The organism is Neiella holothuriorum (assembly GCF_019457915.1).
Taxonomy (GTDB): Bacteria; Pseudomonadota; Gammaproteobacteria; order Enterobacterales; family Neiellaceae; genus Neiella; species Neiella holothuriorum.
This window is the reverse complement of sequence record NZ_JAHZSS010000002.1, coordinates 230,687-287,315: the sequence shown is the minus strand read 5'-3', so window position 1 is coordinate 287,315 and position 56,629 is coordinate 230,687. Positions and strand designations below refer to the sequence as shown.

59 protein-coding genes and 1 pseudogene (2 of these 60 cut by a window edge) are annotated in these 56,629 nt (G+C 50.0%); 35 read left to right on the top strand and 25 right to left on the bottom strand.

The genetic code is table 11. From position 1 onward, the window contains the following. The 3 genes in view from aroB to K0504_RS03125 are tightly spaced (at most 17 nt apart) and all read left to right on the top strand, a layout consistent with a single transcriptional unit that may run on beyond the window. Positions 1 to 379: the 3' end of a 3-dehydroquinate synthase gene (gene aroB / locus K0504_RS03135; RefSeq protein WP_220102691.1), read on the top strand. 695 nt of this gene lie to the left of the window's left edge; 379 of the gene's 1,074 nt are visible here — the last part of the coding sequence; its start codon lies beyond the left edge, outside the window; the stop codon is at positions 377 to 379. Between the two features lie 17 nt (positions 380 to 396). Continuing rightward, positions 397 to 1,968 (top strand): SPOR domain-containing protein, encoded by a 1,572-nt coding sequence (locus tag K0504_RS03130; RefSeq protein WP_220102690.1) that lies wholly within the window; start codon positions 397 to 399, stop codon positions 1,966 to 1,968. Next, positions 1,965 to 2,792 (top strand): Dam family site-specific DNA-(adenine-N6)-methyltransferase, encoded by an 828-nt coding sequence (locus K0504_RS03125; RefSeq protein WP_220102689.1) that lies wholly within the window; start codon positions 1,965 to 1,967, stop codon positions 2,790 to 2,792. The genes K0504_RS03130 and K0504_RS03125 overlap by 4 nt, the downstream gene beginning before the upstream one ends. Positions 2,793 to 2,808: 16 nt before the next feature. Here K0504_RS03125 and K0504_RS03120 read toward each other — a convergent pair whose 3' ends face one another. The 3 genes from K0504_RS03120 to K0504_RS03110 all read right to left on the bottom strand — a co-directional run bounded on the left by K0504_RS03120 (position 2,809) and on the right by K0504_RS03110 (position 4,198). Continuing rightward, on the bottom strand, positions 2,809 to 2,988 hold the full coding sequence (locus tag K0504_RS03120) for a DUF2970 domain-containing protein (RefSeq protein ID WP_220102688.1): 180 nt from the start codon (positions 2,986 to 2,988) through the stop codon (positions 2,809 to 2,811). Positions 2,989 to 3,030: 42 nt separating this feature from the next. After that, positions 3,031 to 3,372 (bottom strand): hypothetical protein, encoded by a 342-nt coding sequence (locus K0504_RS03115; protein WP_220102687.1) that lies wholly within the window; start codon positions 3,370 to 3,372, stop codon positions 3,031 to 3,033. Positions 3,373 to 3,520: 148 nt separating this feature from the next. After that, positions 3,521 to 4,198, bottom strand: a complete 678-nt coding sequence (locus K0504_RS03110) for a TorF family putative porin (protein ID WP_220102686.1) — start codon at positions 4,196 to 4,198, stop codon at positions 3,521 to 3,523. 341 nt (positions 4,199 to 4,539) lie between these two features. Between K0504_RS03110 and rpe the strand changes: the two genes are divergently transcribed. The 9 genes from rpe to arsJ all read left to right on the top strand — a co-directional run bounded on the left by rpe (position 4,540) and on the right by arsJ (position 12,441). Beyond that, the gene (gene rpe / locus K0504_RS03105; protein ID WP_220102779.1) at positions 4,540 to 5,247 is read left to right on the top strand and encodes a ribulose-phosphate 3-epimerase; all 708 of its coding nucleotides are present in this window, start codon (positions 4,540 to 4,542) and stop codon (positions 5,245 to 5,247) included. Next, a complete protein-coding gene (locus K0504_RS03100; RefSeq protein ID WP_220102685.1) occupies positions 5,247 to 5,927 on the top strand; it encodes a phosphoglycolate phosphatase in 681 nt (226 codons plus the stop codon). Before rpe ends, K0504_RS03100 begins: the two co-directional genes overlap by 1 nt. Positions 5,928 to 5,936: 9 nt before the next feature. Then, positions 5,937 to 6,941 carry a tryptophan--tRNA ligase gene (gene trpS, locus K0504_RS03095; RefSeq protein ID WP_220102684.1) on the top strand — a complete coding sequence of 335 codons (1,005 nt, stop codon included), beginning with the start codon at positions 5,937 to 5,939 and terminating at the stop codon, positions 6,939 to 6,941. 158 nt (positions 6,942 to 7,099) lie between these two features. Continuing rightward, positions 7,100 to 8,752 carry an FAD-dependent oxidoreductase gene (locus tag K0504_RS03090; RefSeq protein ID WP_220102683.1) on the top strand — a complete coding sequence of 551 codons (1,653 nt, stop codon included), beginning with the start codon at positions 7,100 to 7,102 and terminating at the stop codon, positions 8,750 to 8,752. Positions 8,753 to 8,770: 18 nt separating this feature from the next. After that, positions 8,771 to 9,196: a YeeE/YedE family protein gene (locus K0504_RS03085; protein WP_220102682.1), complete on the top strand. Its 426-nt coding sequence runs from the start codon at positions 8,771 to 8,773 to the stop codon at positions 9,194 to 9,196. Next, entirely contained in the window at positions 9,196 to 9,642 is a 447-nt protein-coding gene (locus K0504_RS03080) for a YeeE/YedE family protein (protein WP_220102681.1), read from the top strand. The genes K0504_RS03085 and K0504_RS03080 overlap by 1 nt, the downstream gene beginning before the upstream one ends. An 85-nt stretch (positions 9,643 to 9,727) precedes the next feature. Further along, positions 9,728 to 10,132, top strand: coding sequence for a metalloregulator ArsR/SmtB family transcription factor (locus tag K0504_RS03075; RefSeq protein WP_220102680.1), 405 nt, complete (start codon positions 9,728 to 9,730; stop codon positions 10,130 to 10,132). Next, the gene (locus K0504_RS03070; protein WP_220102679.1) at positions 10,129 to 11,139 is read left to right on the top strand and encodes an ArsJ-associated glyceraldehyde-3-phosphate dehydrogenase; all 1,011 of its coding nucleotides are present in this window, start codon (positions 10,129 to 10,131) and stop codon (positions 11,137 to 11,139) included. Before K0504_RS03075 ends, K0504_RS03070 begins: the two co-directional genes overlap by 4 nt. A gap of 111 nt (positions 11,140 to 11,250) precedes the next feature. Further along, positions 11,251 to 12,441 (top strand): organoarsenical effux MFS transporter ArsJ, encoded by a 1,191-nt coding sequence (gene arsJ / locus K0504_RS03065; RefSeq protein ID WP_220102678.1) that lies wholly within the window; start codon positions 11,251 to 11,253, stop codon positions 12,439 to 12,441. Between the two features lie 2 nt (positions 12,442 to 12,443). Here the strand turns inward: arsJ and K0504_RS03060 are convergent, their stop codons facing one another. Next, positions 12,444 to 13,028: a TMEM165/GDT1 family protein gene (locus K0504_RS03060; protein WP_220102677.1), complete on the bottom strand. Its 585-nt coding sequence runs from the start codon at positions 13,026 to 13,028 to the stop codon at positions 12,444 to 12,446. Positions 13,029 to 13,180: 152 nt separating this feature from the next. On the opposite strand from K0504_RS03060, the gene K0504_RS03055 reads away from it, so the two are divergent. From K0504_RS03055 to K0504_RS03010, 10 genes and pseudogenes are all read left to right on the top strand, one after another. Next, the gene (locus K0504_RS03055) at positions 13,181 to 14,353 is read left to right on the top strand and encodes an NnrS family protein (RefSeq protein ID WP_220102676.1); all 1,173 of its coding nucleotides are present in this window, start codon (positions 13,181 to 13,183) and stop codon (positions 14,351 to 14,353) included. A 192-nt stretch (positions 14,354 to 14,545) separates the two neighbouring features. Further along, a pseudogene (nrdD, locus tag K0504_RS03050) lies at positions 14,546 to 16,666 on the top strand (anaerobic ribonucleoside-triphosphate reductase); the annotation flags it as partial. A gap of 95 nt (positions 16,667 to 16,761) precedes the next feature. Then, entirely contained in the window at positions 16,762 to 17,259 is a 498-nt protein-coding gene (gene nrdG, locus K0504_RS03045; protein WP_220102674.1) for an anaerobic ribonucleoside-triphosphate reductase-activating protein, read from the top strand. 30 nt (positions 17,260 to 17,289) lie between these two features. Then, positions 17,290 to 17,829, top strand: coding sequence for a GNAT family N-acetyltransferase (locus tag K0504_RS03040; protein WP_220102673.1), 540 nt, complete (start codon positions 17,290 to 17,292; stop codon positions 17,827 to 17,829). Between the two features lie 99 nt (positions 17,830 to 17,928). Then, positions 17,929 to 18,516 (top strand): anthranilate synthase component II, encoded by a 588-nt coding sequence (locus K0504_RS03035; RefSeq protein ID WP_220102672.1) that lies wholly within the window; start codon positions 17,929 to 17,931, stop codon positions 18,514 to 18,516. 72 nt (positions 18,517 to 18,588) lie between these two features. Then, on the top strand, positions 18,589 to 19,611 hold the full coding sequence (locus tag K0504_RS03030) for a hypothetical protein (RefSeq protein WP_220102671.1): 1,023 nt from the start codon (positions 18,589 to 18,591) through the stop codon (positions 19,609 to 19,611). A 197-nt stretch (positions 19,612 to 19,808) separates the two neighbouring features. Further along, on the top strand, positions 19,809 to 21,029 hold the full coding sequence (locus K0504_RS03025; protein WP_220102670.1) for an aspartate aminotransferase family protein: 1,221 nt from the start codon (positions 19,809 to 19,811) through the stop codon (positions 21,027 to 21,029). A gap of 33 nt (positions 21,030 to 21,062) precedes the next feature. Further along, a complete protein-coding gene (gene astA / locus K0504_RS03020; RefSeq protein ID WP_220102669.1) occupies positions 21,063 to 22,103 on the top strand; it encodes an arginine N-succinyltransferase in 1,041 nt (346 codons plus the stop codon). 8 nt (positions 22,104 to 22,111) lie between these two features. Continuing rightward, positions 22,112 to 23,596, top strand: a complete 1,485-nt coding sequence (gene astD / locus K0504_RS03015) for a succinylglutamate-semialdehyde dehydrogenase (RefSeq protein WP_225917924.1) — start codon at positions 22,112 to 22,114, stop codon at positions 23,594 to 23,596. A gap of 23 nt (positions 23,597 to 23,619) precedes the next feature. Next, positions 23,620 to 24,438: a DUF1338 domain-containing protein gene (locus K0504_RS03010; protein WP_220102668.1), complete on the top strand. Its 819-nt coding sequence runs from the start codon at positions 23,620 to 23,622 to the stop codon at positions 24,436 to 24,438. A 3-nt stretch (positions 24,439 to 24,441) separates the two neighbouring features. Here K0504_RS03010 and K0504_RS03005 read toward each other — a convergent pair whose 3' ends face one another. Together K0504_RS03005 and crp are read right to left on the bottom strand one after the other, a co-directional pair. Beyond that, positions 24,442 to 24,702, bottom strand: coding sequence for a hypothetical protein (locus tag K0504_RS03005; RefSeq protein WP_220102667.1), 261 nt, complete (start codon positions 24,700 to 24,702; stop codon positions 24,442 to 24,444). Between the two features lie 72 nt (positions 24,703 to 24,774). Beyond that, positions 24,775 to 25,410: a cAMP-activated global transcriptional regulator CRP gene (crp, locus tag K0504_RS03000; RefSeq protein ID WP_220102666.1), complete on the bottom strand. Its 636-nt coding sequence runs from the start codon at positions 25,408 to 25,410 to the stop codon at positions 24,775 to 24,777. Positions 25,411 to 25,985: 575 nt separating this feature from the next. Here crp and K0504_RS02995 point away from each other — a divergent pair. After that, positions 25,986 to 27,986, top strand: a complete 2,001-nt coding sequence (locus K0504_RS02995) for a methyl-accepting chemotaxis protein (RefSeq protein WP_220102665.1) — start codon at positions 25,986 to 25,988, stop codon at positions 27,984 to 27,986. Between the two features lie 74 nt (positions 27,987 to 28,060). Here the strand turns inward: K0504_RS02995 and K0504_RS02990 are convergent, their stop codons facing one another. From K0504_RS02990 to K0504_RS02975, 4 genes are all read right to left on the bottom strand, one after another. Continuing rightward, entirely contained in the window at positions 28,061 to 28,939 is an 879-nt protein-coding gene (locus K0504_RS02990) for a phosphoribulokinase (RefSeq protein ID WP_220102664.1), read from the bottom strand. Between the two features lie 57 nt (positions 28,940 to 28,996). Continuing rightward, positions 28,997 to 29,245 carry a YheU family protein gene (locus tag K0504_RS02985; protein WP_220102663.1) on the bottom strand — a complete coding sequence of 83 codons (249 nt, stop codon included), beginning with the start codon at positions 29,243 to 29,245 and terminating at the stop codon, positions 28,997 to 28,999. Between the two features lie 75 nt (positions 29,246 to 29,320). After that, on the bottom strand, positions 29,321 to 29,809 hold the full coding sequence (locus K0504_RS02980) for a hypothetical protein (protein WP_220102662.1): 489 nt from the start codon (positions 29,807 to 29,809) through the stop codon (positions 29,321 to 29,323). Between the two features lie 90 nt (positions 29,810 to 29,899). Beyond that, entirely contained in the window at positions 29,900 to 31,876 is a 1,977-nt protein-coding gene (locus tag K0504_RS02975) for an ATP-binding cassette domain-containing protein (RefSeq protein WP_318837920.1), read from the bottom strand. A gap of 96 nt (positions 31,877 to 31,972) precedes the next feature. Here K0504_RS02975 and K0504_RS02970 point away from each other — a divergent pair, with 96 nt between their 5' ends. Continuing rightward, positions 31,973 to 32,167 carry a YheV family putative zinc ribbon protein gene (locus K0504_RS02970; RefSeq protein ID WP_220102661.1) on the top strand — a complete coding sequence of 65 codons (195 nt, stop codon included), beginning with the start codon at positions 31,973 to 31,975 and terminating at the stop codon, positions 32,165 to 32,167. Positions 32,168 to 32,197: 30 nt separating this feature from the next. Here K0504_RS02970 and K0504_RS18305 read toward each other — a convergent pair whose 3' ends face one another. Together K0504_RS18305 and K0504_RS02960 are read right to left on the bottom strand one after the other, a co-directional pair. After that, positions 32,198 to 32,428, bottom strand: coding sequence for a SlyX family protein (locus K0504_RS18305; protein WP_318837919.1), 231 nt, complete (start codon positions 32,426 to 32,428; stop codon positions 32,198 to 32,200). A 13-nt stretch (positions 32,429 to 32,441) separates the two neighbouring features. After that, positions 32,442 to 33,446: a WD40 repeat domain-containing protein gene (locus K0504_RS02960; protein ID WP_220102660.1), complete on the bottom strand. Its 1,005-nt coding sequence runs from the start codon at positions 33,444 to 33,446 to the stop codon at positions 32,442 to 32,444. 132 nt (positions 33,447 to 33,578) lie between these two features. On the opposite strand from K0504_RS02960, the gene K0504_RS02955 reads away from it, so the two are divergent. Next, on the top strand, positions 33,579 to 34,400 hold the full coding sequence (locus K0504_RS02955) for an FKBP-type peptidyl-prolyl cis-trans isomerase (RefSeq protein WP_220102659.1): 822 nt from the start codon (positions 33,579 to 33,581) through the stop codon (positions 34,398 to 34,400). Positions 34,401 to 34,484: 84 nt separating this feature from the next. On the opposite strand, the gene rsd is transcribed toward K0504_RS02955, so the two are convergent. Beyond that, positions 34,485 to 34,949, bottom strand: a complete 465-nt coding sequence (gene rsd, locus K0504_RS02950) for a sigma D regulator (protein ID WP_220102658.1) — start codon at positions 34,947 to 34,949, stop codon at positions 34,485 to 34,487. Between the two features lie 572 nt (positions 34,950 to 35,521). Here rsd and hemE point away from each other — a divergent pair. Then, entirely contained in the window at positions 35,522 to 36,595 is a 1,074-nt protein-coding gene (hemE, locus tag K0504_RS02945; RefSeq protein ID WP_220102657.1) for a uroporphyrinogen decarboxylase, read from the top strand. 51 nt (positions 36,596 to 36,646) lie between these two features. On the opposite strand, the gene K0504_RS02940 is transcribed toward hemE, so the two are convergent. Beyond that, positions 36,647 to 37,246 (bottom strand): LysE family translocator, encoded by a 600-nt coding sequence (locus K0504_RS02940; protein WP_220102656.1) that lies wholly within the window; start codon positions 37,244 to 37,246, stop codon positions 36,647 to 36,649. Between the two features lie 106 nt (positions 37,247 to 37,352). Here K0504_RS02940 and K0504_RS02935 point away from each other — a divergent pair, with 106 nt between their 5' ends. Beyond that, positions 37,353 to 37,802 (top strand): Lrp/AsnC family transcriptional regulator, encoded by a 450-nt coding sequence (locus K0504_RS02935; protein ID WP_220102655.1) that lies wholly within the window; start codon positions 37,353 to 37,355, stop codon positions 37,800 to 37,802. A gap of 97 nt (positions 37,803 to 37,899) precedes the next feature. Here the strand turns inward: K0504_RS02935 and K0504_RS02930 are convergent, their stop codons facing one another. The 4 genes from K0504_RS02930 to K0504_RS02915 form a co-directional block, all read right to left on the bottom strand. Beyond that, positions 37,900 to 38,082, bottom strand: coding sequence for a hypothetical protein (locus K0504_RS02930; protein ID WP_220102654.1), 183 nt, complete (start codon positions 38,080 to 38,082; stop codon positions 37,900 to 37,902). A 104-nt stretch (positions 38,083 to 38,186) separates the two neighbouring features. After that, a complete protein-coding gene (locus K0504_RS02925; RefSeq protein WP_220102653.1) occupies positions 38,187 to 39,092 on the bottom strand; it encodes a D-hexose-6-phosphate mutarotase in 906 nt (301 codons plus the stop codon). Positions 39,093 to 39,190: 98 nt separating this feature from the next. Further along, on the bottom strand, positions 39,191 to 39,469 hold the full coding sequence (locus K0504_RS02920) for a DUF3630 family protein (RefSeq protein ID WP_220102652.1): 279 nt from the start codon (positions 39,467 to 39,469) through the stop codon (positions 39,191 to 39,193). Further along, complete coding sequence (locus K0504_RS02915; protein WP_318837918.1) at positions 39,457 to 40,902, bottom strand: protein adenylyltransferase SelO; 1,446 nt, start codon at positions 40,900 to 40,902, stop codon at positions 39,457 to 39,459. Before K0504_RS02915 ends, K0504_RS02920 begins: the two co-directional genes overlap by 13 nt. 128 nt (positions 40,903 to 41,030) lie before the next feature. Here K0504_RS02915 and aqpZ point away from each other — a divergent pair, with 128 nt between their 5' ends. Then, complete coding sequence (gene aqpZ / locus K0504_RS02910) at positions 41,031 to 41,726, top strand: aquaporin Z (RefSeq protein ID WP_220102650.1); 696 nt, start codon at positions 41,031 to 41,033, stop codon at positions 41,724 to 41,726. Positions 41,727 to 41,760: 34 nt separating this feature from the next. Here aqpZ and recQ read toward each other — a convergent pair whose 3' ends face one another. Then, positions 41,761 to 43,605 (bottom strand): DNA helicase RecQ, encoded by a 1,845-nt coding sequence (gene recQ / locus K0504_RS02905; protein WP_220102649.1) that lies wholly within the window; start codon positions 43,603 to 43,605, stop codon positions 41,761 to 41,763. Positions 43,606 to 43,777: 172 nt separating this feature from the next. Between recQ and K0504_RS02900 the strand changes: the two genes are divergently transcribed. Next, on the top strand, positions 43,778 to 44,668 hold the full coding sequence (locus K0504_RS02900; protein ID WP_220102648.1) for a fructosamine kinase family protein: 891 nt from the start codon (positions 43,778 to 43,780) through the stop codon (positions 44,666 to 44,668). Between the two features lie 10 nt (positions 44,669 to 44,678). Here K0504_RS02900 and K0504_RS02895 read toward each other — a convergent pair whose 3' ends face one another. The 3 genes from K0504_RS02895 to K0504_RS02885 all read right to left on the bottom strand — a co-directional run bounded on the left by K0504_RS02895 (position 44,679) and on the right by K0504_RS02885 (position 47,535). Further along, the gene (locus tag K0504_RS02895; RefSeq protein ID WP_220102647.1) at positions 44,679 to 45,488 is read right to left on the bottom strand and encodes an ion transporter; all 810 of its coding nucleotides are present in this window, start codon (positions 45,486 to 45,488) and stop codon (positions 44,679 to 44,681) included. Between the two features lie 83 nt (positions 45,489 to 45,571). Next, positions 45,572 to 46,543 (bottom strand): GGDEF domain-containing protein, encoded by a 972-nt coding sequence (locus K0504_RS02890; RefSeq protein WP_220102646.1) that lies wholly within the window; start codon positions 46,541 to 46,543, stop codon positions 45,572 to 45,574. 92 nt (positions 46,544 to 46,635) lie between these two features. Beyond that, positions 46,636 to 47,535: a LysR family transcriptional regulator gene (locus tag K0504_RS02885; RefSeq protein WP_220102645.1), complete on the bottom strand. Its 900-nt coding sequence runs from the start codon at positions 47,533 to 47,535 to the stop codon at positions 46,636 to 46,638. Positions 47,536 to 47,639: 104 nt separating this feature from the next. On the opposite strand from K0504_RS02885, the gene K0504_RS02880 reads away from it, so the two are divergent. The 6 genes from K0504_RS02880 to K0504_RS02855 all read left to right on the top strand — a co-directional run bounded on the left by K0504_RS02880 (position 47,640) and on the right by K0504_RS02855 (position 53,068). Continuing rightward, positions 47,640 to 48,248: an FMN-dependent NADH-azoreductase gene (locus K0504_RS02880; protein ID WP_225917923.1), complete on the top strand. Its 609-nt coding sequence runs from the start codon at positions 47,640 to 47,642 to the stop codon at positions 48,246 to 48,248. Positions 48,249 to 48,259: 11 nt separating this feature from the next. After that, positions 48,260 to 49,120 (top strand): pirin family protein, encoded by an 861-nt coding sequence (locus tag K0504_RS02875; protein ID WP_220102644.1) that lies wholly within the window; start codon positions 48,260 to 48,262, stop codon positions 49,118 to 49,120. Positions 49,121 to 49,224: 104 nt separating this feature from the next. Further along, positions 49,225 to 49,689, top strand: a complete 465-nt coding sequence (locus tag K0504_RS02870) for a thioesterase family protein (protein WP_220102643.1) — start codon at positions 49,225 to 49,227, stop codon at positions 49,687 to 49,689. Between the two features lie 172 nt (positions 49,690 to 49,861). Further along, positions 49,862 to 50,746, top strand: coding sequence for an EamA family transporter RarD (gene rarD / locus K0504_RS02865; RefSeq protein ID WP_220102642.1), 885 nt, complete (start codon positions 49,862 to 49,864; stop codon positions 50,744 to 50,746). A gap of 16 nt (positions 50,747 to 50,762) precedes the next feature. Next, positions 50,763 to 51,194: a DUF805 domain-containing protein gene (locus K0504_RS02860; protein WP_220102641.1), complete on the top strand. Its 432-nt coding sequence runs from the start codon at positions 50,763 to 50,765 to the stop codon at positions 51,192 to 51,194. Positions 51,195 to 51,394: 200 nt separating this feature from the next. After that, positions 51,395 to 53,068, top strand: a complete 1,674-nt coding sequence (locus tag K0504_RS02855) for a methyl-accepting chemotaxis protein (protein WP_220102640.1) — start codon at positions 51,395 to 51,397, stop codon at positions 53,066 to 53,068. A gap of 2 nt (positions 53,069 to 53,070) precedes the next feature. On the opposite strand, the gene uvrD is transcribed toward K0504_RS02855, so the two are convergent. The 3 genes from uvrD to xerC form a co-directional block, all read right to left on the bottom strand. After that, positions 53,071 to 55,236: a DNA helicase II gene (uvrD, locus tag K0504_RS02850; RefSeq protein WP_220102639.1), complete on the bottom strand. Its 2,166-nt coding sequence runs from the start codon at positions 55,234 to 55,236 to the stop codon at positions 53,071 to 53,073. A 91-nt stretch (positions 55,237 to 55,327) separates the two neighbouring features. Continuing rightward, a complete protein-coding gene (locus K0504_RS02845; protein ID WP_220102638.1) occupies positions 55,328 to 56,053 on the bottom strand; it encodes an HAD-IA family hydrolase in 726 nt (241 codons plus the stop codon). Beyond that, positions 56,053 to 56,629 carry the 3' portion of a tyrosine recombinase XerC gene (xerC, locus tag K0504_RS02840; protein ID WP_220102637.1) on the bottom strand. The gene runs 347 nt beyond the window's last position, so 577 of the gene's 924 nt are visible here — the last part of the coding sequence; its start codon lies beyond the right edge, outside the window; it ends in the stop codon at positions 56,053 to 56,055. The genes K0504_RS02845 and xerC overlap by 1 nt, the downstream gene beginning before the upstream one ends.

Sequence of the window (56,629 nt, the reverse complement as noted above, 5' to 3'; positions counted from 1 at the left end):
AACCGAGCGCGGCAAGCGGGCTCTGTTAAATCTTGGCCATACATTTGGCCACGCGATTGAAGCCGAACAAGGTTATGGCAATTGGTTACATGGCGAAGCCGTTGGCGCAGGCATGGTACTCGCTAGCCATACCGCAATGTTACAAGGCTTGGTCACGGAAGCTGAGCACCTGCGTATGGTGCAAATCATTGAAGCAGCACAACTTCCGGTGACAAAACCCAGCGATATGGATTATGCTTCCTTTATCAAACACATGATGCGCGACAAAAAAGTTCAAGATGGTCAGTTGCGACTTGTGTTACCTGAAACCATCGGGCGCGCCGGCATCTATGATGCTGTGCCGGAAACTGTGCTCCAACAGGTGATAGATAGCCAATAAACCATGCAGGCCTTTTGATGGAATTAGAGCCACACGCCACCAGCCTTTTGCCTTCACAGCAGCAACTCGTGCTGCGTATCCAGCATTTAGCCGGACTCGATTCCAACTTAGTGATTGTTGCCGGGCGCGAAGGGGCGGGGAAAGAAACCCTGTCCTCTGCCATTGTCGAGCAATACAGTAACGAATTTGACGTTGCTTGGTTGCCACTTAACGCCAAAAGCACCGATTCGGTCATCCGCTCACAAATTCTCAATCAGCTGTTTGTCGATACCGCTTACGATCCCGATGCGCCGCTACAACAGAGCATTAATGACATTCTGGGAGAGCAAGGTGGCAAGCAGCTCATCGTCCTCAATCATTCGGAACGACTAAGTAACCAACTACTGGTTGAGTTGTGGAGTGTGGTCGAAAACAGCCGCAAACTACCGGCTGGTACGCACCATATTGCGGTCCTGTTGTTTGCTGAACCTTCGTGGGCGAATCGCGTCTCGCAAGAAATGGCCGCCATTACCGACGCTGATCAGCCAGTATTACAAATTCCACCGCTACCATTGGACGAGCGCAAACAATTATTTGTTAACTTGCAGCAGCGCCTCGAACAAGAATCACAAGATGTCGACTTGTTTGAACGCCAGCTCGACGAGCAAGACGGCTTACCTGGCGAAGTTGTAGACCTTTGCAGCAACACGACAACCCCAGTAATCGACCCTCAGGCCGATGAGCAGCCCGCCGACAGTGAACCGCGTAAGTTTCCTATTGCTGCCATTGCCATGGTCGCTATGTGCGTGTTTATCGCGCTAATTTTGATGTGGGCATTTTCCAACAGTCAAGATTCAAACCAACCTCAAGCAAGCATTAAAGAACAAAGCACAACACAGGAAGCTGTTGCAGCCACCGAACCTTCGACCGCAGCAGATCAACAAGGGCACAATGAAACCCACCCCAACTCCGATGACAACCTAGCGTCGCTGCCAGCGCAATTACCCGCTGAAACATTCACGACGCAAGTTGATGATGAGTCGCAAAAACAACGTATCGAGCTAGATGAAAAAACGCTGGATAAAATTGCGGAAAAAATCCCTGACGCCGCGAGCGAATCAACGACAGAGCTCGCCGATACCGCCCCTGTAGATGTTTCAGCTAGTAACGAGGCAAGCTCAATAACGCCCGATATCAGTGAGCCTGTAGCGCCATCGCTGCCAGCCCCTGAACCACAACAAACAGAGCTACAACCAACAGAGCAGCAAGCGCAGCCGGTTGACGATGCCATAACAAAAGAGCCCACGCCGGCCGTGCAGCCTTGGTGGCATACCTTGAATTCCAACCATTATGTTTTGCAGCTTGGGGTGATGAGTAGCGATGCAGGTCTAATTAAATTTGCCAAACGGTATGGCCTAACAGCTGATCCGAAATTCCGTCATTATCAAAGTCAGCGCAACGGCAAGCCTGTATTCATTGGCGTGTACGGTGATTACCCCTCCTCGGTGTCCGCTCGCAGCGCCATCAAGACCATGGCACCAGCCGTTCAAAAGCTGAGCCCTTGGCCCAAATCCGTCGCCAAAGTACAGCAAGAAGTACAAAACCCTTGAGAAACTCCAAACAACGCTCATTTTTGAAATGGGCAGGCGGTAAATACGCGCTGATCGAGTCCATCACCAAACGTTTGCCAGCCGGCCCTCGTTTAGTTGAACCGTTTGTCGGCGCCGCCAGTGTGTTTCTCAATACTGATTACACCAGCTATTGGCTCAATGACATTAACCCTGATCTGATCGATGTGTACCGTCGTTTGCAGCAGCAACCCGAGCAATTGATTGAAGCCACGCGCCCCCTTTTCACGCCTGAATACAATCAGTCAGAGGTTTACTACCGACTGCGCACCGAGTTTAACCAACTCGAGCCGAGCTTGCGCCGTGCTAGCCTGTTTATCTACTTCAATCGACACGGTTATAACGGCCTTTGCCGCTACAATCGCTCAGGTGGCTTCAACGTGCCATTTGGCCGTTACAAACGACCTCACTTTCCAGAACAAGAAATGCGCGCCTTTGCCGCCAAAGCACACCGAGCAATTTTAACCTGTTTGCCGTTTGAGAAAGTTTTCGAGCAAGTTGAGCAAGGCGATGTTGTGTATTGCGATCCACCGTACGCACCGCTTAGCGCAACAGCGAGCTTTACCGCCTATGCTGGGAATGGGTTTAGTAGCAACGATCAGCTGAAGTTAGCCGAGTGCGCGAATCATTGTGCCACTCAGCAGTCGGCCTCGGTTTTGATCAGTAACCACGATCTCGATTCCACCCGAAGTTGGTACCAGCAAGCCACAATTACGCAATTGAACGTGCGCCGCACCATCAGTCGTAACGGCAATAACCGAGGAAAAGTGAAAGAGTTGCTCGCACTCTATCGCATAAAGCCCTGAAGTGATTCTCGCCTTGTTAGCTGCCTGCTAGCACCCAATGCACAATGCCAATTAACACGGCAACAAAGATGGCAATCAATAACACGCCAGCAATAACAAATGGCAAGATGCGACGCTGGCTGAAATCTGACTGGCGTACCGATTCAGATTGAACGCCAAATAGCGCACCTGCAGCACTTTTAAAGTAGCGCCACATGGGAAAAGTAATCCGAATTGAAATTACGCTGACGAGCTAAAATTAGCGAGATTCGCCGGTCGGCTTTTTATCTGATTGGATCGACTTGTTGCTATCACGAGACAGCAATTCAAGTAAATCAAGGAAGTGAAAACTAGTTGAACGACTGCTACCGATAGCCCATCCGTACCAAGATGTGGAAGGGTTTGACGCAGCAATTGCGCATTGATTGGTAGGATGACTACTTGGCAAGGCATTATCGTAGGAAACGCCGGACTCACAATCACAAGCCATCAAACCCGCAGTATTTGCTGCCTGGCTTTGATAAACCATACTCGCACCAATCGCAACAGTTACGACCAATGCTGAAACACTGCTGGATATCCATGCTAGTTTGCGTTTCATGATTGTTGCCTTTTTGCCTATTTCCATGTGTCAATCGGTTAACAAGTATACAAGGATGTTTCTGATGAAACAAATTGATCGTAAACAAAAAAACACCGCCTATTGGCGGTGCTTTTTATCGCATTGTATTCTTTATATTTTTTAGTGCTTACAGGTCGAAATCGACAGAGTAAGTAATCGCTGCTTTCAGGTCATCCATGTTGCCATCATCGAGGTCAGTTTTAGAAACCATCAATGTGAAACCGTCTTTGCTCAAAGAAGCGTTATAGTCGATGTAGTCGCTAGTACCGAACCAATCTTCAACCGTGTCACCGTCGCTCATGCCAACGTGTAGACCCAACTCCAGACCTTCAGAAACTTCGAAAGCTGCATCAGCGAAGTAGTAGAACATTTCGTCTTCTGCGCCATCAGCGAAGTCATCATAAACCATGGTAGAAACACCAACGGTCAAGAAGCTGTAAGAAACGCTCAGCGCGGCTTCAGCAAAGTTCAGGTCATCGCCATCTGGGTATGCATAGTAGATCAAACCAATGTCGTAGCTGAAATCACCTACTTCACCAGCATAACCGCCGTAGAAATCCATTTCGTAAGACGTGTCGTCACCGAAATCAACGTTAGAAACCCAAGTACCAACGTAGATACCATTTGAAGCTTCGTAATCGATACCACCAGATACAGCAGCGCCGTCATCTGATTGAGTAACGCCACGCCACAAGTAGTTGCTGGTTGCTGCAGCATTTGCAGACAAACCTTCAACAGCCATAGCTGGGGCAGATAAAGTAGCAGCTACGATCGCAGACGCGATCAAAGTTTTAGTTGCTTTCATAAGTGTGTACTCCTGGATATGTGAGTGATGTTATTCGACTTTTTAGTATGTCGTTTCATAGTCTGGGCTGATTAAAGCACACGCTATGCCAGAGTTGTAATACCTATATTTATTAAACATTTATGAATAATTATGCACTTAACAACGTTTTCTAATTTACCTCTTTGCACCACTTTTGATCCACGAGATAGTGCGCAAATCCAATTTGGTGCAAACAGTCATAGTTGGTGCAACTATTCAATAACCATCATCACTGCATTGACCAACCGGATCCGCTACACTAACGCCTTTACTAAATCTGAGACGTAAACAACCGGCGAACATAACCCATGGCTAATACAATTCATCCTCATGTTATTGCTCCTTCGATCTTATCGGCTGATTTAGCGCGCTTAGGTGATGATGTGGCAAAAGTGTTGGCCGCTGGCGCCGACTGGGTTCACTTCGATGTCATGGACAACCATTACGTCCCCAACCTGACGTTCGGCCCTGCCGTGTGTAAAGCGCTGCGCGACTACGGCATTAGCGCTCCCATCGATGTACATTTAATGGTTGAGCCCGTTGATGCCTTAATTCCACAATTCGCTGAAGCTGGCGCAAGCCTGATCAGCTTCCACCCAGAAGCGTCAAAGCATCCACATCGCAGCATTCAAGCAATTAAGGCAGCTGGTTGTCAGGCTGGCATCGTACTTAACCCAGGTACACCGCTCAGCATTGTCGATTACCTTATTGATGATTTAGATTTGATCTTGTTGATGTCGGTAAACCCAGGCTTTGGTGGCCAGAAATTCATTCCATCGACCATGGACAAAGTCCGTCAAACACGCGCACTGATTGACGCCTACGGCCTTCCTATCCGGCTTGAGGTTGATGGCGGTGTCAATACAGCCAACATTGGCGACATTGCAGCTGCGGGGGCCGATACCTTTGTTGCTGGCTCAGCTATTTTTGGCCAACCCGATTACGCCCAAGTCATCGCAGAAATGCGTACTAAATTGGCCTCTGCTGCAGATTCTGAAACCATTTCTGAAGCTGGTGACGAGTCCTAATGGTGTTCCAGGGTATAAAAGGCATCGCATTTGATTTAGATGGCACCTTGCTCGATAGTGCGCCCGATTTAGGCGCAGCCATCAATGTAATGCTGACTGATTTAGGTGCAGAGCCGGTTTGCGATCAGCTTTCCAGACAATGGGTTGGTAATGGCATGCCCAAGCTGGTGCAACGGGCAATGGCTCATGCAAAACTTTGCTCATCGACTTACGAGCAAGCGTTTACACTGTTTACTGACGCCTACGCCGCTGATTCCAGTTCACGTTCACGTTTATATGAAGGCGTTGCACCTGCGTTGGCTGAATTGCATAAACAGGGTATGGCCATGGCGTTGATCACCAATAAAGCGGCGCGCTTTTTACCAAGCCTATTAGCTGACTTTGATTTAGCCGATTACTTTTCAATTGTCTTAGGTGGCGACACCCTGCAAGAGAAAAAACCACACCCACTACCGTTATTGCATGTTTGCCAACAATGGCAAATTAAGCCAAGCGAATTGTTGATGGTGGGTGACTCCAAAAATGACGTTCAGGCAGGGCAGGCCGCGGGGGCACAAACCCTTGGCTTGACCTACGGCTATAACTACGGCGAACATATCGCCCTTAGCAATCCAGATCAGGTTGCTGATAACTTAATCGAGCTAGCACAGCAGCTGGCTTCAACAAATCAACACGTTTAGGTAATACACATGTCCAAACCCATTGTGCTCAGCGGTATTCAGCCCTCTGGCAGCCTTACCATTGGTAACTACATTGGCGCCATCAACCAGTGGGTGCCAATGCAGAATGAATTCGATTGCTTCTTTATGCTGGCCGACTTGCATGCCATTACTGTGCGCCAAGATCCGCAGCAACTGCGCAATCAAGTTTACGACTGCTTGGCTATGTATATCGCCTGTGGTTTGGATCCAGAAAAAAGCGCTATTTTCGTTCAGTCTCACGTACCAGAACATGCGCAACTGACTTGGGTGCTCAACTGCTACACCCAAATGGGCGAATTGAGCCGTATGACTCAGTTCAAAGATAAGTCAGCCAAAAATGCCAGCAACATCAACGTGGGCCTGTATGGCTACCCTGTTTTAATGGCTTCGGACATTCTGCTTTATCAAGCTGAGCAAGTACCGGTTGGCGATGATCAAAAACAGCACCTTGAATTAACTCGTGACGTCGCCACGCGCTTCAACAATATTTACGGCGACACCCTTCGTGTGCCAGAGCCCATGATCCCAAAAGTCGGCGCCCGCATCATGTCACTACAAGAGCCGACCAAGAAAATGTCGAAGTCGGACGTGAATCCAAAGTCCTTCATTTTGTTGAATGACACGCTCAAGCAGATCACCAAGAAAATTAAATCGGCAGTGACCGACTCTGATGAACAAGCTCGTATCTATTTTGATACGCAAGAGAAGCCTGGTGTCTCGAATTTACTCACATTGTTGTCAATCGCTACCGGCCGAACCATTGACGATTTAGTCCCTGAGTACGAAGACAAAATGTACGGTCACCTGAAGGGCGACACGGCGGAGGCAATCGTGGCCATGATTGATCCGATTCAGCAAAAATACGCTGAACTACGCGCCAATACCGACTACCTGCACTCAGTTATGCGCAGTGGTGCTGACCGAGCGAGTGCGCAAGCGTCCAAGACGTTGGCGGCGGTATACGACAAAGTCGGCTTTATTCAAGCGCCTTAATCCGCTCACTTTTATTAAGCCAACTAACGCCAGCAGCCTGCTGGCGTTTTTGATCTTGATTAATTAACAACCAATCAGCGTTAATTTACAGTGGACAAATCAGCTACAACCTGTATATTAGAATTATCTAATTTAATATTATTCAAAAGGCCTTTGCTATGACCCGTATTGTTATCGTCGGTGGCGTCGCCGGCGGCGCATCTGCTGCCGCTCGAGCGCGCCGAATGAGTGAGTCTGCCAATATCGTCATGTTTGACCGCGGTGATTACGTTTCCTTTGCAAATTGTGGCTTGCCCTATCATATTGGCGGCGACATCGAATCACGCGATGCTTTAGTGCTGCAAACCCCGCAAAGCTTTAAGCAGCGTTTCAATGTTGACGTGCGCATCGGTTGCAACGTGGAACGTATCAACGTCGCCAGTAAAACCGTCACGGTACGGCAGCTTGCCACCGGAGCTTCTTATGAGGAGCCCTACGACAAATTGTTGCTTAGCCCCGGCGCCAAGTCGGTCTTGCCGCCCATTCCAGGGTTAATCAATAGTCGCTCATTTACCTTAAGAACCCTGCCGGACATGGACAATATCATGGCTTTAATCGAGCGTGATAAACCAACCCATGCCACGGTTATGGGTGGCGGATTTATCGGTTTGGAAGCAGTTGAAGCTCTCAAACAACGCGGCTTGAGAGTAGCCCTAGTTGAACTTGGCAAGCAGGTCATGGCCAATGTGGATGCAGAAATGGCCAGTCCGCTGCATCAAGCAATCAAGTCCCATGATGTCGATTTGAAATTGGCTACGGCGGTTACCGCAGTGCAAGAGCGTGAAGCCGATTTACAGCTGACCTTATCTGACGGCCAAACCCTCAGCACCCAGTTGCTGATCCTTGCAACAGGCGTCAAGCCTGAAATCGAGCTGGCACAACAGGCCGGCATTGAAATTGGTGAACTAGGCGGTATTAAGGTCAACCAACGTATGGAAACGTCAGTGGCCGATATCTATGCCGCTGGCGATGCCGTTGAACATGTTGAGCTAATTTCCGGTGCGCCAGCACTGATCCCGCTGGCAGGCCCCGCTAACCGACAAGGCCGCATTGCAGCCGACAACATGCTCGGTGGCGATAAGCGCTACCATGCAACCCAAGGCACGGCCGTTTGCCGAGTCTTTGATCTGACCATTGCGTCAACCGGTGCCAGTGAAAAAATGCTCCAACGTAACGGCCGAGATTACGAAAAGATCTATGTCCACCCGATGAACCATGCGGGTTACTTCCCCGGCGCCAGTGCGGTGAGTTTGAAGCTGTTATTTGAGCCAACAGAAGGCACTATTCTTGGTGCACAAGCAGTCGGAAAAGACGGAGTCGACAAACGTATTGATGTGCTTGCCATGGCCATTCGCGCCAAATTAACCGCCTTTGACTTAGAGGAGCAAGAGCTTTGCTACGCACCGCCTTACGGCTCGGCTAAAGATGTGGTCAATCTGGCCGGTTTTGTGGCCGCCAACTACTTACGTGGTGAAACTGACATCTGTCAGGTGGAGGATGTGCTCAGCCCTGCGCCCAACCAAGTGGTGTTGGATGTGCGTAATCCACCGGAGTTAAAAAATGTTGGTGAAGTGGCAGGCGCCGTGAACATTCCACTTGATCAGTTACGCGAACGGCTCAATGAGTTAGACGATACCAAAGAATATTTGGTGACCTGCATGGTCGGTCTACGGGCTCATGTCGCTACGCGCATGCTAATTAACGCCGGCTTCAAAGCCAAAAACATGACGGGCGGCTTTAAGACTTACCAAATGGTTAACGCCTGTCTGTAGTTTCATTGGAGCCAAATCATGACCGAATTTACCCCTATCAGCGCACTACTAGGCGGCGCGCTCATTGGCGCAGGCGGCGTACTCTTGTTGCTGCTCAATGGCAGAATTGCCGGTATCAGCGGCATTGCCAGCCAACTACTGCAAAAACCAAACGGCGACTGGGGTTGGCGGTTGGCTTTTGTTCTAGGTCTAATCGTTGCGCCGTGGGTGTTGTTACCGACAGCCATCAATATTGCGCCACTGGCCGAACGCAGCACCACGCTCATCATCATTGCGGGCTTGTTAGTTGGCATGGGGACCAATATTGGCAGCGGGTGTACGTCCGGTCACGGCATTTGTGGCATGGCGAGATTATCAAAACGTTCCATCGTCGCCACCCTTGTGTTCATGACAACGGCAATCATCGTGGTTGCTGTTTCATCTAATCTCAAAGGGTGGTCCTGATGAAACAACCAACCAATGTTAAAACTTATCTAAGTGCCTTGGCCTGCGGCCTATTGATGGGGCTTGGTCTAGTCATTTCCGGTATGGTGAATCCTCAAAAAGTCATTGGCTTTTTAGATCTGTTCGGCCATTGGGATCCGTCACTAGCCTTTGTAATGGCCGGTGCACTTGCTGTGTACGCGCCCGTTTACTGGTTGGTTGTAAAGCGCCGAGAGAAATCAGCGTTACAGCAAACAATGCAAATTCCAGTGCGAACCGATCTCGACTGCAAACTACTCATAGGCGCCATTTTGTTTGGCATTGGCTGGGGGTTGGCCGGTATTTGCCCCGGCCCAGCCTTAACCTTATTGACCACCGGCGAATCGCAAATCGTGCTGTTTGTCGTCGCGATGTTTGCCGGTTTCTGGCTGGCACCCAAGTGGTTATCGCTGCTCGATAAAAACTAAACTTCAACCGACATAACAAATTCGATATTTTACATATCTGTTTTTTTGTATATGATTAGCGTACTCATTTGTTGGAGTCGCTATCATGTCAATTGCTACTGAGTCAGCTGCCGACACGCAGCTTACCCTTGACCAATCTTTAGATATCGTCAAATCACTGGCCGATATCAACCGACTTGAACTGACCTTGCTGATCGATCATCAAGGCGAGCTTTGCGTGTGTGAGCTAGAAACAGCCATGCAACAACCGCAAGCTAAAATATCTCGCAACTTGGCATTGCTGCGCCGCGCAGGCGTACTGACCGATCGACGGCAGGGGAAATGGGTTCATTATCAACTCAATTCCGATATTCCGGCATGGCTTAAATACATGTTGGAACAACTAAAAACTTCTGAAACAGCACGTATTACACAGCTTGTAGTCCGCATGGAGCAAATGGGCGAACGCCCTAAACGTCTCCGCGACTGCTGCCCCGGAGAAGCATCATGACCATTAAAGTAGGTATTAACGGCTTTGGCCGCATTGGCCGCCTTGCGCTGCGCGCCGCATTCGACTGGCCAGAATTAGAATTTGTTCAAATTAACGATGTCGCCGGCGACGCCAGCACCCTCGCTCACTTGCTGCAATTCGATTCGGTACAGGGCACTTGGCAACACGAGGTGACCAGCGATGGCACTGACATGCTAATTAACGGTAAGCGCATCGCTTGTAGCCAAGCCAAGGCTATTGCTGATGTGGACTGGTCTGGTTGTGATGTTGTGCTCGAAGCCACCGGCGTCCATCGTAAAACCGAGTTATTACAGGGTTATTTAACTCAGGGCGTGAAGCGCGTGGTGGTGTCAGCGCCAGTGAAAGAGCCGGGCATCGCCAACATCGTGATGGGCGTAAATGACCACCTTTATCAGCCAGATCAACATCCAATCGTCACAGCCGCAAGCTGCACCACAAATTGCTTGGCGCCAGTGATTAAAGTGATCAACGAGCAGTTTGGTATTGAGCGCTGCATGATGACCACGATTCACGATCTGACCAACACGCAGACCATTTTGGATGCACCACACAAAGATTTACGCCGCGCCCGTGCTTGTGGCATGTCGCTGATCCCAACTACAACCGGCTCAGCCACAGCCATTGTCGAAATTTTTCCTGAGCTAAAAGGCAAAATTAACGGTCATGCGGTACGCGTACCATTGGCCAATGCCTCATTGACAGACATGGTATTCGAACTACAAAAAGACACTTCAGCAGATGAAGTCAATGCAGCATTGAAGCAAGCTTCTGAAAGCGAACTACAAGGGATTTTAGGCTTTGAAGAGCGCCCGCTGGTATCCATCGACTACAAGGGCGACCAACGCTCTACCGTGGTGGATGCACAGAGCACCATGATGCTCGAAGCGCGGATGCTGAAAATCTACGCTTGGTACGACAATGAAATGGGCTACGCCACTCGCACGAGTGAGCTGATCCGTAAAGTTGGTTTGTCGGACCAAGCTTAAATTGAGATCGTCAAGGTTTAGAACCCTCTAGAGTCAGGGGCCGTAACAGGCCCCGCGCTCGGTATCGTGCAGTCACCGTTATTGCCGCACATCGGCAGGAAACAACGCAACATGACCCATGCCCTAAAACAATACCTTCTGGTTACTTTCAATTACTGGAATTTCACGCTCACTGACGGCGCACTGCGCATGTTGGTAGTGCTTCATTTCCATCACTTGGGGTATTCGGCGCTTAGTATCGCCATGTTGTTTTTGTTTTATGAAGTGTTTGGCGTGATCACCAATCTAGTTGGCGGCTGGCTGGCCACCCGGCTGGGTTTAAACAGCACCATGAACCTCGGTTTGGCGTTACAAATTATTGCCTTGCTAGCACTGGCTGCGCCAGCAGAGTGGCTCTCTATACCCTATGTCATGGCCGCCCAAGCACTTTCCGGCATCGCCAAAGATCTCAATAAAATGAGCGCCAAAAGCAGTATCAAGATGCTGTTGCCTGAGCAACAACAAAGCGCGTTGTACAAGTGGGTTGCGATTCTAACGGGCTCAAAGAACGCGCTTAAAGGTGCTGGATTTTTCTTAGGTGGCGGCCTGCTGGCTTGGTTTGGGTTTACTCAGGCCATGCTGGGAATGGCGGCTGTATTGGCGGCAGTGCTCGTTATGAGTTTGTTGTTGCTACAAAAAGACTTAGGCAAAGCCAAAGCAAAAACCAAATTCCGCGATATTTTCTCCAAAAGCCGCAGCGTAAATGTACTGTCCGCTGCGCGCATGTTCCTATTTGGTGCTCGCGATGTGTGGTTTGTTGTGGCGCTACCGGTGTACCTCGCGAGTGTATTTGACTGGCCACATTTGCAGGTGTCTGGATTTCTCGCCGTATGGGTGATCGGTTATGGCTTGGTACAAGGGGTTGCACCTATTCTCACACGCATAGGCGGCCAAATCCCAGATGGCCGAGCCGCATTGTGGTGGGCAAGTATACTGGCCGCTGTGACAGCTTTAGTTGCCAGTCTCGTTACGCTGCAATGGCAGCCTCAGTTAGCCATTGTGATTGGCTTGCTAGTATTCGGGGCGGTGTTTGCGGTGAATTCTTCACTCCATTCCTATTTGATTGTCAGCTATGCCGATCGGGATGGGGTATCGCTTGATGTTGGCTTTTACTACATGGCCAATGCCATGGGCCGGCTGATTGGTACTGTGTTGTCAGGCTTGGTTTACCAACTCGCAGGGCTTACCGCTTGCTTGTGGGTTTCAGTAGCATTTTTGCTGGCAACAAGTGTCATTTCAATCGCCTTACCAAAAGGCAAATGAGTCTAGCTAAATGCGCGATAGGCCATGACAATCGCCATCAGCAAAAATAAGCCGCCACAAGCGCCATGGAGCCACTGCATATTGAGTCGCCGTAGCAAGGTGCAACCCACCACAACCCCAATCCCTGTCGTGAACGCCAAGCCGACGGTGGCACCGAGCCAAACCGGTACAACCGGATAATTAGCGCTCAACGCCGCAACACTAAGTTGCGTCTTATCACCTAACTCGGCAATGGCAATTAAACTAAACGTGGACCACACCACCTGCTTGCGGCTGATTGGCTGGCACGTCAGTTCTTCATCACCCTGTAAATGATGCATTGCTTCTTTACAAGCTTGCCAACCAAAGTAGCCAAACATGGCGGCGGCTCCAGCCAACACCCATTCGGCCGGCAACCAGTGAGCTAATGAGCCGCCGACAATTACAGCAACCGCATTGAGCACTGCAAATGCGGCAATTGCACCTATTAACACGAGTCGAGCAGGCTGACGAGCAGCCACAGCCATGCATACAAGCTGACTTTTGTCGCCCATTTCGGCTAACACAACAACGGCAAAACTGATGCTTATGGCGTCTAAACTCATCATCAATACTTTATTGGGATTAACGTCGCTAAAAAATTCGGCGCTATTGTCGCATTTCAAAAATTAAAGTCAGCGTGATCTGCGTCATATTTTACTGGAGCAAAACCACCCATAGTTAATGCATATTATTTACAACAATAAATCAGCCTTCTGCCATGCAAATCACCGACCGCGCAATCGAAGACAAAACCATGCCGCTGTTTCGTTTAGCGTTTCGCCCTTTATTCCTGTTTGGCACCCTCTATGCTGGCTTTATCATGCTGCGCTGGATATTAACCTTATCCGGCAGCTGGCAGTGGACGCACCCGGTCGCGCTGTTCGGTTGGCATGGTCACGAACTACAATTTGGCTTTGCCATGGCCATCATCATTGGCTTTTTATGCACCGCGACCCAAAACTGGACTGGTATTCCTGGGCTGCGAAGTTGGCCGTTAGTGGCATTAACGAGTTGCTGGATCGCGGGTCGATTGGTGGCCAATATTTGGCCAGAATCCAGCCTGCTCTTTCTATTTGACAGCTTATTCATTGTAGGCGGCGCACTGGCCGTTGGTCGCCAATTAATCCTGTCTGGCAATCGTCGGAATTTAGTCTTTCTCCCCATATTAGCGGTATTTTTAGCACTGCATTTAGCACAGGTGTGGGCCTTTCAATCCGCACCGCAATATAGTCGCCCGTTGGGCTTTGCCGGCATTTGGTGGGTAGCGGTCATCATTAGCATGTTGGCTGCGCGCGTGGTGCCCTTTTTCATTGAACGACGACTTAATGACAAACTACCCCGCGACTCCGCTTGGTGGATTGCTGGCGCTCAATTCAGCTTGGTCGCGCTGGCCGTTGCGAGCTTATTCCAATCGCCAGAGTTTGTGTTGCAAACGGCCGCAGGCATCGGCTTAATCTTCCAATTGCCTCGTTTATTGCGCTGGTACCGCGCCGGTATTTGGTCCGAGCCGCTATTGTGGTCACTCTATTTGAGCTTTGCTTGTTTGCCACTGGCTTTATGGCTGCAGTTATTTACAGGTCAACAGCATATCTCCGTTGTCATGCACGTGTTAGGGGTTGGTTTAATGGGCGGTATGATTATCGCCATGATGGCGCGTGTCAGTTTAGGCCACACCGGCCGCCCGCTAAAAGCCCACCCGATGGCGGTCATCGCGATGGCTGCGATGTTGGTAGCCGCACTTTCGCGCACGGTCATTCCGTTGTTCGGTAGTGGCTGGTTGCAAATCAGCTATCACTTGGCAGCAACTGCTTGGCTGCTCTCAATTTTTTGTTTTTTATGGGTCTATGTACCCATTTTGGTGCGTGCCCGAGTCGATGGAAACCCGGGTTGAGGAACGCCTCACATAACAAAAAAATAACATGGATAGTTCTCCCACAGACTGAATAAAAGCTTGATCCAGATCAGTAATCCCTTGGGGTAAATCTCGCCTAATACACCAGATATTGTGTTGGCGTTAAATTTTGACCGCACATCTTGTGGATCAAGGTCAAATAACCTGTGTATAAGTTGGGGAGAAATTACTGTGAAACCTGTGGTGATCAAGCGTGACGGCTGTCGTGTACCTTACGATGGCGAACGCATCAAGGAAGCTGTGATCCGCGCTAGTATTGCGGTTAATTGCAAAGATAATGCATATGCCGATTTAGTAGCGCACGCCGTAACATTGGAGTTTGAAGCTCGCGACGAAGTTGATATCAACGAAATTCAGTCGGTAGTCGAAAATCAACTCATGCAGGGGCCATACAAAGGCCTAGCTCGTGCTTACATTGAGTATCGCCATGATCGCGATATGATTCGCGAACGCCAAAGCCGCCTTAACAGTGAAATTCAGGGCTTGGTTGAGCAAAGCAACTCAGATCTGTTGAACGAAAATGCCAACAAAGACAGTAAAATCATTCCAACTCAGCGCGATTTGTTGGCCGGCATTGTAGCGAAACACTACGCCTTACAATACATGCTGCCGAAAGATGTCGCCCGCGCCCACCAAGTGGGTGATATTCATTATCACGACCTCGACTACGCGCCGTTTTTCCCGATGTTCAACTGCATGCTGATTGATTTAAAAGGCATGCTGACGAACGGCTTTAAAATGGGTAACGCGGAAATTGAAACGCCGAAATCCATTGCCACCGCTACCGCGGTAACCGCACAAATCATTGCCCAGGTTGCTAGCCATATTTATGGCGGCACAACCATCAATCGCATTGATGAAGTGCTCGAACCCTATGTGCGCACCAGTTACAAAAAGCATCTGCAAGTCGCTCAAGAGTGGGATATTGCGGATGCAGAGGCCTTTGCCCGCGCACGCACTGAGCAAGAATGTTATGACGCATTCCAATCATTGGAATACGAAGTGAACACCTTGCACACTGCCAACGGCCAAACCCCATTCGTCACTTTTGGTTTTGGTTTAGGAACCACTTGGGAAGCGAAACTGATTCAACAGTCGATTCTGAAAAATCGCTTGGCAGGCTTGGGTAAAAACCGCCGTACAGCCGTTTTCCCGAAACTAGTTTTTGCCGTAAAAGATGGCTTAAATCACAAGCAAAGCGATCCAAATTACGACATCAAACAGCTGGCTTTGGAGTGCGCGTCTAAGCGTATGTACCCCGATATCCTCAACTATGAAAAAGTGGTTGAAGTCACCGGTTCGTTCAAAACGCCGATGGGCTGCCGTAGCTTCTTGTCAGAATATACCGACGAGAACGGCGAACAAATTCATGAAGGTCGCAACAACTTAGGTGTGGTTAGCTTGAACTTGCCGCGCCTTGCGGTCCAAGCTAAAGGCGATGAAAAACGCTTTTATAAGCTACTCGATGAGCGCCTGAAGGTTGCCCGTAACGCACTCGATTCACGAATCGAGCGCCTGCAAGATGTAAAAGCCCGCGTAGCATCCATCTTGTATGTGGAAGGTGCTGCAGGTGTTCGTTTGAACCCAGATGACAGCATTGCTGATATTTTCAAAAATGGCCGCGCCTCTATATCGCTTGGCTACATCGGCGTGCATGAAACCATTAACGCCCTGTACGGTCATGACACTCACGTCTACGACAATGCCGAGCTGCGTGACAAAGCGACCGCCATTGTTCAGCACCTACGTAATGCCGTCGACCGTTGGAAAGCTGAAAGTGGTTATGGCTTTAGCTTATACAGCACGCCAAGTGAAAACCTCTGCAGCCGCTTCTGCAAATTGGATGCAAAAGAGTTTGGGGTGATTGCTGGCGTAACCGACAAAGGCTACTACACCAACAGCTTCCATTTGGATGTTGAGAAAAAAGTTTCTCCTTACGAAAAACTCGAATTTGAACGTCAATATCCAGCCATCGCCAATGGCGGCTTCATTTGCTACGGCGAATACCCAAACATTCAACACAACGTTGAAGCGCTGGAAGACGTTTGGGATTACAGCTACAGCCGTGTTCCTTACTACGGCACCAATACGCCAATTGATGAGTGCTACAAGTGCAACTTCACCGGTGAATTCCATAGCTCTAGCAAAGGCTTTGTTTGCCCAGAATGCGGTAACTCCGATCCTGAAACCGTATCAGTGACGCGTCGTGTATGTGGTTATTTGGGTAGCCCAGATGCGCGCCCATTCAATGATGGTAAGCAAGAAGAAGTGGTACGCCGAGTCAAGCACTTAGACGATGCGGCCGCTCCGGCGAAGCCCCCTGCCGACGTACAGCCTGCATCTGAGCCAGAGCCAGTGGTCGCACAGGAAGCCGCTTCCGTTTCCGCATGAACTACCACAAATACTTCCCGGTCGACGTATTAAACGGGCCGGGAACTCGTTGTACCCTGTTTCTGTCAGGTTGTGAGCATCATTGCCGCGGTTGCTATAACCAAAGCACTTGGTCACCAGATTCAGGGCATCTATTTGATGATGCGCTACGTCGGCGCATTATTGCTGATTTAAACGATCCTGAGATTCGTCGACGCGGCCTCACCTTGACCGGCGGAGATCCGCTACATCCTGCGAATGTGTCTGCCGTAACTGAGCTGGTTGCCGATGTGCGACGCGAATGCCCAGGCAAAGATATTTGGCTATGGACCGGCTACACGCTAAACGAGCTGACCTCAGAACAACAGGCGATCATTAAGCAAGTTGATACGCTGGTTGACGGTAAGTTCGAACAAGACTTGGCTGATCGACGTTTGAAGTGGCGTGGCAGCAGCAATCAGGTCGTTTATCAAATCAACGATGGTATCGCCACAGCGGTCGACGTTGATCACTAGTCAATTCGCTTGAGTCCCTGGTAGCTAGATATGCAGCAAGGTATTTTTCAGCAACAACATGCGGCAGATGTTGAACAATTATTTGAGCAAGTTTTTAGTGATGCCGAAGGCGCAGAAGAAGGCCGCACCATAGCGGAATTAGTCCACAACCTGATCACCACAACGCCTGAGAACGATCTGCAAGGCTTTGTTACACAGAGCAATCGACAGCTAATCGCGAGCATCTTTTTCACCCCGCTTACATTTGAAGCCAGTTCGCAGCCAGTTTTGCTGCTTTCACCTGTCGCCGTGCATACGCAATTCCAAGGGCAAGGTATTGGCCAGCGCCTCATTCACTTCGCCCTTGCCAAGCTCAAACAACAAGGTGTAGATCTTGTTGTCACCTATGGTGATCCATACTTCTATAGCAAGGTGGGCTTTGCGGCGATAGCTGAATCAATGATCAAACCACCATTCGTTCTCAGCCAACCAGAGGGCTGGCTCGGTCAGTCACTCACCAATACAAAGATGGCGGCGATTCGTGGCAAATCGAGCGGTGTCTCCGCCTTTAGCCAAAAAGCTTACTGGTAATCTATCCATTAGCAGCTGTTTCAGTTTCGTGTATAGTTGCCGAAAATCGGCGAAAGCCGAACCAAACTCAACCTTCTACATTGCAGATCGGCCCTTGTTATGTTGTTGATGATCGACAATTACGATTCCTTTACCTACAACTTGGTGCAGTACTTTCAACAGCTGCAACAAGAGGTTATGGTGCTGCGTAATGATGAGGTTGATATTGCCAAAGTTGCTTCCCTTGCCCCAACACATCTGGTCATTTCGCCGGGCCCATGTAGCCCAAATGAGGCTGGTGCATCGCTCGATCTGGTTCGGCATTTTGCCGGTAAACTGCCAATTTTAGGTGTTTGCCTTGGCCATCAAACCATTGCCCAAGTATTTGGTGGCCGCGTGGTCCGCGCGCCACGCGTGATGCACGGCAAAACCTCGCTTATTGAGCACCACCAGACCGATTTGTTTGAAGGCTTACCCAACCCGCTACGCGTCACTCGGTACCATTCATTGTTGGTCGCACCAGATAGCTTGCCCGACGAATTAGAGGTCACGGCTTGGTACCATGACCGGACGAATAATCAACGTCAAATCATGGCATTACGTCATCGAACCCTGGCCATTTACGGCGTTCAATTTCATCCAGAATCAGTATTGACGGAACAAGGGCATGCGCTACTCAACAATTTTTTAAAACAAAGGGTTGGCTAACGGCGCTTGGCAAGCGATAGTAATGGTTCGAGTCAAATTTGATGATCTGTTGCGCTAACCATAAAAATGAGTATGTCTGCTAATTCGTTTACCGATCAATCCGATAATCAGGGATTATTCTTTGATCATTTAGTGCGCCAGCAATTTACTTGGTTTGGCGGGCAGCAGCAGGCGCTGACAACTTCGGCCATCGCAACGCGTTTAGCCGAACACCTTGAAACAGCCATGGGGCAGACGTTCGAAAATCCGAAGCGGCTGCTATTCGTTCGGTTGACCTTGGGTGAACAATTGCCAGCCATGCTTGATTTGGTGCTCGATCAAACCGATACCGACGATCCAATGCGGCGCACCATTAACAGCGAAAGCTGGGTTGCCAAAGAATTGCTGCAATGGGTCAATGCACCGCGGTTTCGCCAAATTACCGCAACGTCTCATGATTTTGTTGGCTCATTGGATCAAGCCTTATCCCACTTTGGCGGTAAAATTTTAGCCTTTCAATTGGTTGAATTTGCCATGATTCAGGCAGCCGGCCGCAAAGTGCCCTTCTGCCAATTGATGAATCGGCGGATCCTTGAATGGTCACAAGAAATGGCTCAGTGCGCTCGCTTGTTGGCTGAGCGGCGGGGTCTTTGCCCGGCATTGTCATCGTTAGCTGCGCTGACACAAGGTTTAGCGCCGCTTGCCATCAGTCAGGCTTTTGTTGACTTGTTTGATAATCAAATCAAGCAAGCGCTAGAGAAATCTCGTCAATCAGCGCAAAAGCAAGTGTACGATCAAATCAAAGATATCCGGCCACCCGTTGGTATTCTGGCCAGTCACTTAGCTCGCTCGTCAGCGCTGCAACATAGTTTACTGAATGAACTCGGTGCCACCGGCCAAATCATTGCGTCGCTTACCCGCGAAGCCGATGCCGACTTGCCCGTAGGTCAGCTGTCAGAAATGGCGCAAGTATTACGGCAGGCACGTGGCTACTGTCAGTATCGTTGGCTCAACGATGCTTGTGCGCTCACCCCACACCAAAGCCATTCGTTACTGGCGGACTTAGCCTTAAGCGAAGACGAAATGGCCGACCTTTCTCGTCTCCGACGACGATAAAACAATTCAAAACAATTCGAAACGTCAACGCACCTCATGCACTCAATATGCATTAGGATGCGAAATATTATTCACTTTTTGAATAAAAATTTATTTTTTATTCAAAATTGTACAATAGCGCCCCCTTGAAGATAATGACATTCGCTTCGGCCTAAGCATGGCCATCTTCGTGGGGCAGTAATGAAAAGGAAGCAATTATGAACCAGCAACAGCAAATTACCCGGCAAACCTTCGATGACGTGATGGCGCCAAACTACGCCCCAGCGGCCATGATTCCTGTTCGCGGCGAAGGCTCTCGCGTTTGGGATCAACAAGGTAAGGAATACATAGACTTCGCCGGCGGCATCGCGGTGAACTGCTTAGGCCATTGCCATCCGGCATTAGTGGGCGCCCTGCAACAGCAAGGCAATCAACTGTGGCATGTGAGTAACGTCTACACCAATGAGCCAGCATTGGCCTTGGCACAACAACTGATTGACGCAACCTTTGCCGAAAAAGTGTTTTTTGCCAACTCAGGCGCAGAAGCCAATGAGGCCGCACTCAAATTGGCGCGGCGCTATGCCCTTGAGCGTCATGGCGAAGGTAAAGACCAAATTATTGCCTGTAATCACGGTTTCCACGGTCGCACCTTCTTTACAGTAAGCGTGGGTGGCCAAGCCGCCTACTCCGACGGTTTTGGGCCAAAACCCGGCGCCATCGATCACATCGATTACAACGATTTGGCCGCACTAGAGCAAGCCATGTCAGAGCGCACCTGTGCCGTGATCATTGAGCCACTACAAGGTGAAGGTGGCGTCATTCCGGCCAGCGACGAATACCTCCGTGGTATTCGCGAATTGTGTGACAAGCACAATGCCCTACTTATCTTTGATGAAGTCCAAACCGGCGTTGGCCGTACCGGTCACCTGTTCGCTTACATGGATTCGCCAGTTGTGCCCGATATTCTTACCTCGGCCAAATCATTAGGCGGTGGCTTTCCTATTGCCGCCATGCTGACGAGCAGCGAGATTGCTGCAAGCCTAAAAGTAGGGACGCACGGCTCAACCTATGGTGGTAACCCGCTAGCTTGTGCGGTTGCCTCTGCAGTGCTGAAAGAAGTAAACACACCGGCAATGATGGCCAACGTAAAAGACTTAGAGTCTTACATTCGCACACGCCTAGACGCCATGAATGAAAAATATCAGGTGTTTGCCGAGGTGCGCGGAAAAGGCGCCTTACTCGGCGCGGTGATGAATGACGCGTACCAAGGTCGTGCCCGTGATTTTCTTACTGCAGCGGTGGCCGAAGGCTTAATGATGCTCGTCGCCGGCCCCAATGTGTTGCGCTTTGCACCAGCACTCAATATCTCGCCAGCAGAATTAGAGCAAGGGATGGACGCGCTGGAGCGCGCCGTTGCCAAAGTTTCTGCGTCGAGTTAATTACCGTAAATCGTCATTTAAGGAGTATGGCCGATGCTAATTATTCGCCCCATTGCTAAACAGGATTTTCAAGCACTGCAGGAAATTGCTGAACAATCTGGCATTGGCTTTACCTCTCTTCCGCAAAATGATGAGCTACTAAAAGCCAAGATCGCTCGCTCGGTGAACTCCTTTGCCTGTCAAACGGATAAACCGGGCGATCAGGGTTACCTGTTCGTAGCCGAAGATACTGAAACTGGCGAAGTTGTGGGCACCGCGGGCATTGAAGCTTCTGTTGGCCTCACCGATGCGTTTTATCACTACCGCTTAGGCAGTGTGGTGCATTCGTCGCCTGAACTCGGTATTCATAAAACCGTAAAAACATTGAGCCTGTGTAACGACTACACCGGTGCCGCAGAGCTCTGTACTCTGTTTCTGAAAAAGTCACATCGGCGCGGCAGTAATGGGCGCCTGTTAGCCAAAAGCCGATTTTTATTCATGGCCAGTCACCCACTTCGATTTGGTGACACCGTGATTGCTGAAATGCGCGGCGTTTCTGACGAGCAAGGTCGTTCTCCATTCTGGCAATGGTTACAAGAGCACTTTTTCGATTTGGATTTTCCAACCGCCGATTACCTGACCGGCATTGGCGAAAAGCGTTTCATTGCCGAACTCATGCCCAAATACCCCATTTACGTCAATTTGCTGAGCAAAGCGGCGCAAGACGTGATCGGCCAAGTTCACCCGTCTACCGAGCCGGCGATTGCACTCCTTAAAAAAGAGGGCTTTCGATACAAAAATTACGTCGATATTTTCGATGCAGGGCCAACTGTTGAGTGTCCGGTGGATCATGTCGAAACCGTACGTTACAGCCAAGCTGTGGTGATCCGAATTGGCGAACTGGCAACTCCAGCCACGGAATTCCTTCTGGCCAATACCTGTTTAACGAATTATCGCGCCGGTGTCGTAACCGCACACCAACAAGAGGGTGAGTTGTTCATCGACGCCAAACAAGCGGCCATGCTGGGCCTTTCTGATGGTGACGGTGCACGCTGCTTCGCCATGTCATCTGATTCAAATTCCACTAGTAGTTGAGGTTTGTCATGAGCAACATCCCATCCATTACCGGCCAATTATTTATCCAAGGCCAATGGCTTGCCGGTCAAGGCGCAGCGTTGCAGTCTGTTAGTCCATCCAATGGCAATATTGTTTGGCAAGGCAAGAGTGCAACACCGACGCAAGTTGATGACGCTATTCAAACCGCCCGCACAGCCAGCGCAAGTTGGGCTCAACTGTCACTGGATGAGCGCCTCGCAATCATCGACCGATTTGGCGAATTGCTGACGGAGCACAAACCACAGTTAACCGATTTAATTGCAGAAGAAACAGGCAAACCGCAGTGGGAAAGTGCCACCGAAGTTGGCGCCATGGTTGGTAAAATTGCCATCTCAAAAAAAGCCTATGACGAGCGTACAGGAACTCGCGCCAGCGATATGCCCGTGGGCAAAGCGCATGTTCGCCATAAGCCACACGGCGTAGTGGCGGTGTTCGGTGCATATAATTTTCCGGGGCACTTACCTAACGGCCACATCGTACCGGCTCTGATTGCTGGTAACACCATCATTTACAAGCCTAGCGAGCAAACGCCTGCGGTCGCTGAATTCTATGTTCGCCTATGGGCACAAGCAGGATTACCCGAAGGGGTATTGAATTTGTTGCAAGGCGCTGTTGAAACAGGGCAAGCGATCGCGCAACACCCTGCCATAGACGGTTTGTTCTTTACCGGTAGCTCCACCACAGGCCATAAAATCCACCAAGGTTTTGCCGAACAGCCAGGCAAAATTCTGGCATTGGAAATGGGCGGCAATAATCCGCTATTGGTTGCTGAAGTAAGTAATGTGGATGCGGCAGTTCATGACATTGTCCAATCGGCCTTCATTTCCGCAGGTCAGCGCTGTACCTGCGCTCGCCGCTTGTTGCTACCCAACACGCCACAAGGTGACGCCATTCTAGCTCGCTTGCTCGAAGTCAGCGCCGCTATCCAAGTTGGTCATCACGATGCATCGCCACAGCCGTTTATGGGCTGTGTGATCTCGGCTGAGGCTGCCAGTGCAGTATTAGCAGCACAAGAGCAACTCATTGCACTGGGCGGCAAGGTGCTACTCAAAGGTGAGCGACTATCACTGGGTGATGCATTTGTAAGCCCGGCGATTATCGATGTGACCGATGCCGAGCCCTGCCCAGATGACGAATACTTTGGGCCACTGTTGCAGGTTTACCGTTACGATGATTTTGAGCAAGCGCTCGTTATCGCCAACAACACCCGCTACGGTTTATCCGCCGGTTTATTGGCTGACGATAGCAAGCTGTACGATGATTTCTTTCAGCAAATTCGAGCAGGAATCGTCAATTGGAATCGGCCAATTACCGGCGCCAGTTCAGCCGCACCATTCGGCGGTATTGGCGCGTCAGGAAACCACCGAGCAAGTGCTTACTACGCAGCTGACTACTGTGCTTATCCTGTTGCATCAGTCGAGGCGGAGCAATGTGTGCTACCGGCGACATTAAGCCCAGGATTAACTCTGTAACGACAACATTAGGAGTGACCGTCATGACGGATACTGCAGCGAATTGGCAACCTTTGTTTAACTCGTTATGGCAGCAGTATCTTGCTGTCACTCCCTCAGCATTACCCATACATGAATTGCTACGGCAACAAGCCGCCAACGGGCAAATCGTAAATGATCACATTGCCCTGCGTACCTTTAACCTTGCACCGGTGAACCTCGCCCAATTAGCGGCCCCCTTTGAAGCGCTCGGCTACCGAGCCGCTGGCGATTACCAATTCATAGCTAAAAAACTGCAAGCAAAACACTTCGAGCATCCCGATCCGCTTGCTCCTAAAGTGTTCATCAGTGAGTTGTTAGTGGACCAATTTTCGCCTTGGCTACAGCAACAAGTTTCTCACTTGATTGCTCAACTACCCGAAGACTTTACCGCCAGCCCTAATTGGGTATCAGCCGGCCGCCCTTGGTCCATCGATAAAGAGACCTACCAGCAACTCATTGCCGAAAGCGAATACGCAGGCTGGCTAGCCGCATGGGGCTATCGTGCCAATCATTTCACGGTAAGTATCAATCAACTCAACAACAACCCACCACTGGCATCTATCAACGACCAATTACTACAGGTAGGTTATTCGCTCAATACCGCAGGCGGACTCATCAAGGGATCTCCTGCCGAGTTGCTAGAGCAATCGAGCACATTGGCCGATCGGGTTGCGTGTGAATTTAGTGATGGCAAGGCTGAGATAGCCAGCTGCTTCTATGAGTTTGCTAAGCGTTACCCACAGTCAAATGGTGAGCTCTACTCCGGCTTTGTGGCAGCCTCAGCAGATAAAATTTTTGAGTCGACCCATCAGGCAAAGTGATGGTTAGGACTTGCGGCGTTTGAAATACCGTTTGAGTAGGTTTCGAAACGGCTGATCGAAGAGATAAAATGCCAAATAGTAAGCCAAGTACCCGACCATGATGGCCATATCTGCCAACCACAAGCTAGCAGGGTAAGCCGCGCCAAAGCCCGCCAATAGCGAAACCGGCATATGAATGGCGAACGTCTTGAACGGCATGCCTTTTTGTTGCGTGGCAGATAACACAACTGGCAACAACAACAACACAGCAAACATCATTTGCATAACGACTCGATTCCAGTTTTACGGCACATAAAAAAACACCCGCCAATTGGCGGGTGTTTTTATGAATCCGGCTTATCGGGTGCCAAACACCACAATCGTTTTACCGTGGGCATGAATCAGATTTTGCTCTTCGAGCATTTTTAAGATTCGACCAACGGTCTCACGCGAACAGCCAACAATCTGGCCGATTTCCTGACGAGTAATTTTGATTTGCATACCGTCTGGGTGAGTCATTGCATCAGGCTGTTTTGCCAAGTGCAACAAGGTTTGCGCAATGCGACCAGCTACATCTAAAAACGCTAGGTTACCCACTTTCTGGCTAGTGCTTTGCAGACGTAAAGCCATCTGCGATGACAGACGCATTAGAATTTCTGGATTAACCTGAATTAACTGGCGGAATTTCTTGAATGAAATTTCTGCCACTTCACAAGCAGCCTTAGCACGAACCCAAGCTGTACGCTCTGGCTCTTCTTCAAACAGGCCTAGCTCACCAATGAAGTCACCTTGGTTCAGGTAAGACAGGATCATTTCTTTGCCATCTTCGTCTTTAATCAGAACGGCAACAGATCCTTTGATGATGTAGTAAAGAGTGTCGGCTTTTTCACCTGCGTGAATCAGTGTGCTTTTCGCTGGATACTTATGAATATGACAATGAGACAGGAACCACTCTAGAGTCGGATCTGGTTGTGGTTTCGCAATAATAGCCATATTAGCTCCTTATAATTTTGATGGTTTCCCCCGAGCGCCACAATCGTCAGACTGCTTATTTGCCCTTCCTTGGAATCGTGGCATTAACCATGCTCGACTTGGCAATAAAACTAACACAAATTTTAATCAGCAAACCAGCTTAATATGAGGAAAACGCGGATTAAATTGCAGGTTAATCAATGAAAGGGAGAAAAACAGCCTTAAGGCCTTCGTCAGCGCCTAGCCTGTGGGCATTCCAGATCAATAAATGAGCCAACATCCCATGATTATTGAGTTATTACTCTAATATCGTTTTAGCTAATTTAGGCTAGTGCGCCGCACCTAGCTTCCGCATAAACTCAAGAAACCGGTTTATTTTTTCACCAGCTCACACTATTTAAAGCCCGTTGCACTATTCATTGATTCGCTGACTTAGGCACCGCAAAATCTAACCAAAATAGTCAGTTATTGAGCAAGGCTGCGCCGCCAATCCAGCATTTGTGAAGGACTGTACTAAGCTTGTTTTTTATAGTGCAGACACCCACAAGTATGCCGCAAGCTCACCCAGAAGGCTGATTGACCAAAAGGCTAAACCAATGAACATGACCTTCATTCAACGCATCTATGCCAGTTTTGGCGTGTTGGTTTTTATTCTTATTTTGACGGGCTTAGTGAACTACTACCTACTATCCCGTTTTAATGAAGGCGTTGAGCAAATCGTCCACCACGAAATACCCAGTCTAGAATCCAGTTCTAATTTTTATAGCGCGCTGCAAACCAGCAACCAAATTATCTCCGATGCGCTAGCTCAATCCACTGCCGCCCAACTTGAGCAATCACAAGCAGCCTATGAAGCTGCCAGCCAGTTGGCCGAAGACGAGTTAGCGTTACTTGCCAATCAAGGGAATCAAGAGCTGATTCAATCGCTGCGTACGACGTTGCCAGAATTGCAGCGCATCTCAGAATTAATGCTCAAAGAACACAGCAATCGCATTGCATTAGAACAATCCAATGGCGAACAAGTCCGTGACATGCTGTTGGAAATGGCTCGCTTCAAGCAGCACTTGCTGGCCAAGAGTTACGCCATCGCCGATGACTATGTGCGCTGGAGCTTTAACGAGTTACTCAACCCATTCGAACAAACAGAAGTGCTGCTGATGAAAGCACTCAACGCTGCCAACCAGAAATCAATCGACTTTTCCGGCGGCCGCATCGAAAAACTGTCACCAATTCTCGATGAAAAATTTGCCAACTTAATGGAAGAGATGGCCATTTATCAGGATTCTCGCACCAACTATCAAGCCGAATTTGAACCGCGCTGGCAAGCCATCAAGCAAGATATATTACTCTCGCAACAAGGCGCATTTAATCAGTTTCAGGCATTGGTAAAAGTGCGAGATAGCAACGAACAAAACAAACTCAGGCTGTTTGAACTCCAACAGCAAGCCGGTAGCACCGTTAAGCAGTTAATCGCCGAAGCAGATACTCGCATTAATAAAGCCAGTGATAGTTTGGCAACCCAATATAACCGTGGCATTAGCATTACGCTGATTGCGGTGCTTGCCTCGGTAGCCATTGGGTTGCTTGTGGGCTTTCGTATCAGCCAACTGCTTCGCCGTGCAGTACGTCACGTTGGCGGCGCGCTGGAACAACTCAGCGACGGCGACATGACCGCTCGCTCCGGCTACTCGTCAGTCGATGAGTTTGGGGAAATTGGCAATGACGTTAACCGACTGGCCGAGCGCATGCAGCGCTCATTGAGTGAAATTCATGCCACGTCGTCCCGCCTCAGTGAGCTCGCACAAAATAATAATCACTTATGTAGTGATGCCGAGCAGCGTCAAATGAGCCAGTCGCAAAATATTTCGATGTTGGCTACCGCCATGGTGCAAATGGAAGCCAGCTTTGCTGAAGTCGCACAATTGGCTTGCGACACCGCCGATCAAGTATCTAACGTTGAGAAGTCGGCCAAACTTGGTAGCGAAATCATGGCGCAAACCATTGATAGCACCAATGTGGTATCCGGCGAGCTAGAAAGCAGTGTCGAACGGATCCGCGATGTGGAGCATTACAGTGAGCAAATTGGTGACATTCTGAATGTGATTCGCGGCATTGCCGAGCAAACCAACCTGCTGGCGTTAAACGCTGCCATTGAGGCGGCTCGTGCCGGTGAGCAAGGGCGAGGGTTTGCAGTGGTTGCCGATGAAGTCCGCCATCTGGCGCAACGCACCGCCGAGTCCACCACCGAGATCCAACAGCGTATCGAGAATTTGCAGCAGAGCATTGATGGTGCCGGTAAAGTCGTGCGAGAAGCGCAAAACAGCATGGGCAGAAACTTGGAAAAAGTATCCGATGCCGATACTGCCATGGGTACCATCCAATCGGCCATGTCTCAAATTGCTGATATGGCCGCCCAGATCAGTGCCGCCACGGAGGAGCAACGGGTAACCTCACAAGATATCACCCGCACGGTCAGTGAAGTGAATGACACTGCTGATGCCAACTCCCAGCTAATTGGCCAAGTCAATGAAGCCAGCGACCAACAGGCTTCTATGGCCGAAGAGCAGCAGCAATTGGTGGGGCACTACAAGGTATAAAAAACGGCCCCTTGCTTGGTATGTAGCAAGGGGCCGTTGTTATTCCGTGATTCGTTGTGCGACGAGCGAGTGGCTTAATACTCCATCGCCTTGCGTTTTTTCTCGAGCAATTCATCCAGCAGCGGTGTCAAAATCAACTCCATGGCAAAACCCATTTTGCCACCTGGCACCACCAATACGTTTAGTCGCGACATAAACGAACCATCAATCATTTGCAGTAGATATTGAAAGTCGATGCCTTGGGTTTCCTGAAACCGAATCACCACAAAACTCTCATCCAGCGAAGGAATATTTTTGGCGGCAAACGGATTCGAGGTATCGACCGTTGGTACACGCTGGAAGTTAATATGGGTGCGAGAAAACTGCGGGGTAATGTAGCGCACGTAGTCTTCCATACTACGCAAGATAGACTGCGTTACCGCTTCGCGAGAATGACCACGCTCGGTGGTGTCGCGAATGATTTTTTGCGTCCATTCCAGATTAATAATGGGCACCATGCCCACCAGCAAATCAACATGCTGCCCCACATTGTGCTCTTCGGTAACAACACCACCGTGTAAACCTTCGTAATACAGTAGGTCGGTATCTTCCGGCAAATCTTCCCAAGGAGTAAACGTCCCCGGCATCTGGTTGTAGGGTACAGCCTCATCAAAACTATGCAGGTAACGGCGGACTTGGCCCATGCCATTGTCACCATAGCTCTTAAAAAACGTTTCGAGCTGACCAAAGTCGTTGGCTTCTGGGCCAAAGTAACTGATGTGTTTGCCCTGCTCCTGAGCTTTGCGGATCGCCATGTCCATTTCGGCGCGAGAATATCGGTGGAAGCTATCACCCTCAACCAGAGCAGCATTAATATTGCGGTGGCGGAACATGTGTTCAAACGCGGTGCTAGCAGTGGTAGTACCGGCTCCAGACGAACCAGTAATAGCAATAATAGGGTGTTTAACCGACATGGAAGGCCTTTGAGCTAAGAATGCGGTTCATATTGTTGTCAGGCTGGCGCCGTAAAATCAAGTTTCGTCAACGTCCGCTTGATATTGGCTGGCGGCAAACTTGTCAGCCGGCACGAGATCAACACTGTCGTGCAGCTCAGAATAGAGCAGTACCGCAAGACCCGAACGAAGCTGACTGAGTACCTGCTGAACTTTTTCCTCAAGGGTAACTTCTTCACCACCGTAATCAGTCCCTTCGCGAAGCACAAACGATTCCGCAATGGCGTGGAGGGTTTCTGGGGTTAGTTGATCAATGGGGATTTGCATTAGTGCTGTTTCAATCCGGGCAATGGCGCTTTGAGGTTGAGCGCGACACTACCCGAATTTGGAGGTAGGCGACAGTTAAACTTGGTTATCGATAATTTGACCGATGGTTGGATTACTTTCCGAGCCCTGCTCAGTTTGACTGTAGAGGTAGGCTGGGGTGACATTATCGGTTGCCACACGATATTGAGTTTCTGTCACCTGAATATCGCTTGGCGAAATGGTGTTGCTATCGCGATCGGCCTCACCATTGCTGGCAGACGTCACATAAGCATCAACAACACGCTGTGTTTGATTGTAATCGGCGACTCCAACGGCAGCCTGTCGCTGTGCATCCTGAACATTCTGCTCTTGCTGAGCGATGTCGGCACGACGCGCTTCCACCTGATCGATAAGCTCTCGCTGCTCTTCCGGCGACAATTGCGGGCGTTCGTTTTCTGGGATTTCAGCAATAGGAGGCTGAACCTGTTCACGGTTGTCAACAGGCGTTTGTGGCTGATTATTGTTGCTCAGCACCTGCTGTTGAGTGCTGTAACCAAAACTGGCTGCTGGTGAAATAGATGTCATGGGGCCTCCTAACTACAACTCGAGATACTTTTTATTCGAACACTAAGTATACGTAAAGTTCCCTGAACCGGCGCTGAATTTGTACAAATATTATTCAGCCACCTGTTCATGTTTCGCTACAAGCTCTTCCATTTCGGCAGTATCAGCAAGCCAAGATTCTTCATGATCATCCAATTTCCTTTGGACATCAGCACGTTGTTGGATCAACTTGGCTAACTCTTGCTTGTTACTGTCTTCGTAAATGGCCGGATCAGCCAGCCGTTGCTCTAACTCATCAACTTGCCCTGATAATTTGTCCATGGCCTTTTCATGGCGTTCAATCGATTGGCGTAACGGACGAGTTTGCTGACGAAACTCAGCATCTCGGCGTTTTTGATCTTTGCGGCTTTGCGCTGGTGTTGGCTTATCACCCTGAATCGACTGCTCTTCAGGCAATTGCACCAGCTTTTGATAATCCGTCAAGTCACCTTGATAAGGGACGACTTCACCATTGGCCACCAACCAAAGTTCATCGGTGGTAGACGTAATAAGATCACGATCGTGCGACACCACCAATAGCGCACCTTCATAGGCTTGCAGCGCAAGTTCTAACGCATGGCGCATTTCCAAATCGAGGTGGTTGGTGGGTTCATCAAGCAGCAGTAAATTCGGTTTTTGCCAACAAATCATCGCTAACACCGCGCGGGCTTTTTCACCTCCAGACATAGTGGCTAATTCGCTCAGCGCATCATCGCCATGAAAGTTAAAGCCACCCAAGTAATTACGTAATACTTGTTCGGTCTGATCGGGGCTTAATCGTTGCAACGCGAGTAGCGGTGACACATCGCCATCAACTTGCTCAAGCTGATGCTGGGCAAAGTAACCAACAGCCAATTTTTCACTGCTGTGCTGAGCACCATTGAGCACCGCCAAACTACCCGCAAGCGCTTTGATCAAGGTACTTTTGCCGGCGCCATTGGGGCCAATTAAGCCAACTCGCGAGCCAGGCACTAACGACACATTGACCTTGTTGAGAATCTTGCTGTCGCCGTATCCCAAATCGGCTTGTTCGATACTTACTAGCGGATTTGGCAGGTGGGCAGGGCTTGGAATGGCAAACGAAAACGGGCTGCCAACATGAGCTGGCGCGCTGGCCTCGAGCCGCTCCAAAGCTTTAATTCGACTTTGGGCTTGGCGCGCTTTGGTTGCTTTGGCGCGAAACCTGTCAATAAACGACTGTAAATGAGCACGCTGACGCTGCTGCTTTTCGAATTCAGCAGCTTGCTGGGCAAACCGTTCTGCTCGTTGACGTTCAAACGACGTGTAATTGCCCGAATAGGTCACGATGGTACCACGTTCAATATGCGCAATGTGGCTGATGATATTGTCAAGGAAGGTACGGTCGTGACTAATCATCAACAAGGTGCCATCGAACCGTTGTAACCAACGCTCAAGCCAAAGTACCGCTTCTAAATCAAGGTGGTTGGTGGGTTCATCAAGCAGCAGTAAATCAGCTCGGCAAATCAACGCTTGCGCCAAATTCAAACGCATCCGCCAACCACCTGAAAAATCACTGACGGGCTTTAGTTGTTGCTCATGGGAAAACCCCAGACCTGACAACATAGCGCCAGCTCGAGCATGAATGCTGTAGCCGTCAATTGCCGCCATTTTGCCGTGCAACTCAGCTTGGGCACTGCCATCGTGTGCTTGTTCTGCCAGCGCCAATTGATCAGCTAGATTCTGATATTCCGTATCACCCGCAATCACGTAATCAATGGCCGAAACAGGTAATGCTGGCGTTTCCTGAGCCACATGGCCAATGCGCCAGCTCGGCGTAATCTTCACGTCACCTTTACTGTGTTCAAGTTGCCCAAGCAACAAGGCAAACAAAGTCGACTTACCACAACCATTACTACCCACCAGCCCTACTTTATGGCCGTCTGGAATATGCAAGTTGGCATCTGTTAGCAAAGCCTTAGGGCCTCGCATTAATTCAATTTCCTGACACTGAATCATCAGAGTCGACTCCGCTTGGTAAACACGAAAAAAATGCTGACTGGATGCCAGCGCGGCAATGGTAACTGACAAAGTGACGTAGCCCAAATTCAGTTGAGCAAATCAGCTGGAGCCCAACGCAAGGTCTGCGTACAATCAACGGCACATCAACAACGTTAAGAAGCCACAATGAGCAAACCGAAACGACGCTTTATTGCCGGAGCCAGTTGCCCCAAATGTCAGCAGCAAGATGCTTTGGCACTTATCAGCACCGAAGACTCAAGTTATGTGGAATGTGTGGAGTGTGGTCATGTGCAACATGAACCAGGTAGTGACAACCAAACGCCAGGCTTGATTGCCACGTTTAACCCAAATCAAGATTAAATTAGTCGCTCATCGCGGACGCGGTGGCCTTTAGTAATGAGGCGGAGGCGTTTCTTCTGACTCACTCGCCATATTTGAGCCTTTCAAGTCATTGACTTGACGGAACATGAGTTTGACTTGCTGTTGCAGCTTATCGATCAATTCCTGATGCGCACTCACTTCCTGGTTTAAATCAGCAATGGTGGTGTCTTGGAAAGCCAATTTGGTTTCCAGCTCTTCAATGCGTAGTTGCAATTGTTCGGTCGATTCCGAGGTTGTCACAGCGAAGTCCTTACTACTTAACTTGATCCGGTAGCGGCCAAGTTTCGGTGAAGCCAGCCGAGCTGATGCTATACAGCCACTGGTCGGAAAAGGCGACATCATACACCACTGCGCTTCGCCAACGGTTATCGGATTGCGTACCTACTTGCCAGCTCTGCACTTTTTGACCCGTTTCCACATGCCACAACGCTAATTCTCGTGACGGCGATCCCGTTGCTAACCATTGCCCGTCTTTAGAGAAGCGTGCAGCGCTGAATACTTGTTGGCGAGCCTTGAAATTCAGATTACTGACCATATCACCGGAAGGAATGCGCCAAATTCGTGCCTGCTTGAGACTATCAGCGGTAAACACATAACGGCCTTGCTGATCGAAGCGAACTTGAGTGACACGGCTCGGATGATTGAACTGTTGAATGATTTGTGCGGTCTCAGTACTCCAGAGCTTGGCGCTGTAATCACTGCCACCGGTAATGGCATAGAGGCCATTAGCCGATAAGTCGACCGCATTGATTTTTTCTTGATGACCGAGAAACTCAAGGCGACGCCCGGTAACGCGGTTGAGAAAAACGGCGCGGCCATCTGTCAACCCGTACAAAATATTGTCGCCGCTGTCGTCAATGGCGATATCGCGTAAACGACCAGATGGCGTGGAATACCAGCCTAATGATTCACCGCTGGCGGTTGACCAAACGGCAAATTCGGCTTCCGAGGCCGTGATAACAAACTCGCCATTAGGCGAAAATCGGATGAGATAAACAGGACTCGAGTTTTCACCAAGTTGCCATTGGTAAATGAGTCCTTGTTTTTGGTTGTCCCAAAGCGCTAAGTTATGGTGGATCGAGGCATGAATAGCCCACCGGCCATCGGCAGATAGCGCCGCAGCAGAGCTTCCTTCAGCCGTTTGTTCAATTCGACCGGCTGGCTGATCGGCGCCGCTGCAAGCCAATAGTAATGTGGCTGTGGTAAACAGAATGACGAGTTGACGTAACGCGTGCGAGCTTGCGTACACAAGGTTCATAACAAACAGAAGTTTTTAGGCCCTAACGGCATGATAGCGCTAGTAAAGTTGTTTCGCTATTCGCCGTGTGGAATAACCAGAGAATTTTACCGTCAATGACTGACGGCGATTCACATCAGGAGTAATACATTAATGAAACGTCTTGCATTAGGCACAGCGGTAGTCGCAGCAATGCTGGCTGTTGGTTGCCAAAAAGATCAGGCAACTACACCAGCACCAGAAGCATCAGCCGAACAAACTCAAGCTGCGGCAGTAGCCTTTGCTTCAGACCGAGAAAAGCAATCTTATGCCACGGGTGCTTTCATGGGCCAGCAAATGATTCGTATGCTTGAAGCCTACAAAGAGCTCGGCATGGAACTCGATGCCAAGCTAATCGAGCAAGGCATTGTTGCTGGCCTGAACGGTAGCAGCCAAATTGATGAAGCCGGCCTGCAAGAAGTGTTAACTGCACTTGAGCAAGAGCGCATGACCAAAGTGCAAGAGCTGCAAGAGAAAGCACAAGCAGAACGCGACGCTGAACTAGCAGCCAACAAAGCCGCCGGCGACGCATTCTTGGCTGAGAATGCTGCCAAAGAAGGCATCATGGTGACTGAATCAGGCTTGCAATACGAAGTATTGGCCGCCGGTGAAGGTGACTCGCCAGTTGCGACCGACCAAGTAAAAGTTCACTACCGTGGTACCTTGATTGACGGCTCTCAGTTCGACAGCAGCTACGATCGTAATGCACCAGCCGTATTCTTCCTCAATCAAGTTATTCCTGGTTGGACGGAAGGCGTTCAGTTAATGAAGCCTGGCGCTAAGTACAAGCTGTATATCCCGTCTGATCTTGGTTATGGCGAAATGGGTTCACGCGGCGCGATTCCAGGTAATGCGGCATTAATCTTTGAAGTTGAATTGTTAGAAATCAACCCAGAGCCAGCTGAAGCACCTGCGGCAACGCCTGCTGCAGAATAAATTTCAGGCATACAAAAAGGCGCTTCGGTGAATCACCGAAGCGCCTTTTTTATTTACATCGAATGAAGTCGTTGATCTTGCCGATTAAGCTGACTGCGGCGACGTCGACGCCAAATTGCCAATCAGCGAGTCTTCTAATTCAAAGCGCTGCGACAGCGCCTCGCCAAGCTGGCTTAAGTCATCATCAAGCGAGCCCAGCTCGTCATCGACGGGCACTTCGCCGTAGCGATCATTAAAGTTCAACACAATGTCAGTGCTGGCATTAATACCCGGATAAACTTTTGCCGCAAGTTGTTTGGCCTCTGGGTTCTGTTCGTCCACGAGTTTGTCATACATTTCAAAATGACCTGCAGAGGTGTAATCAAGCAGATCGGAACAAAATTCCTTCAATGTTTTGGCGTCCGGCAACTCTTGCTCATGCTCAAATGGCTTGAGGCCCGCCAGCTTGCAGTATTGCACCAGAACAGTTTCACGATCCGCCAGCCAGTTATCTATGGCCTTATTGGCGCCGCCCCACGCTGCCTGCGCTTTTTCCAATCGTGTCAGCATCTAGGTTCTCCAAACTCGTTTGATCAGCTACTCATTCACATTGAGCTTAACTATCTTGATAGTCAATGTCTTATTGTTTTGTTACGGAAGTATGGCAGTTACTACAGGAAATTGCCCGATGATCTGACCAGATCGTTGCTGGAATCACATGAGTAAAGACGGTCGTTATGAGGTGTTATTTCGTCGCCCTAAAAGACAGGCAATAAAAAAGCCTCACTATCCAGTGAGGCCCTAATCTGCGAAGGTACAGTCTCGTTGTGACGAGATTCTTAGTTGTTTTTCGCTAGCTCGGGTGAATTTTTACCACTGCCCTGTTTAATCAGCAACTTAGTGGCGAAGAAACTATGGAAAGCTTCACAAATATATCGGCTGAATATTTACTCGAGTGATCTAGCGCCAATAGTTAATTTGGTTCGCCTCTCGAACCAGAAAGTTGGCACCGAAAACTTATTTTTCAGCCGGCGAAAACCGCCCGCTGAACAAATTGCCAACAATGATTTGGCGCGGATAACGTTCGACTCCGCGCCAAAACAACATATAATCGCCACAAAACCAGTTAAAAAAGACCCTACATGAGCCAGTTAGAAAATGATCGTTATTTGCGCGCGTTGCTACGCCAACCAGTAGACCGAACCCCAATTTGGATGATGCGTCAGGCTGGCCGCTATTTACCAGAATACCGTGCCACTCGCGCCGAAGCGGGTGACTTTATGTCGCTGTGTAAAAACGCCGAATTGGCTTGTGAAGTCACATTGCAGCCATTACGCCGCTTTCCACTTGATGCAGCCATCCTGTTCTCCGACATTTTGACCATTCCCGATGCGATGGGTTTAGGGCTCTATTTCGAGACTGGCGAAGGACCTAAGTTCAGCAAACCCGTCCGAACGGCTGCCGATGTAGCAAAGCTTGCCGCACCGGATCCAAACCAAGAATTGCAATATGTGATGAATGCGGTCAGCACCATCCGCCGTGAATTGAAAGGTTCCGTGCCACTGATTGGTTTCTCGGGCAGCCCTTGGACACTGGCGACCTATATGGTTGAAGGTGGCTCCAGCAAGACCTTTAGTAAAATTAAGGCCATGGCGTTTGGCGAGCCAGCACTCATGCACCAGTTACTGGATGTTGTTGCAGACTCAGTGATCAGCTATCTCAATGCTCAGGTTGAAGCCGGCGCTCAAGCATTGATGATCTTTGATACTTGGGGCGGCACCTTGTCAGGCCCTGCCTATCGCGAGTTCTCCCTCGCCTACATGCAGAAAATCGTTGATGGCTTAGTACGCCATGCCGATGGTCGCACCGTTCCTGTTACCTTATTTACCAAAAACGGTGGTCAATGGCTTGAACATATGGCCGCGACCGGCTGTGATGCGCTGGGCTTAGACTGGACCACCGAATTAGGCGATGCGCGCGCACGTGTTGGCGATCAGGTGGCACTACAAGGCAACATGGATCCGTCTATGCTCTACGCGCCTAAGCCAGCCATTGAACAAGAAGTGGCACGACTGCTCGCTTCATACGGCAAGGGTACAGGCCACGTATTTAACCTGGGCCATGGCATCCATCCAGAAGTTGACCCCGAACACGCGGGCGCCTTTATTGCCGCGGTACAAGCGCAAAGTGCGGCGTACCACCAAGGCGAGTCATAACTAAAACTTTCCAGCTAAAAAAGCCCGCTTTGCGCGGGCTTTTTTAGCTGATTAATTTGCCATGAGCATGGGATATAAAGAGCCCACCAGTAACAACGCCATAGCGACATTGAACCCTCGTAACCATTTCGGGCTCGCCAGTATTTGCTGCATCTGCTTACCGAGCATAAGCCAACCGCCAATGGTTGGAAAATTCACCAAACCAAACACCAGAGCCACAAGTAACACCGCTTCAAGGTTTTGATTGGGGGCATACACGGTCATAGCAGTCACCGCCATGGTCCATGCCTTCGGATTCACCCACTGAAATAATACCGCTTGAATAAAACTCATTGGTTTAGCACTAGCCGACGAGCTTGCGCTGGCAGGTTGCGCGGTTGCAATCTGGTAAGCCAAATAGAGTAAATACAACACACTCAAGATCTGCAATAGTTGAAAGCTCAGCGGCACCGCCTCAAACACTTCCATGATCCCTAGCCCAACGATCACCACCATTAGACAAAAACCAATATTCACACCCAGCATGTGTGGAATCGAGCGGACAAAGCCAAAGTTCGCACCAGACGCCAACAACATCAAATTGTTCGGCCCTGGAGTGGCAGAGGACACCAGCGCAAATAGGGAAAGAGCCATCAGCAATTCGATTTCCATCTGACTTCCTTCTACAGACTTAATTAGACGAAGCCATAGACTAATGAGTATTGGGCGAAATATGATTGCTAAAATTGCTTAGATAGAACGCTTCACGCAATAAAATATGAATATTGACAAGTTTAACGAACAAATATTGCAAGAGTTACAAATCAATGGCCGGATCACCAATGCCGAGTTGGCAGAACGTGTCAATTTATCTCCGTCGGCCTGCTTGCGACGCGTTCAAGAAATGGAACGCCAAGGCATCATTAAAGGGTACCGAGCGGTACTCGATGCTCACAAGCTGGGGAAAGGCTTTTTGGCATATGTCGCCGTGAGTTTATCTGAGCATACAAAACAGGCTCAACAACGGTTTGAGCAAGCCATTATCCAGTCAGACGAAGTACTCGAGTGTCACAATGTGACCGGCTCTTATGAGTATTTCCTGCGTGTTCAAACGCGCGATTTGATGAGCTATAAACACTTCCATACCGATGTGTTGGGGATGATCCCACAAGTGGCAACCATTAGTACTCATGTGGTAATGGAGTCACCTAAAGACGAGCGCGCCTAGCCTTTGCGCTCTAATTGATCTTAAAAGCCAGGCAACAAAAAAGGCAGCGGAGGCCGCCTTTTTTAAATTGGGTCAACTAACTGCTTGGAAACCACGGCTAAGCCGCATAGTACTGCAGATATTCCTTTAGATGACGTTTGATACCGTTGAGCTGCACATCTGAAAAGACAGCGTCTCCGTTATCTTCCACACATGCCAGTAAACCGTGTAAAACAGTATCTGAAATCGTTTCGTAGTGTGGGTTAGCGCGTAATAAAACAAATGCTTCTGAAGTTGTCATAACGCCTTTTTGCTCCTTGCAAAGACTTAGGACAATTTTTAACCGCTAGCTAAGCTAGCGATTTTAATTAGCAAAAGCAACACTTTACTAACAATAATTGCTTGTTATTCAACGACATTAATGACTTGAATCAAGCGATGACTAGCGCCTGGCTGCAATGTGTGACAGTCGTCACCTGAATTGACCGCCTCAATGCACACCATGTGGTGGTATCCGTCGTCCTCAAAATCAGCCATGGCAGCAGCTTTATCAGTCCACGGATTCCACACCACCGTTGTACTACTACCTTGTTTGGCAACGGAAATCTTACGCGTACTGGCGTCATCATGAATCAAGCAGCGCCCTGTTGTTTCGCGATAAACACGATCAACTTCCTCATCAATCAGGATATCCCCGCGCTGGATTAAATCGTCTTGGTGGCTGACTTTATCGTCATACACCACCTGATCAAGGCCTTCGATGCGAGTTTGGGCAATATTGCCAACGGCAAAATAGCTGTGCAGCGCGCCACCAACAGTCGCAGGCACATCATCACAATTGGTCGTGATCAGCTCTAACGTTAACTCAGTGGCCACAGTTACTTTCAAAGCGAGTTTGAACGCATGAGGCCACAATTCACGTGAAGCTGGCGTATCGGTGAGCACAAAGGTCAGCTCGGTAGCGCCCGATGGTAACTGCGTGGCATTTTCTAGCTGCCAATTCTGATTGCGGGCAAAGCCATGTTGCGGCAAGTTGCTATCGGTAGGATGAGGGCCGAACCAAGGCCAGCATACTGGCACGCCACCGCGAATTGCCTTTCCTTCCGTAAATTGCGCTTGTGAACTAAGCCATAACACCGGACGCTGTTGTTGCGGTTGAAACGAACAAACATGGGCGCCATGCAGACAAATGCTCGCTTGCGCCAGTTCATTGCGAACAGCAATCATAATAAGACCGCTGTTTGTGGCACTGAACTCAAGTTGTGGTAAATGCTGGTAGTCCGCTTGAAGCTGGATCAGTTGCGAAGTCATAGAAGCTACGTCCAATTGTATGAATGAATTCGTGAACATGTATTTTGGCCATGGTAAACAGCTCTTCGTTCACAGGCCAGCCACATGCCAATGTTAAGTTAATCAAGGCGCAGCAACAGCTGCTGCCATTGCGCCGGATCATCCGCTAAAGGGCCCGTTGCCGTTAGCCAAAAACCACCGCTAAACCAATCATAATGCAACTGAATCAGCGCGCCTTCGAGTCGCAAACAAGCAAACCAAACATCTGCTCCCTCACTTTGTTCGCTCAGCTCGGCACCAAGTTTGCCAGCAAGCTCGGCCGCTTGCTGTTCAACCGCATCCACATCGTCACAGCTAGACGCAATGAATTGGCTGTTGACGGGTTCTAACTGCTGCATGAGATCTCCAACTGCTTGCTCCAATCTGGCGGTAACGCAGCATATTGCTCAAATTCGGCCAGTTCAGCAAAGGGCTGATGCAGGACCTTCTGCAATTGCGCAATGCCCGAGTAGTCACCTTGTTCGGCTTGCTCAATGACTTGTTGGGCGAGGTAATTGCGCAGCACATAATTAGGGTTCGTCATGAGCATGTGTTGCTGCCAATGGTCACTATCCCCTTGCGCTAAGCGCCGTTGGCGATAAGCCTGCCACCAAGCTCGAAACCCATCTCGGTCAACCCAGTCATCTTCCATTGGTGTACGCGCGTCATCAACGCGCTGCTGACTCAACTGGCGCAGGGTGCGGGTAAAATCCTGCCCCTCAGCTTGCATCAACGTAAACAAGCCATTGAGCATTTCACCGTCATTCTGTTGGATTTCTGCTAAGCCAAATTTAGCCGCCATTAACTGGCTGTAGCGCCCCAATAAAGCGGGCTCATAGCGCGCCAATGCCTGCTCGGATTGCGCCTTGGTAAGCAATGGCGATAGCGCCAACGCTAAACACTGTAAATTCCAATAGCCGATGCTCGGTTGCTGAGCATAGCTATAGCGGCCGCCATGATCCGAATGATTTGGCACATAACCGGCGTTGTAACCATCCATAAAGCCATAAGGGCCATAGTCAATGGTCAACCCAAGCAGCGACATGTTGTCGGTATTCATGACCCCGTGGGTAAAACCAACCGCTTGCCACTGAGCAATTAATTGAGCGGTGCGCTCAACCACTTGAATGAACATGTCGAGATAGGGCGCTTCGCTGTCGGTGCATTCGGCAAAGTGATGCTCAAGGGCGTAATCGGCCAGCGCTTTAAGTTTCTCATGCTCATTGCGATGAAAAAAATACTCAAAGTGCCCGAACCGCAAATGGCTTTCAGCAACACGCAGCAGCGTGGCGGCTGACTCCATGGTCTCGCGGCGTACGGGGGTGTCACTGCCAATGACACACAAAGCTCGGGTGGTTGGGATCCCCAACGCTTGCAACGCTTCAGATGCCAAAAATTCGCGAATACTCGAGCGCAAAACCGCACGACCATCGCCAAAACGCGAATATGGCGTTTGTCCTGCGCCCTTTAAATGTAAATCCCATAACTGCGCTTGCTGCGTGCAAATTTGCCCCAACAATAAGCCGCGCCCATCACCTAGTTGCGGCACATATTGGCCAAACTGATGACCGGCATAAACCTGCGCTAAAGGTTGCGCACCGGGAAGCGCTTGTTGGCCAGAAAAATAGCGGCACAGGGCATCTTCATCTGCTTGTTTGGGTAAATCGAGCAATGTTGCGGTCGCCGAGGAATAAGCCACCAGCCGCGGGTTATCAACGGCACTGGGCGCAACTTCGCTATAGCTACCTTTAAGTTGCCGGTACCAGCGGTTATCGAATTGCCAATTTTCCACATTAATTCCTTGAGTGGTGAGATTCATAAAGCTAGTACGGTGAAAAAACTATCAGCGATTAAATCACGACTACACTTGAGCTTAGCGTTTATCTACGCCTCTCTAACAATCTAAAAAGGACTTCTCTTATGCCTCTTTCGAAAAAGCTACTTGCCGAATTCTTCGGTACCTTTTGGCTGGTATTAGGCGGCTGTGGTAGCGCCGTCTTAGCCGCGGCCTTTCCCGACGTCGGCATCGGCTTGCTGGGCGTCAGCTTAGCATTTGGCTTGACCGTGTTAACGATGGCCTTCGCTATTGGCCATATTTCTGGGTGCCATTTAAATCCAGCAGTGTCTGTTGGACTTTGCTTAGGCGGACGTTTTTCCAGCGCCGAATTAGGCCCATATATCATCGCTCAAGTGATCGGTGGTATTGCCGGCGGCGCAGTACTTTACGCCATTGCCTCGGGTACCGCAGATTTCTCATTGGCCGGCGGTTTCGCGTCCAATGGTTTCGGTGAGCATTCGCCTGGTGGCTACAGTATGACAGCGGCCATTGTCTGTGAAGTGGTAATGACGATGATGTTTTTAGTGGTGATCATGGGTGCCACCGACAAACGAGCGCCAGCGGGCTTTGCGCCCATTGCGATTGGTCTGTGTCTGACCTTAATCCACCTGATCAGCATTCCGGTCACCAATACATCGGTGAATCCAGCGCGTAGTACCGGTGTTGCGGTATTTGTGGGTGATTGGGCGGTAGCGCAGCTGTGGCTTTTCTGGCTGATGCCCATCATTGGCGGCGCCCTTGGCGGTCTGATTTACAAGTTTATGGCGCGCGAGGATTAATCGCCAAGCACGCTACACCAACCGATTAGAACAGCTAACGTTCTAATAAATGGGCGCAAATGGCGGTGAGGAAATCATCGCCATATTTGCCCAGCTTGGTTCGTCCAACTCCAGTAATTGCCAGTAACTGACTATCGTTCGTTGGTTTTTGCTCGGCCATTTCCACCAGCGTTGCGTCAGAAAAAATCACGTAAGGCGGCACACCATCGCGATCGGCCAAGGTCTTGCGCACACTTCGCAAACGTTGAAAGAGCGGCCGATCCGTATCATCCAAACCCAGTTGCAATGAGCGCTTATCTTTCACCCGCAATCGCGGTACAGCCAGTTCCAATGGTTGCTCAGCGCGTAAAATAGGGCGCGCCGCTTCGGTGAGCATTAATGCGCCGTGACGGGTTACGTCCTGACGTAATAAGCCCAAATGAACTAGCTGGCGGATCACCGACAACCATTGTTCATGACTATGGTGCGTACCAATGCCGTGCGTTGATAGCTGTTGGTGATTGTGACGCCGAACTTTTTCATTGTCAGAGCCGCGTAACACATCAGCAATATGGTGGGCCGTGTAACTTTGTTCGGTACGGTACACACAGCTGAGCGCCATTTGTGCATCCTTGAGCCCATCATAAAGTTTTGGTGGGTTCAGGCACACATCGCAATTGCCACAGGCTTTTTGAGCGGGCTCATCAAAGTAATTCAACAACACTTGGCGGCGACAGGTTTGTGCTTCGCAAAACGCGCCAATGGCATCAAGCTTGTGTTGCTCAACCTGACGTTGCTCAGGATTTTCAATGTTGGCAATAAAGCCAATGATGCGCTGTCGATCGGCCGGGTCGTATAACATCAAAGCCTCTGATGGCAATCCATCACGCCCTGCTCGCCCGGTTTCCTGATAGTAAGATTCAATATTTTTAGGCATGTCGTAATGCACCACAAAGCGCACATTCGACTTATTGATGCCCATGCCGAACGCTACCGTTGCGACCACAATATCCACTTCATCACGCAGGAACTGATCTTGCACCCGATGCCGCACTTCCGGCTCTAAACCGGCATGATAAACCGCGCAGCGCATTGCATGGTTGTTCAACCGTTCTGCCACCTGCTCACAACGAGCTCGGCTGCCGCAATAAATAATACCGCTCTGGCCACGGCGCTCGTTTAAGTAATCGAGCGTTTGCTTGAGTGGGCGGTACTTGTCTTCTAGCGTGTAGCGAATGTTGGGGCGATCAAAACTACCAACGTGCAGCAGCGGCTGAGGTAATTGCAAACGGCTGACAATATCTTGCTGAGTGGCCGCATCGGCGGTGGCCGTTAGCGCCATGATCGGCAAATTTGGGTAGCGCTGCTTAAGTTGACCAAGAGCGGCATAATCAGGCCGAAAATCGTGGCCCCACTGGGAAATGCAGTGCGCTTCATCCACAGCAACAAACGCTAGCGGCATATCGGCCAAACGGTCTAAAAACCGATCTCGAACAAGCCGCTCGGGTGACACATACAAGAGATCTAGCTCGCCGTGATGCGCTTGATTTAACGTTTGTACTTGTTGCTCGCGGGGAATATTACCGTACAAAGCCGCGGCACGAATGCCCATGTTTTGCATCGAATCAACTTGGTCTTTCATCAGCGAGATGAGTGGCGAAACCACCAATACCAAGCGCTTCATAACTAAAGCAGGCAGCTGATAGCAAAGCGATTTTCCTGCGCCCGTCGGCATGATCACCAAGGCATCTTGACCATTACAAATTGCCGATATCACCTGCTCTTGGCCAGGGCGGAATTCACTGTAGCCAAAGACACTTTGTAAGGTTCGCGGCAACTGAGCTAGTGCGTTAGCTGAGGTTAGCGTGGCAGAAGGCGTAAGGGCAGCGTCGGCAGGCATGGCGTCCAGAATAAAATCAACAACAAGTCATCAAAGAGCCGCCCATTGTACCGACTGCAGATCCCGCAGCAACGGGAATTCTAATACCACGGCAACTTTCCCAGCTAATCTGCTGATTTTGGTTATATTAATTTGGACGGACCATTTCGACAGAACAATAGAGGAATGAACCATGCAATGGCATGCAGATGAACACGCGCAGATCGAGCAAGCGCTGAAAGCACAGCTAGGAACTCGCTTTGCGATTAGTCAGGCTGAGCCAGTCTCTGGCGGTGATATCAATCAAGCCTATCGGCTGCATACCACCGCTGGCGCAATGTTCATTAAGCTCAACCGAGCGGAACGGGCCGCCATGTTTGAGCAAGAAGCCACAGGGCTCGCCGCCATCGCTGCCACTCAAACCATTCGGACACCACAAGTCATCGCCACCGGCGTCACCGAACACCACGGATTTCTAGCCTTGTCTTGGCATCAACCACAACCTGCGGAAGCTCGCGACTGGCAGCAACTCGCCGAACAGCTAGCCGCGCTTCATCTCGCCGATGCCGCAACCGACAACGCCAAACCCTTTGGGTTTATCCGCGATAACTTTATCGGTACCACGCCACAACCCAATAACCAGCACTCATATTGGCCCGAATTTTTTGCCGAGCAGCGCATTGGTCACCAGCTGTCATTGTTGGGCGATCAATTACCCCTGCCGACTCATGATGTCTGCCAAAAAATCGCCCGTATTTTGGCGCGAAACACGGTCAAGCCAGCATTGCTGCACGGTGATTTATGGGCGGGGAATATTCTATTTGATAGCGCTGGGCCACTGCTCATTGACCCAGCTTGCTACGTTGGCGATGGTGAAGCCGACATTGCCATGACATGGTTGTTTGGTGGCTACCCGACGGGCTTTTATGACGCCTACCGCGCCCATATCACCAAACCTGACGACTTTGAGATCCGTCACCAAATTTACAACCTGTACCACCTACTCAACCACGCTACGCTGTTTGGAAGCCACTACCTAGCGCAAGCGGAGGCAACGATCGACAACATCATGCGTCACCGCTAACCAGCTACCGCTACTTGCGTGTGGCCTGCTCTGCTAACTGCCGTTTCAACGCTAGCAACTCGCGATGCACATCAACTATGGTTGGCTCGCCGGCATGTGCGGCGGCATCTGCGGCTTTGTTTTCGTTTTCGATAACATTGACCACAATACCGATCACCATATTCAAAAACGCAAACGCCGTTAAACAAATGAAGGTTAAGAAATACAGCCAACTCCAGCCGTAAACCGCCATGGTTTCGTACATCACATCCGTCCAATCTTCGAATGTCATCACGCGGAACAGCGTTAACAACGAGATAGCGATATCACCCCACAGGGTTTCATTGACCGATGCAAATAGCGTGGTGCCGATAGCTGCGTAGATGTAGAAAATCACGAACATCATCAGCAAGACATAACCCAGTTGCGGCAGCGCCTTTAGCAACGAGTTAATCAGCAGTCGTAGCTCTGGAATAATGGACACCATTCGCAGCACCCTGAACACTCGAACAAGGCGAGCAATCAGCGCCATGTCGTGGTTGCCAACCGGGATCAGCGACAACATGACGACAAAGGTATCGAATAGGTTCCAACCGTTTTTGAAGAAGTCGCGCTTACGCGGCTCGCCAATAAAGCGAATGGAAATTTCCAGCAAGAAGAAGATGGTCACCGCCCAATCGAGCACATTTAAGCTACTCAGCAACCATTCCGGCACATCAAAGGTTTTTACCCCGATGACCAGCGCCGAAAAAATAATGACGGCAATCACTATCAGTTCAAACAGTTTGTTGCTGCGCAGCCGCTCAAAACGGTGCTGTACGGTATCAAATATCGTGGTCATGAAATGTCTGTCGCCACACTAAAACAAGAAGCAGATGCGGCTGATTTAACCATCATCTGCAGCGGCTGACTAGATGTAACCGGCTAAATGGACAGGTGTACGATGGATTGCTTGTTGTGATACATGAGCTGATCACCATCGGCCAACAAGGCATCAACGGTGTCATGTTTGAGGGGATCGTATTGCACTGCGCCACAAGAAAACTCAATCTCGTAGCCATCTCCGCTATTGATGTTGTGGAGCTTGAGCGCATGGGCGAATTTTTTCAACACACCCATGGCAATTTGACGGCGCGTATTGGTGAACAACACAACAAACTCGTCGCCGCCAATACGCGCAAATAGATCTGACTCGCGGAAATTTTCGCGCATGACACGGGCAAAAATCTCGAGCGCCCGATCACCTTCGGCATGACCAAAGGTGTCATTAATCTCTTTAAAATGGTCTAAATCGAAAAATACCAAGGTGGCCGGAATATGTTCGCGGGCGAATAAACTTAAACTGTGCTCCGCCAGCACGGTAAACCCACGCCGATTACTGATCCCGGTCAGTTCGTCCATGGTCGCCAATTGAAACGCCGCCAACTCACGTTCCACCATGGAGGCTAAGTCCACCAACGTTTCCATTTCAACGCGGCAAAAATCGCGCGGCTTAGAATCGATTAAACATAATGTGCCCACCCGCAAACCATTTGGTGAGCGCAACGGACAACCAGCATAAAAGCGAATATAAGGCGCACCGGTTACCAGTGGATTGTCGCAGAAACGTTCATCTTCTAACGCGTCGGTCACCAGCAGCACTTTGCTGTCAAGAATAGCGTGACCACAAAAGGATACATCGCGCGATGTTTCCGTCGCATCTAAACCTGCGCAAGACTTAAACCACTGGCGCTCGTCATCCACCAAGCTCACCACCGCAATGGGCACGTCAAATACCCGCTGCGCAATACGGGTAACCCGATCAAAACGCTCTTCATTCGAGGTATCAAGAATATTGAGTGAGCGCAGTTCAACCAAACGAGCAGCTTCGTTGTTTGGGCGACTTGGTTTTTTCACGTAGCTCTCCAGCATCCGCAACGATATTTAATTGACTCAGCCAGTATAGGTGAGCCATTGCAGATTCAAGGCCGCTAAACCCGTTTCTGTGACTACGTCTTTACCATTCGCTCGAAGCAATCATCAATAGTGTTAGCTAGCTCAACTACCGCCGGGTTCGCCGCATCTTGTAAGGTAAACACACGATTCACCACATAGCCTTTGCGCGCAGCCATGGTTAACGGAATGACTTGCAGCCGCCCATCCGCCAGTTCATCGACAACATGGCTCAGCGGAATAAAGGCAAAGCCAAGCCCCTGCTTGACGATATCAATAGCGGTGCCGAAATAGCTGACGGTCCAGCGCTCCTCGGCCTGCAACCAGCCGACATCGATGGTGCGTTTAGTGCCGCCATCACGTAATACTACTTGGCGAAATTGCTTCAATTCATCGGAGCTAACTGGCTGCGTCTTACTCGCAAGCGGATGAGCGGGGCTCACCACACAGGCCATCGATGATTCAGCCACCGGTTTGCCGATAAACCCTGGTAACACTCGCACCGAGTAGACTAAGTCGGCCGTGCGCTCAAGCAATGCGTCATCAGTGGCCGATAAGGTCGTTTCAAGGAGTCGGATCCGAGTCTCAGGATGGTGTGCTGAAAACTCAGCAAGGCCAGCAATGATGGGTGCCATGTCGACCACGGCATCAACCGCCAAAGTCACCTCCGCTTGCCAGCCTGCGGCTAGATAATTAGCGTGCGCCTCAACGGCATGAGCCTGATTCAATAAATTGGTTGCCTGTCGATAAAGCACTTTGCCTGCGTCGGTAAGCACAGCCTTGCGCCCTTGTTGTGCCAGCGCTGGCGTTGGTAGTTGCTGCTCCATTTTGGCAATCGCATAACTCACCGCAGACTGACTTTTATTCAGCATCTCAGCCGCACTGGCAAATGATCCGCAGTCCACCACAGCCTTAAAAGTGGCCCACTGTTCAAGCGAGATTCGAGGTAATGCCATGTTTAATTCATCAAAAAAATAGATTTATAAGAGCAAATATTAGCAACATTCAATCGATTTATCCGTTCTATGATCAGCTTATCGTCATTCAACAGGAACAGACCATGAACATGAAAAAATTACTTCGCATCGATTCAAGCGTATTTGGTGAGCAAGGCGTTTCAAGCCAACTGGCCGACACGCTAACGCAGCAATTACAGCACCAAAACCCAGCACTCAAGGTCAGTCAACGAAACTTCGCGCAAGACCCAATTCCTCACTTGGATGGTGCTGCGATCACCGCACTCATGACACCGCCCGAGCAGCGTAGTGATGACCAACAACAGTTAGTTTCATTTGGCGATCAATTGATTGCCGAAGTGCGCGATGCAGATGCCCTAATCATTAGTGCACCCATGTACAATTTTCAGGTGCCATCGATGCTCAAAGCTTGGTTTGATCATCTCGCACGTGCCGGAAGTACCTTCAAATACACGGAGAACGGTCCAGTCGGTTTACTCAACAACAAGCCTGTCTATGTGATCACCACGCGCGGCGGAATTCACCGGGATCAATCAACGGATACAATCGAAACATTTGTCACCACCATGCTGAAATTCATCGGTTTGACGGATGTTCACATGATTTTTGCCGAGGGGCTAAGTATGGGCGATGCCACACGTCAGCAAGCCATTGAGTCCGCCCACCAACAAATCGCCAGCATTGCTGCCTAAGGAAAATGATCATGACCAACAGACCGGTGCTTGAAATCATGACAGCTCGCTCAACACGTGATGGCGACGGGGTTCATTTATTGAGGGTGTTCGGCGGGCCTCGACCAGAGCGTTTCGACCCTTTTTTAATGCTCGATGATTTTGGTTCAGACAGCCCTTCTGACTACATTGCGGGCTTTCCACCGCACCCTCATCGTGGCTTCAGGACAATGACCTATATGCAACAGGGCCACTTTGAACACCGCGATCACATGAGTCATGTTGGCGAAATTCGTGATGGCGGCGCACAGTGGATGACCGCAGGACGCGGCGTGATTCACTCGGAAATGCCAAAACAAAGTGAAGGCCAATTAAGAGGCTTTCAATTGTGGCTTAACCTTCCCGCGAAAGACAAAATGATGGCGCCGGACTACCAGAATATTCAGGCAGAAGACATTGCAACCCATGTCATAGACGGTCTAATCATTCGCGCCATTGCCGGTAACGGAACACTCAATCAGCAACCCGTTACCTCGAATACAACAATTGCCGATACCGCGCCACAGATTTGGTTTTTGTCCAACCCACAATCGCAACCGGCTTCCGTGACCATAGCTCAAGCAGATCAGCGCACGGCCTTGCTCTATGTCAGTGAAGGCGAGGTCAAACTGGCTTCGTCCAACACGCAGGCAAAACAACATCAATTGGTTCGCTTTGGTGAACGAGGCCACTTAACGTTTGAGCTAGCGCCGGCGGCTAGCGTCATGCTGTTAACGGGACAACCGCTGCACGAGCCGATTGTGCAACACGGACCCTTTGTGATGAATGACATGGCCCAAATCGAGCAGGCAATTCGAGACTACCAAACGGGCTCGCTCACTGATGCCGCATGATTGGTAAAACTCACAGTTTTGCGTACTCGACTGGACACAACTGGTCAGTCCACTAATCTCGACTCCATAAGATGAATGGTCAATGAGAGAAAAATAGAGGACGCATGGACACAATAAACCCCGCTGAGCGCTTGGATCTAGTGGCTGAATTGTTCGATGAGGGCATGGCCTTTGACAAGGTCATTGGCCTCAAAGTCGATCGTTATGATCCCACTGGTGCTCAATTGAGTTTTCGTGGCAAGCCCGAGCTTATTGGCAACCCAATTCATAAAATCCTCCACGGCGGGGTCATTGCAACTGCCCTCGATGTTGCTGGCGCCGCGGTCACTTTTGCCGCAGCACTGGCCCGTATGCCAGCCATGCCAGAAAGTGAATTGCGAGAAAAGCTGGCGCGTATGAGCACCATTGATCTTCGTGTCGATTATTTACGGCCTGGTCGCGGTGATGTATTTACGGTGACTTCACACATTATCCGCACCGGTAGCAAAGTCGCCGTTGCGCGTATGGAGCTGCACAACGAGGACGGAACTCATATAGCTTTCGGCACCGGCACTTATATGGTTGGCTAGTCCCTTACGCGGTCGATTGCCACAATCATCCCTTCCTACAGCGCAGGCTCAATCATCTTGGTGCCAGCTGTACCGTAATCATCAACGGCTGCAGATTCCTTTGCTATCCGCTATTGCCGCACGGTAAACTCGCGCCGCCATCTTAAAATCCATATCAGCGGAAACCAATCGCGTGAACTCTAGCAACCGTCAAGGTGCAATTTTTGCCGTACTTGCCTACACCATGTGGGGCATTGCGCCTATTTACTTCAAATTGCTTCAGCAGATCCCTGCGATGGAGATGGTCGCTCATCGGGTCGTTTGGTCGTTTGTACTATTAGCAGGCTTGTTAACCTTGCGTGTTGGCTGGCAAGCTATTTCTAGTCTGTTGCGAGAACCCCAAAAGCTAGCCTGGCTAACGTTAAGTTCTGCGCTCATTGGGCTCAACTGGCTTATATTCATTTGGGCGGTGAATAACAACCGCATGCTAGATGCGTCGTTAGGTTACTACATCAATCCAATTGTAAATGTCGCGCTGGGCATGGTGTTTTTACAAGAGCGCTTGGCTCGATTGCAGTGGGTAGCCATTGCACTGGCAACTGTTGGCGTCACGATCCAGATCGTCAACTTCGGCTCGGTACCTTGGATTGCGCTTGCACTGGCCGTAAGTTTTGCCTTTTATGGCTTATTGCGTAAACGCGTGCGTATTGATGGTGTGTCCGGTTTGTGGGTAGAAACCGCGCTGATCTTACCGGTGGCGTTGTGGTACTTGTTTGCCATTAGCCCTGACAACATCATCATGAGTGAACACTCACTTACTATTCAGGTTTCGTTAATTGCTGCGGGTTTAATTACCACGGCGCCATTATTGTGCTTTATTGCCGCAGCGAAGCGATTGCCGCTTTCGCAGCTGGGCTTTTTTCAATACATAGGGCCAAGTTTAATGTTTATACTGGCAACCCTGTTTTATGACGAAGCCGTGACCTCCGATAAACTCATTACATTTGGTTTTATTTGGGCAGCATTGGCAGTCTTTAGTTGGCATGGGTTGCGCAGTTCACGCCAACCACAGCAGTAATTTGAGTTGAGACACTATGAACTACGTTAATTGGCTTTTGTTTTCATTTCGCGGGCGCATCAACCGAAAAACTTTCTGGCTATTTCAAATCGCCATGCTGGTCGTGGTAACGCTCTTGCTTATGGCGCTCGGAGGTGAAACGTTAGATCAATTAGCCGACAACCCAAATAGCGAAGAAGCCTTTAATGCGCTGATGGCGCTCGCTTGGAAAATCAACATCGTATTGCTTTGGCCCAAGTTAGCGATTGATATCAAGCGTTTTCAAGATCGAAATCGCTCTTGGTACTGGGTGCTGATCCAGCTAATTCCGATGATTGGCCCAATTTGGTATCTGGTAGAAGCCGGTTTCTTACCCGGCACTCGCGGGCCAAATCGCTTCGGCCCAAGCGATCCTAACCAACCGAATCAAGACTCAAATAATAACGATAGCGGCCATTTCGAGGCCTAATCTTCGCTATTTCTGCAATCGACCTGTTGCAATACACACCATGCAACAGGTCCGATCATTGAATAAATCGATTTCATTGACCACAACTTTGCTTGCCATCAAGTTGTTGAACATTAGTCACTAATTTCCTGCTAATTATTAAAGTCTGTCGGCTAGACTGTCGCTAACAATGTTGCATGTCTGTAAACAAGAGGCCGTCTATGTCTGTTCGATTTAAATTGATTTTACTGGCGAGTATTCCGGCGTTGTTCATGTTCATCATTGCAACGGTGCTTACCATTTCTGACTTAGAGTCCGTGGCTGAAGACAATCTTGCCACGACCCACAGCACCCTAGAAGACTCGGAAAAACTGAAGCTCAAATCATTAGTCGAAGCCAGTGTTAATGGCCTCAGTGATATTCTTAATAATCCGCAATTGAGCCAAGCCCAGAAGCAAGAGCTAGCCTATCAACGCTTGTCGCAAATTAAATTTGGTGCCGACGGCTATATCTTCGGCTATACCCCGAGTGGTGAACGTGTGTTGCTTGGCAGCAGCACCAAGGGCATGAACCAAAATTATTTTCAGTTAACAGACGCCAACGGCGTTGCCTTCATCCAAGACATCATTAATAAGTCCAAACAGGGTGGCGGCTACACCCATTACAGCTTTCCCAAACCTGGCAAGGATATCGCGGAGCCCAAACTGAGTTACTCCCAGTACGTGCCCAGTTTAGATTGGACTGTAGGTGTTGGAGTTTACATCGATCACATTGACAAAAAAGTTGCCGAAGCTCGTGAACGCGCCGATCAATCCGTCATGTCAGCAATCTGGTGGTTTGTAGGCTTGGCCGTTGTGCTGTTAGTGGTCATATTGTCCGGCGCTTCAATATTCGCCAATAAAATGATGGCGCGGATCACCAGCGTACAACATAGCCTGCACGAAATAGCCCAAGGTGATGGTGATTTAACACAGCGACTCGAGGTCGCCAATAGTGACGAAATTAGTCAGCTGTCAGTCGCCTTTAATGAGTTTGTGGATAAAATCCACCAAACCGTCACCTCCATCTTCGACGTTGTTGCACAACTTGCCGACACCAGCCAGCAAATGGCGTCATCGGCGTCGGGCACGCACAATTCAGTTCAAACACAACGTACCGAAACCGAAATGGTTGCCACTTCAATGAACGAAATGAGTGCTTCATCTGTTGAAGTCGCTCGTAGCGCTGAAGAGGCCGCTCAAGCAGCCAATAAGGCAAGCGGTGACGGGGCTCAAGCGCGCCACGTGGTCACCGAAACATCCACCACCATTGACCGCCTTGCCGGCGAGATAGATAGCAGTGCCAACGCACTGGAGTCGCTGGGTAATGACGTCAATGCCATCGTCTCGATTTTGGATGTGATTCGCGGTATTGCCGAACAGACTAACTTGCTGGCACTTAATGCGGCGATTGAAGCGGCACGAGCAGGCGAACAAGGGCGCGGGTTTGCCGTTGTAGCTGACGAAGTGCGTTCATTGGCCGGCCGCACGCAAGAAAGCACCGAAGAAATTCAATCGATGATCGAGCGTTTGCAGCAAGGCTCAACCGATGCCATTGCCGCCATGACACAAAGTCGTGATAGCGGTCAGCAAGCGGTGGAAAATGCGACCCAAGCGCAAGCGTCGTTAGATGAAGTCGCCCACGCCATTGATCTCATTAGCGCCATGAATGAACAAATCGCCAGCGCGGCAGAAGAACAAACGAGCGTCAGTGATTCAATTAATCAAAGCATTACGCGAATTTCAGACTCAGCCGGTGAGACGGAAAGTTACGCCTCAACCACAACTCAAATGAGCAATAACCTAGCCCAGCTCAGCGAACGCTTAGGGCAGTTGCTGGGCCAATTTAAGGTTTAGGCCTACAAGCCGGTTAAACGCGCGTAGGCGATCACCAGCCATTTACTGCCAACATCATCGAAGTGCACTTGAATGCGGGTCTGCGGCCCGCTGCCTTCGTAATTGGTAACGGTGCCGTCGCCAAACTTTGGATGGCTGACCCGCTGGCCCAAATAGAATCCTGCATCATCAAAGCGCTCGGTTTCCTGATGGAATCGGTTCTGCACCGTCGGCTGGCTCACCTGAGTTGTCAATTTCACCTGAGCAACTAAGTTAGCCGGAATTTCCCGTAGGAAACGAGACGGTCGGTTAAAGCTTTCCTTACCATACAAGCGGCGACTTTCAGCATGGCTGATCACCAACTTTTGCATGGCTCGAGTCATGCCCACGTAGCACAGGCGCCGTTCTTCTTCGAGCCGCTCCATGTCTTCGCCCGACTGCATACTCGGGAACATGCCTTCTTCCACACCAACCAAAAACACCAGCGGGAACTCCAGACCTTTTGCTGCGTGCAACGTCATCAGCTGCACTGCATCATCAAACTCATCGGCTTGCCCTTCGCCAGCTTCGAGTGCTGCATGGCTAAGAAAGGCATCCAGTTCGGTCATCTCTTGCTCGTCTTCATCTGGCACAAACGCTTTAGCCGCGGACACCAGCTCCTCTAAGTTTTCAACTCGGGCTTGTCCTTTTTCGCCTTTTTCCGCTTGATACATCGCCAGTAAACCCGAGTGGCGCATGGCAATATCGGCCTTTTCATGAAGTGGTTTATCGGCAATTTGTTGGTCGAGGAATTCGATGAGATCAACAAAGCGAGCAGCCGATGTTGCCGCACGCCCTTTGAGGGTTTTCTCCGTCAGCATCATCGTCACGGATTGCCACATGGAGCAGCCTTGTTCGCGCGCGTTGAGACGAATTTTTTCCAACGACGTATCACCAATACCGCGTGCAGGTGTATTCACCACCCGCTCGAAAGCAGCATCATCGCGACGATTACTGATTAACCGTAAATAGCCCATGGCATCTTTGATTTCCAGACGTTCAAAGAACCGCACTCCGCCATAGATTCGATACTTCACATGGGCTTGGCCGAGTGCCGATTCAAGTACGCGAGATTGGGCATTGGAGCGATATAAAATAGCGCAGTCAGTTAGCGCATTGCCTTGTTGTTGCCATTGTTGAATTTGCCCCACCACATAACGGGCTTCATCCAGCTCGTTATAGGCTTCATAAATTGAAATGGGTTCACCATCTTCGCCATCAGTCCAAAGCTCTTTGCCGAGGCGGTCGGAATTGTTAGCAATGACCGAGTTAGCGGCTTTCAAAATGGTACTGGTTGAGCGGTAGTTTTGCTCCAGCCTCACCATACTGGCGCGGGGAAATTCATCGAGGAATTTTTGAATGTTCTCAACACGGGCTCCACGCCAGCCGTAAATGGACTGATCATCATCGCCAACAATCATGACGTGGTTGCTATCGCCAGCGAGCAGACGGATCCAAGCGTATTGGATTCGGTTGGTATCCTGAAATTCGTCGACCAAGATATGACGGAATCGATCGCGATAATGACGCAACAAAGCGGGGTTCTTCAATAATAATTCGTGGGCACGCAGCAGCAATTCAGCAAAATCCACCAAACCAGCACGATCACAAGCCTGTTGGTAGGCTTCGTACACTTGCAACCAGGTTTTGGTCATGGGATCGCCATGGGCGTCAATGTGGGCGGGGCGCAGCCCTTCATCTTTGTTGCCGTTAATAAACCAACTCGCTTGCTTGGCCGGCCATTTTTTTTCGTCTAGCCCCAACGCCTTGATGAGTCGACGCAACAGCCGCAGTTGATCATCACTATCTAAAATTTGAAAGGTTTGCGGTAAACCTGCGTCTTGATAGTGAGTGCGCAGTAAACGGTGTGCTAACGAGTGAAACGTACCAATCCACATGCCATTCAGTTGGCCACGCAGCAAGCTTTCGGTACGGCCGCGCATTTCTGCAGCCGCTTTATTGGTAAAGGTAACAGCGAGAATGGCGAACGGAGAAATTTGCTCAACCCGCATCAGCCAAGCAATGCGATGGACTAATACACGGGTTTTGCCTGACCCGGCTCCGGCTAATACCAGTTGGCTGCAAGCAGGCGCGCCAACCGCCTCACGCTGTGCATCATTTAAGCCATCAAGTAGTTCACTGACATCCACGCGCCGGTACCTCTGCTATAAATTAAAGCGGCAGTATAACGGGTTTTAGTGGATGAATATACAGTGTTTGTGTGCCGCCAGACGGAGGCTTCTACGACAGCAAGCAACTCACAAGCGTCTGCAACTGGCGGTATTGGAAATGCGGCAAAGCAAGCGCGCGCTGAGCCGGCTTTAATGTCACTTCCTCAGGGTTAAACCAGCCAGCTTGCCAACCAGCACCAATCGCTCCGGCCACATCTGAGACGATGTGATCGCCAAGGTGTAGCCCTTGCTGCGGTTTTATCGCCAACTTTTGCTCTGCTAGGCGGAATAAATCAGCGTGCGGCTTAGCGCGATACTGGCCAGCTTGAGGATATAAAATCAGCTCAAATATATTGTCTAAGCCAATCAAGTGAGGCTGCGCATTGCCATTTGTAATGGCGATCACGCGATAGCGACTGGTCAATTGTTTCAGCAACGTCACGATATTGTCCGCTACCTGAAACTGATTACGATGATGCAAGAACAACTCAAAACCTTGCTCAGCTAAGCGCTTAGTGGTGGCAGCTCCAAACCCGCGAGCCGCAAATGCTTGGTGTAATGCCTTGCGCCGCAACGCCGTCATGTCGTCGCCAAGGCTGGTATGCTGGCGAGCCACTTGCCAGCGTTGCGCCGACCAATCGCTCACGCTCATGGCAGCAAAATCATCGTGATGCTGACTCATCCAAGCTTGTAGTTCAGACTCAGCACGAATCATGTTGGGGGCGTTATCGTAAAGAGTGTCGTCTAAATCAAAGCTAATGACTTGCGGCTGCAGCCAGCGTCTGTATACCCGCATTATCCATTTCCCTTGTCGTCTTTGTGTTGCCGCTTAGCGCGCGGATGCGCCTGATCGTAAACCTCGGCCAAGTGCTGAAAATCGAGATGGGTATAAACCTGTGTCGTGGTCAAGTTAGCGTGCCCCAAAAGCTCTTGCACTGCCCTTAAATCACCACTGCTTTCTAACATATGGGTGGCAAATGAATGGCGCAATTTGTGAGGATGTACGTTGGCATTCAAGCCATATTTAACGCCCGCCTGCGACAGCCGCTGCTGCACGCTGCGCTGGCTAATTCTCCGGCCACGTTGGCTAATAAAAATAGCCTGCTCATCGTCACTGGCCCAAGCACTACGCAGCGGTAACCAACGTTCAATCGCCGCCACCGCGGCTTGTCCTAATGGTACTAACCGGCTCTTATTGCCTTTCCCCGTAACCTGCGCAACAGCGCTATGTTGGTCAATATCGGTCAGGTTGAGGGCGATTAATTCCGATAATCGTAAACCGCCGCCATAGAGCACTTCCATCATGGCTTGATCGCGAATCACCAAGGGGTCGTCTGAGTCGAGTTGCAGCAATTGGTTAATTTGGTCGACG

What these genes read in the sequence shown, in the direction of transcription:
- K0504_RS03130 (WP_220102690.1), top strand. Translation starts at nt 397, where the DNA reads ATGGAATTAGAGCCACACGCCACCAGCCTTTTGCCTTCACAGCAGCAA.
- K0504_RS03120 (WP_220102688.1), bottom strand. Translation starts at nt 2,988, where the DNA reads ATGTGGCGCTACTTTAAAAGTGCTGCAGGTGCGCTATTTGGCGTTCAA.
- K0504_RS03115 (WP_220102687.1), bottom strand. Translation starts at nt 3,372, where the DNA reads ATGAAACGCAAACTAGCATGGATATCCAGCAGTGTTTCAGCATTGGTC.
- K0504_RS03110 (WP_220102686.1), bottom strand. Translation starts at nt 4,198, where the DNA reads ATGAAAGCAACTAAAACTTTGATCGCGTCTGCGATCGTAGCTGCTACT.
- K0504_RS03100 (WP_220102685.1), top strand. Translation starts at nt 5,247, where the DNA reads ATGGTGTTCCAGGGTATAAAAGGCATCGCATTTGATTTAGATGGCACC.
- trpS (WP_220102684.1), top strand. Translation starts at nt 5,937, where the DNA reads ATGTCCAAACCCATTGTGCTCAGCGGTATTCAGCCCTCTGGCAGCCTT.
- K0504_RS03090 (WP_220102683.1), top strand. Translation starts at nt 7,100, where the DNA reads ATGACCCGTATTGTTATCGTCGGTGGCGTCGCCGGCGGCGCATCTGCT.
- K0504_RS03085 (WP_220102682.1), top strand. Translation starts at nt 8,771, where the DNA reads ATGACCGAATTTACCCCTATCAGCGCACTACTAGGCGGCGCGCTCATT.
- K0504_RS03080 (WP_220102681.1), top strand. Translation starts at nt 9,196, where the DNA reads ATGAAACAACCAACCAATGTTAAAACTTATCTAAGTGCCTTGGCCTGC.
- K0504_RS03075 (WP_220102680.1), top strand. Translation starts at nt 9,728, where the DNA reads ATGTCAATTGCTACTGAGTCAGCTGCCGACACGCAGCTTACCCTTGAC.
- K0504_RS03070 (WP_220102679.1), top strand. Translation starts at nt 10,129, where the DNA reads ATGACCATTAAAGTAGGTATTAACGGCTTTGGCCGCATTGGCCGCCTT.
- arsJ (WP_220102678.1), top strand. Translation starts at nt 11,251, where the DNA reads ATGACCCATGCCCTAAAACAATACCTTCTGGTTACTTTCAATTACTGG.
- K0504_RS03060 (WP_220102677.1), bottom strand. Translation starts at nt 13,028, where the DNA reads ATGATGAGTTTAGACGCCATAAGCATCAGTTTTGCCGTTGTTGTGTTA.
- K0504_RS03055 (WP_220102676.1), top strand. Translation starts at nt 13,181, where the DNA reads ATGCAAATCACCGACCGCGCAATCGAAGACAAAACCATGCCGCTGTTT.
- nrdG (WP_220102674.1), top strand. Translation starts at nt 16,762, where the DNA reads ATGAACTACCACAAATACTTCCCGGTCGACGTATTAAACGGGCCGGGA.
- K0504_RS03040 (WP_220102673.1), top strand. Translation starts at nt 17,290, where the DNA reads ATGCAGCAAGGTATTTTTCAGCAACAACATGCGGCAGATGTTGAACAA.
- K0504_RS03035 (WP_220102672.1), top strand. Translation starts at nt 17,929, where the DNA reads ATGTTGTTGATGATCGACAATTACGATTCCTTTACCTACAACTTGGTG.
- K0504_RS03030 (WP_220102671.1), top strand. Translation starts at nt 18,589, where the DNA reads ATGTCTGCTAATTCGTTTACCGATCAATCCGATAATCAGGGATTATTC.
- K0504_RS03025 (WP_220102670.1), top strand. Translation starts at nt 19,809, where the DNA reads ATGAACCAGCAACAGCAAATTACCCGGCAAACCTTCGATGACGTGATG.
- astA (WP_220102669.1), top strand. Translation starts at nt 21,063, where the DNA reads ATGCTAATTATTCGCCCCATTGCTAAACAGGATTTTCAAGCACTGCAG.
- astD (WP_225917924.1), top strand. Translation starts at nt 22,112, where the DNA reads ATGAGCAACATCCCATCCATTACCGGCCAATTATTTATCCAAGGCCAA.
- K0504_RS03010 (WP_220102668.1), top strand. Translation starts at nt 23,620, where the DNA reads ATGACGGATACTGCAGCGAATTGGCAACCTTTGTTTAACTCGTTATGG.
- K0504_RS03005 (WP_220102667.1), bottom strand. Translation starts at nt 24,702, where the DNA reads ATGCAAATGATGTTTGCTGTGTTGTTGTTGTTGCCAGTTGTGTTATCT.
- crp (WP_220102666.1), bottom strand. Translation starts at nt 25,410, where the DNA reads ATGGCTATTATTGCGAAACCACAACCAGATCCGACTCTAGAGTGGTTC.
- K0504_RS02995 (WP_220102665.1), top strand. Translation starts at nt 25,986, where the DNA reads ATGAACATGACCTTCATTCAACGCATCTATGCCAGTTTTGGCGTGTTG.
- K0504_RS02990 (WP_220102664.1), bottom strand. Translation starts at nt 28,939, where the DNA reads ATGTCGGTTAAACACCCTATTATTGCTATTACTGGTTCGTCTGGAGCC.
- K0504_RS02985 (WP_220102663.1), bottom strand. Translation starts at nt 29,245, where the DNA reads ATGCAAATCCCCATTGATCAACTAACCCCAGAAACCCTCCACGCCATT.
- K0504_RS02980 (WP_220102662.1), bottom strand. Translation starts at nt 29,809, where the DNA reads ATGACATCTATTTCACCAGCAGCCAGTTTTGGTTACAGCACTCAACAG.
- K0504_RS02970 (WP_220102661.1), top strand. Translation starts at nt 31,973, where the DNA reads ATGAGCAAACCGAAACGACGCTTTATTGCCGGAGCCAGTTGCCCCAAA.
- K0504_RS02960 (WP_220102660.1), bottom strand. Translation starts at nt 33,446, where the DNA reads ATGAACCTTGTGTACGCAAGCTCGCACGCGTTACGTCAACTCGTCATT.
- K0504_RS02955 (WP_220102659.1), top strand. Translation starts at nt 33,579, where the DNA reads ATGAAACGTCTTGCATTAGGCACAGCGGTAGTCGCAGCAATGCTGGCT.
- rsd (WP_220102658.1), bottom strand. Translation starts at nt 34,949, where the DNA reads ATGCTGACACGATTGGAAAAAGCGCAGGCAGCGTGGGGCGGCGCCAAT.
- hemE (WP_220102657.1), top strand. Translation starts at nt 35,522, where the DNA reads ATGAGCCAGTTAGAAAATGATCGTTATTTGCGCGCGTTGCTACGCCAA.
- K0504_RS02940 (WP_220102656.1), bottom strand. Translation starts at nt 37,246, where the DNA reads ATGGAAATCGAATTGCTGATGGCTCTTTCCCTATTTGCGCTGGTGTCC.
- K0504_RS02935 (WP_220102655.1), top strand. Translation starts at nt 37,353, where the DNA reads ATGAATATTGACAAGTTTAACGAACAAATATTGCAAGAGTTACAAATC.
- K0504_RS02930 (WP_220102654.1), bottom strand. Translation starts at nt 38,082, where the DNA reads ATGACAACTTCAGAAGCATTTGTTTTATTACGCGCTAACCCACACTAC.
- K0504_RS02925 (WP_220102653.1), bottom strand. Translation starts at nt 39,092, where the DNA reads ATGACTTCGCAACTGATCCAGCTTCAAGCGGACTACCAGCATTTACCA.
- K0504_RS02920 (WP_220102652.1), bottom strand. Translation starts at nt 39,469, where the DNA reads ATGCAGCAGTTAGAACCCGTCAACAGCCAATTCATTGCGTCTAGCTGT.
- aqpZ (WP_220102650.1), top strand. Translation starts at nt 41,031, where the DNA reads ATGCCTCTTTCGAAAAAGCTACTTGCCGAATTCTTCGGTACCTTTTGG.
- recQ (WP_220102649.1), bottom strand. Translation starts at nt 43,605, where the DNA reads ATGCCTGCCGACGCTGCCCTTACGCCTTCTGCCACGCTAACCTCAGCT.
- K0504_RS02900 (WP_220102648.1), top strand. Translation starts at nt 43,778, where the DNA reads ATGCAATGGCATGCAGATGAACACGCGCAGATCGAGCAAGCGCTGAAA.
- K0504_RS02895 (WP_220102647.1), bottom strand. Translation starts at nt 45,488, where the DNA reads ATGACCACGATATTTGATACCGTACAGCACCGTTTTGAGCGGCTGCGC.
- K0504_RS02885 (WP_220102645.1), bottom strand. Translation starts at nt 47,535, where the DNA reads ATGGCATTACCTCGAATCTCGCTTGAACAGTGGGCCACTTTTAAGGCT.
- K0504_RS02880 (WP_225917923.1), top strand. Translation starts at nt 47,640, where the DNA reads ATGAACATGAAAAAATTACTTCGCATCGATTCAAGCGTATTTGGTGAG.
- K0504_RS02875 (WP_220102644.1), top strand. Translation starts at nt 48,260, where the DNA reads ATGACCAACAGACCGGTGCTTGAAATCATGACAGCTCGCTCAACACGT.
- K0504_RS02870 (WP_220102643.1), top strand. Translation starts at nt 49,225, where the DNA reads ATGGACACAATAAACCCCGCTGAGCGCTTGGATCTAGTGGCTGAATTG.
- K0504_RS02860 (WP_220102641.1), top strand. Translation starts at nt 50,763, where the DNA reads ATGAACTACGTTAATTGGCTTTTGTTTTCATTTCGCGGGCGCATCAAC.
- K0504_RS02855 (WP_220102640.1), top strand. Translation starts at nt 51,395, where the DNA reads ATGTCTGTTCGATTTAAATTGATTTTACTGGCGAGTATTCCGGCGTTG.
- K0504_RS02845 (WP_220102638.1), bottom strand. Translation starts at nt 56,053, where the DNA reads ATGCGGGTATACAGACGCTGGCTGCAGCCGCAAGTCATTAGCTTTGAT.